Annotated in this window: 48 protein-coding genes (1 of these 48 running past the window's edge); 25 read left to right on the top strand and 23 right to left on the bottom strand. The window is 42.8% G+C overall.

Annotated features, from left to right (window positions below; genetic code table 11):
- A protein-coding gene (gene smrA, locus C2M32_RS06895; RefSeq protein ID WP_105167729.1) for a DNA endonuclease SmrA crosses the window boundary here: on the top strand, window positions 1–358 show its 3' portion. The gene continues 224 nt to the left of window position 1, outside the view; 358 of the gene's 582 nt are visible here — the last part of the coding sequence; its start codon lies beyond the left edge, outside the window; its stop codon occupies window positions 356–358.
- Here smrA and C2M32_RS20635 read toward each other — a convergent pair.
- A complete protein-coding gene (locus C2M32_RS20635) occupies window positions 348–488 on the bottom strand; it encodes a hypothetical protein (RefSeq protein ID WP_199886131.1) in 141 nt (46 codons plus the stop codon). The genes smrA and C2M32_RS20635 overlap by 11 nt on opposite strands.
- Before the next feature lie 198 nt (window positions 489–686).
- Window positions 687–1,607, bottom strand: coding sequence for a 2-hydroxyacid dehydrogenase (locus C2M32_RS06890; RefSeq protein WP_105167728.1), 921 nt, complete (start codon window positions 1,605–1,607; stop codon window positions 687–689).
- A gap of 175 nt (window positions 1,608–1,782) precedes the next feature.
- On the opposite strand from C2M32_RS06890, the gene C2M32_RS06885 reads away from it, so the two are divergent.
- The 7 genes from C2M32_RS06885 to C2M32_RS06855 all read left to right on the top strand — a co-directional run bounded on the left by C2M32_RS06885 (window position 1,783) and on the right by C2M32_RS06855 (window position 10,537).
- A complete protein-coding gene (locus C2M32_RS06885) occupies window positions 1,783–3,489 on the top strand; it encodes a lysophospholipid acyltransferase family protein (RefSeq protein WP_105167727.1) in 1,707 nt (568 codons plus the stop codon).
- A 108-nt stretch (window positions 3,490–3,597) separates the two neighbouring features.
- A complete protein-coding gene (locus C2M32_RS06880) occupies window positions 3,598–4,080 on the top strand; it encodes a TlpA family protein disulfide reductase (protein WP_105167726.1) in 483 nt (160 codons plus the stop codon).
- Window positions 4,081–4,188: 108 nt separating this feature from the next.
- Window positions 4,189–6,264, top strand: coding sequence for a TonB-dependent receptor plug domain-containing protein (locus tag C2M32_RS06875; protein WP_105167725.1), 2,076 nt, complete (start codon window positions 4,189–4,191; stop codon window positions 6,262–6,264).
- A 183-nt stretch (window positions 6,265–6,447) separates the two neighbouring features.
- Entirely contained in the window at window positions 6,448–6,726 is a 279-nt protein-coding gene (locus C2M32_RS06870; RefSeq protein WP_105167724.1) for a peptidylprolyl isomerase, read from the top strand.
- A gap of 101 nt (window positions 6,727–6,827) precedes the next feature.
- Entirely contained in the window at window positions 6,828–7,091 is a 264-nt protein-coding gene (locus C2M32_RS06865; protein WP_105167723.1) for a GrxA family glutaredoxin, read from the top strand.
- Between the two features lie 215 nt (window positions 7,092–7,306).
- Complete coding sequence (locus tag C2M32_RS06860) at window positions 7,307–9,142, top strand: DEAD/DEAH box helicase (RefSeq protein WP_105167722.1); 1,836 nt, start codon at window positions 7,307–7,309, stop codon at window positions 9,140–9,142.
- A 192-nt stretch (window positions 9,143–9,334) separates the two neighbouring features.
- Window positions 9,335–10,537 (top strand): iron-containing alcohol dehydrogenase, encoded by a 1,203-nt coding sequence (locus tag C2M32_RS06855; protein WP_105167721.1) that lies wholly within the window; start codon window positions 9,335–9,337, stop codon window positions 10,535–10,537.
- Here the strand turns inward: C2M32_RS06855 and C2M32_RS06850 are convergent.
- Entirely contained in the window at window positions 10,527–12,551 is a 2,025-nt protein-coding gene (locus C2M32_RS06850; RefSeq protein WP_105167720.1) for a methyl-accepting chemotaxis protein, read from the bottom strand. The genes C2M32_RS06855 and C2M32_RS06850 overlap by 11 nt on opposite strands.
- Before the next feature lie 232 nt (window positions 12,552–12,783).
- Between C2M32_RS06850 and C2M32_RS06845 the strand changes: the two genes are divergently transcribed.
- Window positions 12,784–13,254, top strand: coding sequence for a HugZ family pyridoxamine 5'-phosphate oxidase (locus C2M32_RS06845; protein ID WP_105167719.1), 471 nt, complete (start codon window positions 12,784–12,786; stop codon window positions 13,252–13,254).
- 155 nt (window positions 13,255–13,409) lie between these two features.
- On the top strand, window positions 13,410–15,026 hold the full coding sequence (locus C2M32_RS06840; RefSeq protein WP_105167718.1) for a diacylglycerol kinase family protein: 1,617 nt from the start codon (window positions 13,410–13,412) through the stop codon (window positions 15,024–15,026).
- A gap of 54 nt (window positions 15,027–15,080) precedes the next feature.
- Here the strand turns inward: C2M32_RS06840 and C2M32_RS06835 are convergent, their stop codons facing one another.
- From C2M32_RS06835 to C2M32_RS06825, 3 genes are all read right to left on the bottom strand, one after another.
- Entirely contained in the window at window positions 15,081–17,342 is a 2,262-nt protein-coding gene (locus C2M32_RS06835; RefSeq protein WP_158678156.1) for a TonB-dependent receptor plug domain-containing protein, read from the bottom strand.
- 161 nt (window positions 17,343–17,503) lie between these two features.
- Window positions 17,504–18,196: an aspartate/glutamate racemase family protein gene (locus C2M32_RS06830; protein WP_105167716.1), complete on the bottom strand. Its 693-nt coding sequence runs from the start codon at window positions 18,194–18,196 to the stop codon at window positions 17,504–17,506.
- 12 nt (window positions 18,197–18,208) lie between these two features.
- Window positions 18,209–18,862, bottom strand: a complete 654-nt coding sequence (locus C2M32_RS06825; RefSeq protein WP_105167715.1) for a glutathione S-transferase family protein — start codon at window positions 18,860–18,862, stop codon at window positions 18,209–18,211.
- A gap of 112 nt (window positions 18,863–18,974) precedes the next feature.
- On the opposite strand from C2M32_RS06825, the gene C2M32_RS06820 reads away from it, so the two are divergent.
- Window positions 18,975–19,847, top strand: a complete 873-nt coding sequence (locus C2M32_RS06820) for a LysR family transcriptional regulator (RefSeq protein WP_105167714.1) — start codon at window positions 18,975–18,977, stop codon at window positions 19,845–19,847.
- Between the two features lie 54 nt (window positions 19,848–19,901).
- Here the strand turns inward: C2M32_RS06820 and C2M32_RS06815 are convergent, their stop codons facing one another.
- The 4 genes from C2M32_RS06815 to C2M32_RS20470 all read right to left on the bottom strand — a co-directional run bounded on the left by C2M32_RS06815 (window position 19,902) and on the right by C2M32_RS20470 (window position 23,978).
- Window positions 19,902–20,594: a response regulator gene (locus C2M32_RS06815; RefSeq protein ID WP_105167713.1), complete on the bottom strand. Its 693-nt coding sequence runs from the start codon at window positions 20,592–20,594 to the stop codon at window positions 19,902–19,904.
- A gap of 13 nt (window positions 20,595–20,607) precedes the next feature.
- Window positions 20,608–22,170 carry an ATP-binding protein gene (locus C2M32_RS06810; RefSeq protein ID WP_105167712.1) on the bottom strand — a complete coding sequence of 521 codons (1,563 nt, stop codon included), beginning with the start codon at window positions 22,168–22,170 and terminating at the stop codon, window positions 20,608–20,610.
- Between the two features lie 9 nt (window positions 22,171–22,179).
- A complete protein-coding gene (locus C2M32_RS06805; RefSeq protein ID WP_105167711.1) occupies window positions 22,180–23,691 on the bottom strand; it encodes a cytochrome-c peroxidase in 1,512 nt (503 codons plus the stop codon).
- Between the two features lie 143 nt (window positions 23,692–23,834).
- On the bottom strand, window positions 23,835–23,978 hold the full coding sequence (locus C2M32_RS20470; RefSeq protein WP_158678155.1) for a hypothetical protein: 144 nt from the start codon (window positions 23,976–23,978) through the stop codon (window positions 23,835–23,837).
- 96 nt (window positions 23,979–24,074) lie between these two features.
- Here C2M32_RS20470 and C2M32_RS06800 point away from each other — a divergent pair, with 96 nt between their 5' ends.
- Entirely contained in the window at window positions 24,075–24,920 is an 846-nt protein-coding gene (locus C2M32_RS06800; protein ID WP_105167710.1) for a LysR substrate-binding domain-containing protein, read from the top strand.
- 54 nt (window positions 24,921–24,974) lie between these two features.
- On the opposite strand, the gene C2M32_RS06795 is transcribed toward C2M32_RS06800, so the two are convergent.
- On the bottom strand, window positions 24,975–25,811 hold the full coding sequence (locus C2M32_RS06795; RefSeq protein WP_105167709.1) for an SDR family NAD(P)-dependent oxidoreductase: 837 nt from the start codon (window positions 25,809–25,811) through the stop codon (window positions 24,975–24,977).
- A gap of 39 nt (window positions 25,812–25,850) precedes the next feature.
- On the opposite strand from C2M32_RS06795, the gene C2M32_RS06790 reads away from it, so the two are divergent.
- The gene (locus tag C2M32_RS06790) at window positions 25,851–26,345 is read left to right on the top strand and encodes a hypothetical protein (protein WP_234401248.1); all 495 of its coding nucleotides are present in this window, start codon (window positions 25,851–25,853) and stop codon (window positions 26,343–26,345) included.
- Here the strand turns inward: C2M32_RS06790 and C2M32_RS06785 are convergent.
- From C2M32_RS06785 to C2M32_RS06770, 4 genes are all read right to left on the bottom strand, one after another.
- Window positions 26,316–27,419 carry a GNAT family N-acetyltransferase/peptidase C39 family protein gene (locus C2M32_RS06785; protein WP_105167708.1) on the bottom strand — a complete coding sequence of 368 codons (1,104 nt, stop codon included), beginning with the start codon at window positions 27,417–27,419 and terminating at the stop codon, window positions 26,316–26,318. The two genes, C2M32_RS06790 and C2M32_RS06785, sit on opposite strands and share 30 nt — an antisense overlap.
- On the bottom strand, window positions 27,412–28,842 hold the full coding sequence (locus C2M32_RS06780) for a RimK family protein (RefSeq protein WP_105167707.1): 1,431 nt from the start codon (window positions 28,840–28,842) through the stop codon (window positions 27,412–27,414). Before C2M32_RS06780 ends, C2M32_RS06785 begins: the two co-directional genes overlap by 8 nt.
- A gap of 356 nt (window positions 28,843–29,198) precedes the next feature.
- On the bottom strand, window positions 29,199–30,443 hold the full coding sequence (locus tag C2M32_RS06775; RefSeq protein WP_105167706.1) for a sensor histidine kinase: 1,245 nt from the start codon (window positions 30,441–30,443) through the stop codon (window positions 29,199–29,201).
- Window positions 30,436–32,835 (bottom strand): response regulator, encoded by a 2,400-nt coding sequence (locus C2M32_RS06770; protein ID WP_105167705.1) that lies wholly within the window; start codon window positions 32,833–32,835, stop codon window positions 30,436–30,438. The genes C2M32_RS06775 and C2M32_RS06770 overlap by 8 nt, the downstream gene beginning before the upstream one ends.
- A gap of 270 nt (window positions 32,836–33,105) precedes the next feature.
- On the opposite strand from C2M32_RS06770, the gene C2M32_RS06765 reads away from it, so the two are divergent.
- On the top strand, window positions 33,106–33,801 hold the full coding sequence (locus C2M32_RS06765; RefSeq protein WP_105167704.1) for a hypothetical protein: 696 nt from the start codon (window positions 33,106–33,108) through the stop codon (window positions 33,799–33,801).
- A gap of 13 nt (window positions 33,802–33,814) precedes the next feature.
- Here the strand turns inward: C2M32_RS06765 and C2M32_RS06760 are convergent, their stop codons facing one another.
- Window positions 33,815–34,528: an SIR2 family NAD-dependent protein deacylase gene (locus C2M32_RS06760; protein WP_105167703.1), complete on the bottom strand. Its 714-nt coding sequence runs from the start codon at window positions 34,526–34,528 to the stop codon at window positions 33,815–33,817.
- Between the two features lie 8 nt (window positions 34,529–34,536).
- Window positions 34,537–35,445: a DMT family transporter gene (locus C2M32_RS06755; protein WP_105167702.1), complete on the bottom strand. Its 909-nt coding sequence runs from the start codon at window positions 35,443–35,445 to the stop codon at window positions 34,537–34,539.
- Between the two features lie 343 nt (window positions 35,446–35,788).
- Here C2M32_RS06755 and C2M32_RS06750 point away from each other — a divergent pair, with 343 nt between their 5' ends.
- The gene (locus C2M32_RS06750; protein ID WP_105167701.1) at window positions 35,789–36,157 is read left to right on the top strand and encodes a hypothetical protein; all 369 of its coding nucleotides are present in this window, start codon (window positions 35,789–35,791) and stop codon (window positions 36,155–36,157) included.
- A 125-nt stretch (window positions 36,158–36,282) separates the two neighbouring features.
- Window positions 36,283–36,879, top strand: coding sequence for a porin family protein (locus tag C2M32_RS06745; RefSeq protein ID WP_105167700.1), 597 nt, complete (start codon window positions 36,283–36,285; stop codon window positions 36,877–36,879).
- 107 nt (window positions 36,880–36,986) lie between these two features.
- Here C2M32_RS06745 and C2M32_RS06740 read toward each other — a convergent pair whose 3' ends face one another.
- The 4 genes from C2M32_RS06740 to C2M32_RS06725 form a co-directional block, all read right to left on the bottom strand.
- The gene (locus C2M32_RS06740; RefSeq protein WP_105167699.1) at window positions 36,987–37,226 is read right to left on the bottom strand and encodes a hypothetical protein; all 240 of its coding nucleotides are present in this window, start codon (window positions 37,224–37,226) and stop codon (window positions 36,987–36,989) included.
- A 69-nt stretch (window positions 37,227–37,295) separates the two neighbouring features.
- On the bottom strand, window positions 37,296–40,109 hold the full coding sequence (locus C2M32_RS06735) for a TonB-dependent receptor domain-containing protein (RefSeq protein ID WP_105167698.1): 2,814 nt from the start codon (window positions 40,107–40,109) through the stop codon (window positions 37,296–37,298).
- A gap of 435 nt (window positions 40,110–40,544) precedes the next feature.
- Complete coding sequence (locus C2M32_RS06730) at window positions 40,545–43,355, bottom strand: TonB-dependent receptor (RefSeq protein WP_105167697.1); 2,811 nt, start codon at window positions 43,353–43,355, stop codon at window positions 40,545–40,547.
- A 200-nt stretch (window positions 43,356–43,555) separates the two neighbouring features.
- Entirely contained in the window at window positions 43,556–45,940 is a 2,385-nt protein-coding gene (locus tag C2M32_RS06725) for a DNA polymerase II (RefSeq protein ID WP_234401247.1), read from the bottom strand.
- Window positions 45,941–45,964: 24 nt separating this feature from the next.
- Here C2M32_RS06725 and dinG point away from each other — a divergent pair, with 24 nt between their 5' ends.
- The 9 genes from dinG to C2M32_RS06680 all read left to right on the top strand — a co-directional run bounded on the left by dinG (window position 45,965) and on the right by C2M32_RS06680 (window position 56,189).
- Complete coding sequence (gene dinG, locus C2M32_RS06720; protein WP_105167696.1) at window positions 45,965–48,037, top strand: ATP-dependent DNA helicase DinG; 2,073 nt, start codon at window positions 45,965–45,967, stop codon at window positions 48,035–48,037.
- Window positions 48,038–48,817 carry a TSUP family transporter gene (locus C2M32_RS06715; RefSeq protein WP_105167695.1) on the top strand — a complete coding sequence of 260 codons (780 nt, stop codon included), beginning with the start codon at window positions 48,038–48,040 and terminating at the stop codon, window positions 48,815–48,817.
- Window positions 48,811–49,413: a primosomal replication protein gene (locus C2M32_RS06710; protein WP_199886137.1), complete on the top strand. Its 603-nt coding sequence runs from the start codon at window positions 48,811–48,813 to the stop codon at window positions 49,411–49,413. Before C2M32_RS06715 ends, C2M32_RS06710 begins: the two co-directional genes overlap by 7 nt.
- Window positions 49,410–50,315, top strand: a complete 906-nt coding sequence (locus tag C2M32_RS06705) for a histone deacetylase family protein (RefSeq protein ID WP_199886138.1) — start codon at window positions 49,410–49,412, stop codon at window positions 50,313–50,315. The genes C2M32_RS06710 and C2M32_RS06705 overlap by 4 nt, the downstream gene beginning before the upstream one ends.
- 34 nt (window positions 50,316–50,349) lie before the next feature.
- Window positions 50,350–50,622, top strand: a complete 273-nt coding sequence (locus tag C2M32_RS06700; RefSeq protein WP_105167692.1) for a late competence development ComFB family protein — start codon at window positions 50,350–50,352, stop codon at window positions 50,620–50,622.
- A complete protein-coding gene (locus tag C2M32_RS06695; protein ID WP_105167691.1) occupies window positions 50,619–50,780 on the top strand; it encodes a DUF2496 domain-containing protein in 162 nt (53 codons plus the stop codon). Before C2M32_RS06700 ends, C2M32_RS06695 begins: the two co-directional genes overlap by 4 nt.
- Before the next feature lie 84 nt (window positions 50,781–50,864).
- The gene (locus C2M32_RS06690; RefSeq protein ID WP_105167690.1) at window positions 50,865–51,656 is read left to right on the top strand and encodes an NPP1 family protein; all 792 of its coding nucleotides are present in this window, start codon (window positions 50,865–50,867) and stop codon (window positions 51,654–51,656) included.
- Window positions 51,657–51,950: 294 nt separating this feature from the next.
- The gene (locus tag C2M32_RS06685) at window positions 51,951–55,073 is read left to right on the top strand and encodes an efflux RND transporter permease subunit (protein ID WP_105167689.1); all 3,123 of its coding nucleotides are present in this window, start codon (window positions 51,951–51,953) and stop codon (window positions 55,071–55,073) included.
- 9 nt (window positions 55,074–55,082) lie between these two features.
- Window positions 55,083–56,189, top strand: a complete 1,107-nt coding sequence (locus C2M32_RS06680) for an efflux RND transporter periplasmic adaptor subunit (protein WP_199886130.1) — start codon at window positions 55,083–55,085, stop codon at window positions 56,187–56,189.
- 72 nt (window positions 56,190–56,261) lie between these two features.
- Here the strand turns inward: C2M32_RS06680 and C2M32_RS06675 are convergent, their stop codons facing one another.
- Window positions 56,262–56,840 carry a hypothetical protein gene (locus C2M32_RS06675; protein WP_105167688.1) on the bottom strand — a complete coding sequence of 193 codons (579 nt, stop codon included), beginning with the start codon at window positions 56,838–56,840 and terminating at the stop codon, window positions 56,262–56,264.
- Between the two features lie 33 nt (window positions 56,841–56,873).
- The gene (locus C2M32_RS20990) at window positions 56,874–56,999 is read right to left on the bottom strand and encodes a hypothetical protein (RefSeq protein ID WP_267894520.1); all 126 of its coding nucleotides are present in this window, start codon (window positions 56,997–56,999) and stop codon (window positions 56,874–56,876) included.
- Window positions 57,000–57,671 lie beyond the last annotated feature (672 nt).

The raw sequence follows: 57,671 nt of genomic DNA, 5'->3' as shown, positions 1-57,671 counted from the left end.
AGGTGTTCAAGAAGGAGTTTATAAAAATCTGCGCTTAGGTAAGTATCAGCTTGATGCAACACTGGATCTACACGGTAAAACGTTTCATGAAGCTCGAAGAGCACTATTTGACTTCGTTATGGATTGTCAGCAACGAAACATACGCGTTTTGCTGGTCAGACACGGAATTGGCCTCAAAAGCAAACCATTCCCAGCGATTTTAAAAAGTTACGTCAACAAGTGGTTACAAGAAATGCCACAGGTGTTGGCTTTTCATAGTGCGCTTAGTTGTCACGGCGGTAGCGCTGCGACCTATGTTCTGCTTAAGAAAAGCGAAGAAAAGAAATTAGAAAACAGAGAATTACACGCTAGGCGCTAACATGTACCACATTATTATCATGCTCGGGCAAAGCACTTGCCTGAGCCTTGGTAAACCAAGCGGATACTCCCAAAATGATAACTGACAAAAGGATAATTGAGAATTTCACACCACTTTGTTTACTTTTCATCTTAGCCTCCTGTTTTTATTGTTTTTTATTAATTTACTGAATATTCCCTGAACGAACAAGATGTTTTTACATACAGCAATATGAACAATAAGTGAACTTTTTGTAACAAGTTAGGTACAGAGTTCTGTTCTGTCAGATTGCTGCAATACCTGTACATACTATAACATAGTACTTTTCTCATATTTTATATAAATTTACTTAATAACCTCGCGCTCTATCTACCTGATTATCGATTTGCTCATTATTTATCAGAGCAACATAATTTGCTGCGATCTGCTCACAAGCTGTATCAATACTAGTCAATGCTGCACAATGCGGTGTCACGGTGATCAATGGATGCGACCAAAATGGGTGTGTTGCGTCAATAGGCTCTTGCGAGAACACGTCCAAACTAGCGCCAGCCAATTCACCATTATCCAACGCCCACAACAGGTCCTCTTCATTCACGTGCCGCCCTCTGGCAACGTTTATCAATACACAATGATTTGGTAACTGCTCAAATACATGACGATTGAGTATGCCTTGTGTTTGTTCAGTAAGTGGTAAGAGGCATACCAAATAATCAAGTTCAGACAAAAATTCTGATAGCTGAGCTGCTGCACTATAGCAACTAATGCCAGGCAAGCTTTTCGGGGTCGCTGACCAGCCACTCACTCTAAAGTCATTCGCTATGAGACGTTCTGCAACCACTTTACCAAGTTCTCCTAACCCCATAATACCGACTTTCATCCCTTGGTGTGCCCGCTTGGGCTTCCAACTATGTTGTATTTGCTGAGTAAAGTACTGTCGTAGTCGTAGCTTGTGTGCAAGGACGTGGGTCAAAACGTATTCCGCCATATCAGCGGCAAGTTGCTTATCAACAATACGCGTTACCACAACATGTGCTGGTAATAATGTCATAGCAATGCCATCAACTCCTGCGCCATACGACTGAACAACTTCTAAGTTCGGTAACTGAGGCCATAAATCATCTGGTGCTCCCCAGGCTAGAACAAAGCGGACACGATCGAGTGCAGAACAATGTGGCCACTCATTTATCTCAACATCTGGTAACAACGACCTTAACTTAGCAAGTAATTTTGTGTTGTCTCTGCGTGTCACACATACCAATAAAGACATTCTTCACCTCATCACAATGTATTTTTGTCATGCTAACCAATTCGATATCAAAAACCCAGCACCACTTTATATTACGTAGGTATCATGCAATGTCATACAACTGCCAGATATTTGCAACATGACTGTCACGGGATATTTCTAATCTACTGTTAATCGTATTCGATAGGACAGTTATATGATCAGTGTCGATAAAGTTATCGAAGCTAATTTGCCTCAGCTTGAACAGTCTCCAAAAGTCAAAGGACTGGTGAAAAAAGGTCTAGGTTATTTACTACATGAGCAGGAGTTTGTTGCGTTTGCCGACACCTACCCGCACCTGCAAGGTATAGAGTTTGTCGAGCAGGTACTTGATGAACTGGATTTTGATGCTCGTTACAAACCAAAGCAAATCGAACATATTCCCAGTGAAGGTAGCCTCGTAATTGTTGCCAATCACCCCATTGGTTCGTTGGATGCACTCGCATTAATCCGTGTCATCACAAAAGTTCGTCCGGATTTAAAAGTCGTCGCCAATAGAATGTTGATGTCAATCACTCCGATGCATTCATTGCTGCTGCCCGTAGATAACCTCTCTGGTACAAGCCGAAAGCAAGAGCTTGCTAACATTCAATCACATCTCAAGCAAGAGGGCGCGTTGCTGATATTCCCGGCCGGTGAAGTTTCACGTTTAAGCCCTACTGGTATCAAAGATTGCAAGTGGAATTCCGGCTTTTTGCGAATGGCAAAGAAAGCAAACAGCCCAATACTACCGGTTTATATCAAAGCTAAAAATAGCCCGTTGTTTTACGGTACTTCCATGATTTACAAGCCGTTGGCAAGTTTACTATTAGTAAAAGAAATGTTTAAACAGCGACAGAAATCACTGGAATTCGAAATCGGGGCTTCCATCCCGCCAGAGTCATACCTAATCGAAAACCTAAAAGACAAAGAGATCGTTGGCCTTATTCGCAAACAGCTATACCGTCTTAGCAGTAAAAAACCCCTGCCACTGAAAACCCGAACGCCAATCGCCGTGTCCGAATGCCGAAAAGAACTCAAAAAAGCATTAGAAACCTGTGAGCTTCTAGGTCAAACCCACGATGGCATGCAAATTTATCTTTATCAATACCAAGGAAGTTCCGTCATTTTCAGAGAACTTGGTAGGTTGAGAGAAATTGCCTTTCGCGCCGTTGGAGAGGGCAGTGGTAAGCGCCGTGATATTGATAAATATGACATGCATTATCAACACTTAGTGCTTTGGGACCCTAATCAATTAGAATTGGTCGGTGCCTATCGGCTGGCAAGTGCAAAACAAGTGCTCAAAGAATATGGACAGCAAGGTTTGTACACGGATAGCCTATTTCACTACAGCGATAAAATGCAACCATACTTTGAACACGGCCTAGAACTTGGCCGTAGTTTTGTACAACCTAAGTATTGGGGAAGAAAAAGTCTAGATTATCTGTGGTACGGTATTGGCGCTTTTGTTAAGCGCTATCCAGAACATCGTTACTTGTTCGGAGCGGTAAGTTTATCAAATAGCTTACCTGAAGAGGCAAAAGCGATGTTGGTTTATCATTATTCACATTACTTTTCCTCGCTACCAAATCACGCGCAACCTAAAAACGAGTTTAAACTTACCAACCAACAAATTAGTCAGTATCAAGCGCTATTTGACGGCGACGATATAAAAGAAGACTTTGCTGAACTAAAACATGTACTCGCAAATATGGGTGCCCAAGTGCCAACATTATTTAAGCAATACACTGAACTGTGTGAGCATGAAGGTGCTAACTTTTTGTGTTTTAGTATCGATCCTGATTTTAATAACTGTATTGACGGATTAGTACTTGTCGATTTGACTAAAATCAAACCTCAAAAAGCAAAACGCTATCTAGGATAACACCACAGAAAAGGCGTGTGTTGCTTTATTAATGCGCGCCTACCACCTTCGTTATCACGAAAAACCATAGTACACTGCATATAAATAATCCTGTTTGGTCTGACATACATGGCTAAGTTATTGATGCAACTAATCATCATGATATGTGTATTTTTACTTATCACTGCATATCAAGAAAAAGACATGCTATCGGATGCGGGTATTCAGCAAGCCCCCTACTTTTCCCTTCCAGCTCTAGAGCACACGCAGCGTGTGAGTTTAGACTCATTGCAAGGACAAAAAACCATTATTTATTTTTTTGCACCATGGTGCCATGTGTGCAAACTCAGTATGCCAAACCTAAACAAGCTCTACCTAGAGCGTCAGATAAATGTAGTGGCAATTGCACTGGACTTTCAAACTACCAATCAAGTTAGACATTTTGTTGATGACCTGAGTTTATCCATGCCTATTTTATTAGGTGACAACAATCTCAAAGCAAACTACCGAATCAGCGCTTACCCCAGTTATTATGTATTAGATGAAAAAAGTAACATCGTCGAACGCTCAGTAGGCTATTCCAGCGAGTTAGGTCTGCGCCTGAGAATGTAAATTTATGTGATGAAAACCGACAATTCATTACGTAAACCTAAAACTCTTAAACAACACATATCGGTACACTACTTCCTGTCATTAAGGACTAATTTCAGGAACCGAATCATGCTCAATCTCGCTCAACGACTAACTTTTCAGCTCAGCCCCATCATGCTGAGTTTAACCCTAAGTGCACAAGCACAAGATGCGCCCAAAGACATGGAACATATAGAAGTACACTACAAGCGCAGTAGTATTACCAGCACCATCACCGAGGATACAGAGAAACTGGTCGAAATGCCTGGCGCTATGGGCGATCCCTTGCGGGCAGTCTATGCTTTACCAGGTGTTGTAGCCGCAGGTGGCTCGATGAGTGAACCTGCGGTTCGAGGTTCATCACCAAGTGATAATATTTTCGAAGTCGACTTTATGCCCGCAGGCTACATTTTCCATGATTTTGGTAGCTCTATTTTTAACCGACATATCATCCAAGATTTTCAATTGTATTCAGCAGGCTATGGCGCAGCCTATAGCAATGCAACGGGAGCCGTATTTGATGTCACATTACGTAATCCCAAATATCAACCCCTGACAACGACTCTAGATTTCACTATGTTCAATGCTGGTATCTTTTTGGAGGGTCAAGCCACACAGAACTCGGCATTCTATGTATCAGCACGCAAAAGCACTTTACCGTTATTTTTCTCAAAAGGTGAAGAGTTGGAAGATGATGATGGCAAGCCAAATGGTGTGGTGATTAATGATGCCCCCGACGACCATGATTATCAAGGAAAGTGGCTATGGGATATAAATAACAACAACACCCTGACCTTTAACTTTACCGGTGCTGAGGACTCTGCCGCAGCCGGATTCAATGAACGCGCAGATCTTGCCAAGAAAACCCCCGAATATCAGGGTGACGCGAGGTTTATTCGTGACTTTAATAGCCAAAGTTTACTTTGGGATCACTATCATAAAGACTTCCATCTCAAAGTGGGCGTCGGCGCGCTGGCGCATTCTGGTCGCCTTGAATATGGCAAACAAGCCACGCTCAGTCAGGGCTATTTTGAACAGGAGAAAGAACAGCAATATAGCTACAAAGCGCAGCTCAATTATCGCATTAACGCAAAACATAGACTCATTACCGACTTCGCTTATTTCGACAATGAAACCACCTATAGCTACGACACATTTCAATACCTATGCACTGAACTTGACCCAGATTGCGACCTAAAAAAAGGCATCCCGATTCAAGGCAAACAGCAAGTTGACATTGATTCAGCATTTGTTGGCTTTACCCACCTATGGCAGTTATCTGACCAGCTGCAATCAGAGTTTGGCATTCAACTACAGCACAATGACTACACCGATGAGCATTTTACTTCACCTCGTTTAGCGTTGAATTATTATTTCACCGACGCTAGCACTATCACCGCCAAATATGGGCGATATAATCGTATGCAGGATATCGAATACATCATACCAAGCGTTGGTAACCCAAACCTAAGATCACAAGTATCCGATCACTTTACATTAGGATTCGAGCAACAGCTTCAGAACGAATGGTCATGGTCTGTTGAGGGTTACTATAAAACCATGGATAACCTACCACTGGCTATTGAATCAAGCGCTTCTGATGCGCATCAACTTTATAGTAATCAAGTCGAAGGAAAAGCCTATGGTATTGACTTGTTACTGAGCAAAAATAAGACTGACAACTGGTATGGCTGGGTAGCCTTGAGCTATGCCAAAAGTGAACGCACCGACACAAGACACCATATCACTCGAGATTATTTTGCCGATACCCCTTTGGTGTTCAATGCTGTTTTCCACTATGAGATCAATGAACGATGGGAGGGAGGTTTCAACTTTACAGCACGCAGCGGGCAGGCCTATACCCCCATCGTAGGAGTACAACAAAACCCCAACTATGAGAACCACTTTTTACCCATCTATGGTGAACCTTTTTCAGAGCGCCATGATCTTTATCACAGGCTCGACATACGTTTTGAGAGAAAAACACAACTATTCGGGCTCGACGGCAAACTGATCCTTGAGTTAATGAATGCCTATGGACAAAAGAATGTGAGCTATATCGACCTAGACTACAAAAAAGTTAACTCTATCGATGATTTACACATAAAAGAGGAAGAAGATGACTTCGAAATGCGCCCTTCTATCGGCTTCAGTGTCACCTTCTAAGTAAGTTAGCTTAGGGTGCCTCTAAGGGCTTGCATTTCATCAGCAAGCCCTTATTTCATCACTTCACTAAATCTACGAGCGCCTTCACAAGGGAGCTTTATGCCTTCAAAGCATTCAGCAAAGGCTTGTTTTTTTTCTTCCAGCCCTGCATGATCTCGCCGTTATTTGAATTGAGGAGCTGTCATGCCAAAAGCTTGTGCCTACCATATTTTGGTAAAAACTGAACAAGAATGCCTTGCTATTAAAGCAAAACTCGCCAAAGGTGGAGATTTCAACAAACTTGCCAAACAGCATTCACTTTGCCCTTCAAAGAAGCGCGGTGGTGATTTAGGCGAGTTTAACAAGGGTGACATGGTTAAAGCATTTGATGATGTGGTGTTTAAGAAACCCCTATTTGAAGTACATGGTCCGGTAAAAACCAAATTTGGGTATCACTTAATCAAAACGGTTTATAGAACCTAATCCACTTTTTCGATTAGTCCGATTGTTTTTTGTCACTTTTAGTTTGATAAAATTCCCCTACACTGTAATCAGTCAACCACATTACAGAAGAGAGTTTTATTGTGTTTACCGTTATTTTTGGCCGTGAAGGCTGCCCTTATTGTGTACGAGCAAAAGAAGTTGCAGAACGCTTGAGCGTACAACGCGACGATTTTAAGTTCCGCTATGTCGATATCATCAAAGAAGGCGTGAGCAAGGCTGATTTAGAAAAATCCGCAGGTAAACCTTGCCCAACGGTGCCACAAATATTTATCGATGAAAATCACATCGGTGGTTTTACTGAATTTGAGGCTTATGCCAAAGAAAATTTAGAACTTTACAATTAAGCGCCACTAAATAGCGGCTAAAAAACCGAACCATGTGTTCGGTTAAAATACGAGCAGCAATAACAACTTAGTAAATACATTGTTAATTACCTAAATTAAAAACGATTAAAAAACGTACAACTTCAACCACATATAAAATAGTTCTAATTAGTACAAGCATTTGATGCGCTTTTCCTATACAATGCGCGCCTCTTTAAATTCGTTGAGGCGCATTAATGTCAGAACCAGTCACGTTTGAATCTTTAGATCTTTCTCCTGCAATTTTAAAAGCAGTCGAAGAGCAAGGATACAAGACACCATCTGAGATCCAAGCTCAATGTATACCGTTATTGCTAGAAAGAAAGGACGTACTGGGACTAGCGCAGACGGGTACAGGTAAAACAGCAGCATTTGCATTACCATTATTGAACAATATTGACCCGGCTACTAAGCAGCCACAAATTTTGGTGTTAACACCAACTCGTGAACTTGCCATCCAGGTGGCAGAAGCATTTGAACAATATGCTAAATACACTAAGGGCGTTGAAGTACTTGCCCTATATGGTGGACAAAGCTATGGCATCCAATTAAGCGCATTACGTCGTGGAGCGCAAATCATTGTTGCTACACCGGGCCGCTTAATTGACCATATAAATCGTAAAACTATCGACTTATCTAACCTTGCAGCACTGGTGTTAGACGAAGCCGATGAAATGTTACGTATGGGCTTTATTGATGACGTTGAAAGCATCATGGAAAAAACGCCAAAGAATAAGCAAACTTGTTTATTCTCAGCGACGATGCCAAAACAAATTCAGTCTATTTGTGCAAAATACTTAGACAATGCTGAACAAGTTCATATTTCTGCTCGTAACTCTACGGTTTCTACTGTAGAGCAGGTATTTTGGCGTGCAAGCGTACACAAAAACAAAGCCATCGTTCGCTTTTTAGAAGCGGAAGAATATGATGGTGCGATTGTGTTCGTACGTACACGAAACGATACCGTACAGCTTGCAGAATTACTTGAGCATGAAGGTTTTTCAGCAGCACCGCTTAATGGTGATATGAACCAGCAAGCGCGTGAGCGTACTGTAGAACGTTTGAAAAATGGTTTACTAGATATCGTTATCGCAACTGATGTTGCTGCACGTGGTCTAGATGTTGACCGTTTAAGCTTAGTAATCAACTACGATATTCCACAAGACAGCGAAGCATACGTTCACCGTATCGGTCGTACTGGTCGTGCGGGTCGTAGTGGTAAAGCGATATTGTTCGTTAAGCATAACGAGCGTTATTTGCTACGCAATATCATGCGTCACACTAAATCAGAAATCGCTGAAGTTGAGCTTCCTTCTGCTAAAGTGGTTGAAGCAAAACGTATTGCAAGCATACAAGCTAAGCTTTCTACAGCTCTTGAGCATAAAGACATCACGTTCTTTAATGATGTAGCGAAAGATTTAGCGCAAAAGCTTGAGTTAAGTGCCGAAGATTTAGCAGGTGCTTTACTGTGTTTAGCTCAGCAACAATCACCGCTTAAGGTTGAAGAAATCAAGTTCCAACGCGAGCGTCGTGAACGTGATGACCGTCGTGATGATCGTCGCGAAAGTCGTGGTCGTGATGGGGCTCGAGGTGAGCGTAAAGGCCGTGAACGTTCTTCAGAGCGTGAACGCTCAGATCGTGGTCCACGCAACAGCTCACAAGGCCCTATGGATACATATCGTATCGAAGTAGGCCGTGATCACGGTGTTCAAGTTAAGAACATTGTTGGTGCTATTGCAAACGAAGCTGATATTTCAAGCAAGTTTATCGGTGACATCCGTCTGTTCAATGAACATAGTACGGTACAGTTACCACAAAACATGCCTGCGGATGTTGTATCACACTTCCAGAACGTGTTTATCTGTAAGCGTCCGATGAAGCTAACTAAAAGCTCACACCCAGCTGATCAAGCTGGTAGTTCTGAGCCTCGTGGCGAAAGAAAGCGTAGCTTTAAAGACCCACGAAGTGAAGGAAAACGTCCACCTCGTCGTGATGGTGAACGCAAAGAGCGTAGAGCTGTAAGCTTCAGCTAATCTCATAAAATAGCAACTAGATTGCACATTAAAAAGGCCGCTTTAAGCGGCTTTTTTGTTTTCTCTGAAGTACTAACTTTAGCGCAATATGAAGAGCATCAATATGTTAGCCACCTATTTTCCTCATCCTAGATAGATGAACAAACATCTTTATGCTACATTTTTGGTCATGTTTAAAAATCGAGCATTCATATGGCCTTGCTTTATCGTTGTTATCACTTCATCCTCAAATGCATCGTTATTTTAATTGGCGTACCGAACCCCAAATTACATCGTGGCAATAACGCACTCCAAGATGCCTTACACGCACTCAAACTGCCAAAACAATCTCATGTACTCGTGGTCACCGACCACACTCTAATTAAGTTGTCAGAGGTAACGAAACTGCTCAATATCATTAAACAGCAACAACTTGAGCCGTTCATTTTTTGCGATGTTAATCCAAACCCTACGATAGATAACGTTGAACAAGGCTATAGCAATTACGTGCACAATCACTGCTGCGCTATCATTGCCGTTGGGGGAGGCTCGGTCATTGACTGTGCCAAATTGATTGGCGCAAAGACCGTCAGACCGAATAAATCAATCGCTGACTTTAAAGGCCTATTTAAGATACTCAAGCGCCTACCACCAAATATCGCTATTCCAACGACTGCTGGTACAGGCGCAGAAACAACCGTTGCGGCCGTTGTGAACGACTCTAAAGCTCAGAAAAAATACGCAGCGACTGATTTTTCACTCGTGCCACAACATGCTGTACTGCTGCCCAAGCTCACTGCCAGCCTACCAAAGCACTTAACTGCAACCACAGCGATTGATGCCCTGACGCATGCCATAGAGGCCCTACTAAGCATCAATTGCCTACGTTTTAGCAAGGAGCGCGCTTTACAAGCCTGTGATTTGATTTTTAGCTATTTGCCAGCCGCTTACCAAAATGGTGAAGACCTACACGCCAGAGAACAGCTGCTATTAGCCTCATTCTATGCGGGACAGGCATTTACTCGTACTTCTGTGGGGTATGTCCATGCCATTTCACACCAGCTTAGCGCCAACTACGGCACTGCGCATGGTTTATCAAATGCAGTGTTGCTATTACCAGTTTTGCGCTGGTACGGTACACGTATTGATAACACGCTGGCTTTAATTGCACGAGAATGCAGACTAACGTCTTTAGATTATCCAATAGCACGTCAAGCGGAGGATTTGCTCTGTCATATTGAAGGTCTTCTCACGGAGATGCACATTCAAACCACCTTTAGTGAGTTGCGCTATGAAGATATTGATGTCCTAGCAAAGTCTGCGCTAAAAGAAGCCCATCCTGATTACCCTGTACCACACTTTATGAACTTGCAAGAGTGTCGAGGCATTCTGACCTCTGTCAGTGCTACAGCTTAAAGCGACTGACTAACTCGGTCAGTGAATTAGCAAAGCGGCTAAGTGATTCACTGGCCTGAGCCATATGCTGCATTTCATTCGCATTATCTTTGGCAGTTTGCTGAGCATGCTCCATCACACTCTCGATCTGTTGACAATGAGACACCTGCTCATTCGCTGCACCACTGGCACGGCTGCTCAACTCATTAACTTGAACCAATACTTGCTCAATTTGGCCAATGGCCTCAGACAAAGACTCACTACGTGCTGCACAGGCTTGCGTACCCGATTGTCCCTCTAAAATTGCGCTGTTAGCCAATTTAGTATCCTGTTGCAACGACTCGATCATGGTGTTTATCTCATTGGTCGACGACTGAGTGCGTGCCGCCAGTGTTCGAACCTCGTCAGCAACAACCGCAAAACCGCGACCCTGTTCTCCGGCGCGCGCAGCTTCTATAGCTGCATTTAATGCCAATAAGTTGGTTTGCTCGGCAATAGACACAATGGTGTCCAAAATTGACCCTATGTTTTGACTGTGCTGTGTTAGCTTATCCATGACCGCCACTGTGTCTGCCATTTTACTATTGAGCGACAACATATGTTGCTTGTTATCATTCGCTATTTCATTCACGCTCAAACTTTGTTGTTCCGCTTCTTTGATGCTGCTAAGCGTCGTGGCTGACTCATCACTAACTTGTTGAGCACTCAGTGCAATTTGTGAAGCTAAACCCGCCGCACTATCAATGCGCTGTAGTTGTTGCTGGGCATTTTTCGCGAGTGTTTGGCTGCGTTGCTGTGTCGAATCTGACATATGCTCCAGTTCATGAACCTTATTATTGATGTCTTCGAGCAGCACTCGCAAACTGTCTTTTACGCGGTTAATATTGTCGATCAACATGCCAAACTCATCATCGCTGCGCTTTTTCATCGCCCTCGAAAAATCCCCCTGAGCCAGATAACCGAGCATTTTGTTCACGGCGGCCAACGGCCCTAGCATCGCACGACTTGTTGAGATAGCGATAAATACAGCTAACACAATAAATACCACAGCCATACTCAAAGCAGTTTTTTGTGCTTGCTGAATTTTTTGTTCCGCGATGTTTTCATAATAGTTAAATTGCTCATCAGCAGCCCTTTGTAAGTCGCGTAGCGTATTTTGAATTTGCTCCGTCGCCTGCTCAGCTTGCTGATAGGCTTTCTCTGATTGCGCCAAAGCTGATAACTTGGTCGCCACGCTTTGGTACACGCTGCCTGGCTCATCCACCATGGCCGCCATTAGGGCTAATTGTTCACTAAACTCAGTTAATAATTCCTCTACGTCTAGTCCCTGTGACTGGCGCTTCAAAAATTGTAGATTATCGCGAATATTGCCCAATAAAAATCGCACATCTTCTTGTTGAGCTTGCCAATTTTGTCCTTCTAGCTGATTCACCACCTTCACGTTATCACTTAGGGTATACATCATGTCATCAATGCGAATACCTGTGCCAGCCACCTCTGCAAGCTGACGGGTATTACTCGTCTCTACCAACTCTAGATTAAGCATGGCATCACTGGCCAAGCTACGGTGCTGTTCAAATTGCTGGATCAGGTTGCGAATACGCTGTCTGTGCTCAATTGCTGTTAGCTTTGCCAAGAGCAAAGATTTGGCTTCACGCTCAATACCCTTACTCACTGAGACTATGGTGTTCAAAAGCGCGGTAAATTGTTGCTTGTCCTGAGTGATGGCATGAAGTGTAGATAGTTGATTTTGGTACATTTTTTGTTGTTCTCCAAAGCGCTGCTCTATGGCTCGCAATTGCGTCTCGTCACTTTCACTGTAGGCTTTTGAGATTAATTTACTCAACGCGCTTTGCTGTAGCTGTAAAGTGTTAGCCGTTTTTAAAATGGGCAGCGCGACACTCTTTACTTCAGTATTGGCATGATTGATTTGCTTTAAAGCTGTATAGGCAAGGCTACTTGATATCAAAAGTAAAATACCCAAGCTGGTAAAGCCTAAAATAATTTTTTGCTTGATGGTAAGTTGTTTAAGCATTTGGGCCACAGTGCAAAGCGCACACTCCTAATACAAATCAAAAGGTTAATATTTCACACATATTCAGAAATTAGAATAAAAACTTTAAAATATATTGTTATATCAAACCTCTAAATTGCGAAAAACACAAAAACCTAATTAAACATGGCACAACAGCGCTGACTCAACAACTTTATGTGCTAACTTTTGCTCTATCAATGTATAAAATTCAAACTATTGGATACATTCATCTATGCAACAGCAGACCGTATTAGCAGCAAAGCAGTTACTCAACCAGTCCAATCTCGCTGTGTTATCTACCTTATCGGTAACTATGCCGGGCTTCCCTTTCGGTTCTACCGTCCACTTTATCTCTGATGCCTCGACAAGGGTTTACCTCTTTATCAGTGATTTGGCCCAACATACAAAGAACCTGAGTCAATGTTGTAAATTATCACTCACCGTGTTTGCTGAAAATCACGCACAAAACGCCGCTGCATCTAGATTAACCTTACTCGCAACCGCAAAAAAACTCGCAAGAGCAGATAGCATGTCGCTCATAGAGCAGTTTGTTCAGCAGATCCCAGACGCGGCACAGTACGCACAACTTGCTGATTTTCATATTTGGCAACTAGACATCGTGCGCGCAAGATTTATATCTGGATTTGGCGAAATATTCTGGTTGGAACAAACCCAGTGGTATAACTCAAGCGAACTCGAATAGGAAAATGTTGCACATTCTGCTAGGGTGTTAATAGCAAACATAGAAATGCTTTTGACTTAATAAATAATAAAATCAATACACTCGAAAAAATGCACGCACAAAAAATGTGTTCAAAAATGCATGTGTAAACCTGCGTTCATAGAGGCCATAAGCCAATGAAAATGACCAAATACTATTTGTTAATGTTTACCCTTTGCCTTGCCCTTGCATGGTTCAGTATCGATAGCTGGTTTTTATTTCCAACACTATGGTTGTCAGTCTCTTTAGCTTGCGTTTGCTTCGCCTATGCCACCAACTATCCAAGCTTATTTAGAAAATCTGCCACGGGGGCCATCCCCATTTGGATAAAGGTCGCGCTCCTTCCCTATTTATTGGGTACACAGTTATATAATGCATTTGTACGTCACAATGACAAAGTACCTGCTATTCAGGAGATCACACCTAATCTCTTCTTGGCATGCCGCTTATTTCCTACTGATATTGAAGCACTTGAGGCTCAGGGCATCAATGCAATTCTCGACGTTACCGCAGAGTTCGATGGCCTAAACTGGTCAGCGGAACAAGAACATTTGTACTACTTAAATTTACCAGTACTTGACCATTTCTCGCCAAGTGAAGCTCAGTTACTACACGCCATCAATTGGATCAAAGCACAGCACCAACTGGGGCATAAAGTGGTGATCCACTGTGCGCTCGGTCGTGGTCGTTCCTTTTTTATGTTATGCGCTTATTTACTCGCCACTGAACCCACCTTAACTGAAAGGCAAGTAATTGAAAATGTTCAATCTATTCGAAGTACAGCGAGGCTAAATAAAAAACAACTAAAAAGACTGCTGACACTTAGCAAATACATTAAAGAGCATCAGGCGCCAGACATTTCCTTAATCATTAACCCTGTGTCTGGCGGTGGGAAGTGGAAGGAATATGCAAATCAAATCTTGGGGTTGCTCACGCAAAAATATAAACTGAACTGCCACATCACTGAGGCGGATACGGATGTGACGCAATTGGTTAAGTCCCTTTTACCCAATAAAGAACATACCTTCGTTGCCTGTGGCGGAGATGGCACAGTCGCACAAGTTGCGTCAGCACTAAAAAACACCAACCATACGCTGGGTATTTTGCCCATCGGTACAGCCAACGCACTCGCTCATGTGTTGTTTGGTATAAGTAGCAAAATCGATCCGATCCACAGTGCCTGTCACGCACTACTAACTCACCACACACTCCAAATGGACACTATGCAGTGTAACGACAAAACAGCGTTACTCGTTGTCGCATTGGGTATCGAAGAAAAGATGATAGACCATGCCAACCGAGAACAGAAAAATCAACATGGACAACTCGCTTACCTACAAGGTTTCCTTGATGCGTTACTGGATAATAAACCGCTTAATGTAGACATTGTGATTGACGATGAGCCTAAGCAAAATATCTCAGGCAGTAGCTTAGCGATTGCCAATGCAGCCCCAATGACGACTTTACTCGCCCAAGGAGGGGGAGAACCCAACTGGCAAGATGGGTTATTAGATATTACACAGCTTGAGTATCATCAAGATACCGCAGATAAACTGCTCAGTCTGACGCAATTGATTGGCAGCAACCTCACAGAGCAAGCGTCAAACATGCATGTCCAGCATCAAAGAGCAAGCAAAGTCACTGTAAGCGCATCGCAGCCATTTCAGTATTGTATTGATGGAGAGCTTGATACTGCCACCGAGTTGAACATTAAAATTCAACCCGCTAGCTTGTGCATTGTGACGCCCAGTTAAAGCGAATATGCGCAACTTGGGTGCTACTTTTTAGGACAGCTAATTGATAGTTGCTCAAAATGAGGCGGTAACTGCCAGCTCCCAGTTGCGACCCACCTGAGGTAAAATGGAGTTATAAAATCCACCCGTTCTTAGTAAATCGCCTTCTGCATCGGTAAATGTACTGCCTGAATTTGCTTGAGCCACGCCTGAGTGGTAAAGCTGACTATCAAACAAGTTATTGACTTTAAAATGTACATTCCACGCCTTAATGCTCCATACAAAGCTTACATTGGTCGTAAGTGAGTCACCAAGTTTAACGTCAGCATCTCGAAGCGGGTTGCTAAGATAAAGCTCTTTACTGGAAATATAATTAAAACGAGTATTGATACTGAACCTTTGGGTCACTGGTAGGTTGATCCCCAAGTTAATTTTATGGGGAGCGATATCTCCCAGTTGCACTTGATACTCTTCACACAAAGCGCTATCTGCCTGACAAGCCTGAGTATCTTTACCTACCCACATCCCCAGCTGATGGTCATAATTGATGTAACTGGTCACGTGGGTATAGCTATAATTGAGGTAACTGCTTATTTGTGGCGCATCGAACCAAGGATTATCGAGTTCATATTTCACTCGCCACTCGGCTCCTGTTATGTCCCTCTTCCCTGCGTTTTCAGACTCTTCTTTAATGACATTTTTATAGCGACTATGATAAAGCGAGAAATCACTGAACCAAGGACCATTTTGGTAGAACCAAATTAACGATAAGTCCTGCACTTCTTCGGGTAGTAGCTCGGGGTTTGAGTTACGCCCATTCCAACCACCATATAATTGAATGGGAGCCGGTTCTTGAAAAGCAGTTGCGTAAATTAACTTGAGTGTGTTGCGCTCATTGTAATCAAACGTCGCTGCTACGCGGGGTTTAATAAAAGTCCCATAAGTTGAGTTGTTATCCCAGCGAATTGCGCCACTCAATGACCAATTCGACTCTTTAAAACTAGCTCTAAAATAGGCGCCACGATCTGTTGTTTTAATCAAATTCACGGCGTCCATTTTTCCCAATGCCCCAAGCAATACAGGCATGGTAATATCGGTGGAATAATACACTCCCTTACCGAGCCCATAGGGCCCTAAGTCTTCGTCATCTTCAAGTGAACAGTACGCTGAAGCCCAGTAACCACAAATTTCGTACGCTTTGGTCAATTCTTTTCGCTCATATTTGATGCCCGCGGCCAAATGTAACGAGTCTGAATATTGATATTCATAGTCTTGGCGAAGCTTATTAGACGTACTTGCAGAGTTCCAATCTGAAATGGTGACATACGAATATCTCGCACGCTCGCTTTGTGAATCAGGGCTCGCCTCGGCCCAATTACCATAACGCTGCTCAGTGCGGTAACGATAGTAGCTCTTTATTTTTAGCCCCTCAGTAAAAGTATGCTCATGTTCAAGGTAATATAAACTGGTTTTTCTACTCCACGTTGCATTGGGTTGACCTCGGTCAAAGCTAAACTGCACCCCATAGCCATTGTGCGTCATCCAATGATTGACGCCTGCGGTCAGCCCATCATAGCTTATCTCACCAAAGACCCCATGTTCTTGATTCTTAGAAATATACTTCCCATATGGTACGCCATTGTAGCTGTAGTTGAGCACCGGTCCCCAAAACCGTTCATCAGATAGATATTGCTCATCCACAAAACCCCAGCGAGACATATCTTCAAGACCTGGCCCGTCACTTTCATATACTTTTGCCGATAGCCAATAACTCAAACTTTGCTGCTTACCCAGCACGGTGAAGTCTAACCCCAAAGAATCATACGCCGCCATTTGTGCTTGCATCGTAAGCTCATGGCTGTTCTCGTTTAGATTCTTACCTTTTTGCGTAATGATGTTTATCACACCTAAAAAGGCATTCGGACCGTACACTGCCCCTGCGGGGCCAGAGAGTACTTCGATACGCTCAATGCCCGTCATGGGGATCTGTCGATTGGTTGGAAAATCATGGCTCCACAGTTGGTTATTAATTATGCCATTGACCATAACTAATGTTCGCTGGGTGCTGGGTGTTCGATAGCCTCTTTGAAAAAAAGTTGTGTAATCAGAACCATATGAAATACTCAAGTCAAAGCCTGATAGATCAGCGATAACCTCGGTTAAATTGGTATACCCTCGCTGCTTAATCTGTTCTTTCGTTAAGACTTGAATTGAGGCAGGTGTGTGTCGCAACTTTTCGGCTCTGTCTGAGCCAGATGTGACTGAAAGCTCCAATAAATCATCCAAGGTTAGAGAAAATATTTCTTTTTCAATGTCTTGTGCTTGCAACAATCCCATGAATAAACTCGACACACCAAGACAACATAAAGCCAACCACCTATTCACTGTCATATCACTATAAAAAAATAAACGCATCATACAGTTATAGATGCGCTTGTGTGAGTTAGCAATATTCTAAGTTGATGAGGACAATACTTGTCCTGCCAAGCATTTATTGCTTATGTCTCACACGCAAAATTCACAGCAGCTTGAGCATGTATAAGTGTTGTGTCAAATAGCATCAGCTTGCAGTCTTGTTGCTTAATAAGCAAACCAATCTCGGTGCAGCCTAGTATAACCGCTTCGGCCCCTCTTTCATGTAACGCATTGACTAACGTTAAGTATTGTTGTTTTGAAAAAGGGTTAATTTGCCCAAGACACAACTCTTGATAAATAATGCTATCCACCATTTGCTGTTCGTCTTCATTTGGTACTATCACCTCTAGCCCATACTTGCTCAAATGCTCAGCGTAAAATGGCTCAGCCATGGTAAAACGCGTACCAAGTAGTGCTGTGCGTTCAATGCCCTGCGCTCGTAGCGATTGCGCAACCACATCTGCAACATGAATAATGGGCAACGACACATACGGCATGATTTGGGGCACCACTTTATGCATTGTATTGGTACAAATCACTATGCATTGGGCACCAGCACGCTCCAATCCCGCCGCCGCTTGCCCTAAGATCTCGGCACAAGTTTGCCAATCCTCCATTCGTTGCAGCGCCTCAATTTCTGCAAAGTTGACACTGTGAAGCACTACTTTAGCGCTGTTAAGCCCACCTAGTCGCGCCTTAACTCCCTCATTGATAAGTTGATAGTAACTTTGTGTTGACTGCCAACTCATACCACCTAATAAGCCAATGGTTTTCATGATTGCTCCTTGTTATATGTCTTCTCCAGCTTCATCGATTTCAACGATTTCAGTTTCCTGTAAGGCCTCATTGATCCATTTAGCCAATACGGGGCAACTAAGCACTTTATCCATATACAAACTAGCCTGTGAACTTACAGCAATACCATACGTTTGAAAGCGCATAACAACAGGCGCAAACATCGCATCCGCAATTGACCAACGACCAAACAACCAGCCGCCTGCATCCGCATATTGCGTCATTTGTTCAGCCCAAATTTGCTCGACCCGCGCTATGTCCTTTTTGCAAGCCTCACTCATCGTCAGACTTCGCTTCGCGCGAATATTCATTGGCATCTCATTGCGCAAAGCACTGAAGCCAGAATGCATCTCACTCGCTACGGCACGGGCCTTAGCTTTTTGGCTCACCGACTCAGGCCATGCACGACCAGATAAATAAACATCATTGATATATTCACAAATTGCCAGCGAGTCCCAAACATGAATATCATTGTCAATGATACTGGGAACTTTAAGGCTAGGAGTGACATCTTTCAAAGCCTCATAAAATGCAGGTGTATCCAGTGGCAGTTTGATTTCTTCAAAAGTTATCTCATTTTTTTCAAGCATTAACCATGCTCTTAATGACCATGATGAATAGTTTTTATTACCGATATATAACTGCATTTTTTGTTTCCTTAGCGTTTAATGTAAGCCTATTAAAACCAATAAAAACACTTCTGACTAACGGATAATTTTGATATAACCTATAAGTATTTCTGATAGGTTGGAGCGAGTAATGGACATCGATGCGTTGCGAAGTTTTTTAGCGTTTGTTGAAACTGGGAGTTTTACCCGTGCAGCCAAGCAAGTGAACCGCACACAATCGGCAATTAGCATGCAAATGAAAAAACTGGAGCAAGATTTAAATAAGTCTTTGTTTCAAAAACGAGGCCGCTTGCTTAATCTCTCTCATGATGGACAAATATTCGCTCGCTATGCCAAGCAACTCGTGCAATTGCATGATGATACTTTGGCGCAAATGAGCGCGGCTCAACCCAGTACTTTACTGCGCCTTGGCTGCCCTGATGACTATGCCGAGTCCGTTTTGCCGAAGATAGTCAAATTACTTCATCAGCAATGGCCAAATTTAGACTTACAGATCACCTGCACACCCAGCAACCGAGTTAAGATAATGATTGATAGTGGTCACCTCGACTTGGCGATTATCACTCGTTCGTCTGACTCTGAAGAAGGCTACCTACTGGAGTCAACCCAAGGCGTATGGGTATACAACCCCAAATATGATGCGCAAACAAAACAACCGTTACCGATTGCAATTTTCCAACGTGATTGCCGCTTTCACCAAGCGGCGATTGAAGGATTGCATAAACTCAATCGAGCTTTTGAAATTATTGCCTCTAGTGGCAGTGCCAGCGCACAACGAGGCATAGTACGAAGTGGTTTGGCTATTGGTGCCATGTCAGCGCTCAGCAAAGGTGATTTAGCTGAACTGCAATGCAGTAGCCTCCCACCACTGCCCATCGCAGACGTGGTTTTAATTCGAGCCAATAACCAACAAAACCCAGTATCGGACAATTTTTGCGCAAGCATTGCCAAATACTATACCAACGGACGAGTCCAAGATAACACGGCTCAGTTAGCGTCTTAGGCACACAGGCAATCACTGCGTGATAAGCCTGTGCAACACGGTGCGCCAAATATGTTAACTGATATGTGCTTCAAACTTATAACCGGCGCCATAGATAGAGTGAATAAACTCATGTTCCGGTGCAATACTGTGCAATTTTTTACGAATTTTTTTGATATGACTGTCTATCGTTCTGTCGCTGACAATATGGCTATCATCATAGATCTGATCCATCAGTGCATCTCGGCTATAAATACGGCTTGGATGGCCATACATCGCTTTGAGTAACATAAATTCAACGTGCGTCAGTGCCACTTTAGCATTGAGGAATGACGCAAAAAGGGTTTCTTCATCTAGTTTTAGCTTACTTTCTAACTCTGATATTTGCCCTTTTTGATTCAAAGCGACACGGCGCAAAATTGCTTTAACTCGGGCGACCACTTCTTTGGGGCTATAAGGCTTACAAATATAATCATCGGCACCAATTTCTAAGCCTAGCAACCTATCAACTTCTTCAACCCGAGCGGTAATCATCACGATAGGCACATTGGAATAGGCACGAATACGTTTACAAATCTCGATACCATCCACATTTGGCAGCATTAAATCGAGTAAAATCAACGCGGGTTGTTGTTTTTTAAAAGCTTCCTCAGCCAAAGCCCCATCAAGTACACAATAACTGGTAAATTCAGCCTGTGCTAAGTACTTAGCCAGAATATCAGCCAATTTGGGTTCATCTTCTACGATTAATATATGTTTGTTTGCCACACGTTGGGTCCACTTAATGCCTCAGTGTGATCATAATAGCGAGCCCGCCCAATTCACTCAAGTCTGCGCTAACTTCACCATTGTGCGCTAACACAATACTTTGACAAATCGCCAATCCTAATCCCGAACCACCAGCTTCACGACTACGCGCCCCCTCAACACGGTACAGCCTATCAAACAACTTACTAAGCTGAGCGGGTGATACGCCTGGTGCACTATCTTGCCAGCATATTTTAGTTTCACCATCATGCTGAGTTACTTTCACATCCAATGTGCCGGGTTGCTGTAATGACGAGTCAGTGTAGCGTAAAGAGTTTTGCAACAAGTTATCAAATAACTGGCCCAAACGCTGTTCATCACAATCAAGCTCCAAATCTTCAGCACATTGTAATGAGCAAGCGAGATGCTTGGCGTCAATCTGATGGCGGTTCTTGGCAAATGTACGCGATAAAATGTCGTGTAGATTGTGCCTATCCATGTGATAAGTTAACGCGCCACGATCAGATAACGATAATTGGTGCAAATCTTCCACCAATCTAGTTAAACGTTGGATCTCTTCATGTAACGACATTAATTGTTCCGGCGTGCTATCAATAACACCGTCTATCATCGCTTCAAGCTCAGCACGAATAACCGCAATGGGTGTACGTAATTCATGTGAAATATCCGCTATCCATTGTTGTCTGGCAATTTGGTTTTGCGCCAAGGTATCCGCCAAGCGATTCATATCACGCGCCAACAGACCAAGTTCATCTTTACTGCTGATATCAACTTGTGCGCTATAGTCACCTTGAGTTAATACCTTAGCATTGCGCCTTAACTGTATAATCGGTTTAACCATGTATTTACTAAATGGTACGGCTAACAACACGGTCACCAACAAGGCAACCAAAGCGATTAATATAAATTGTTGCTGCTGTTGCTTTGCAAACAGCTGGTCAAATTCGTTACGGATCAAGCCACTGCCTTCCACTCCTAAATAGGCTATTACCTGCGCACTTTTAGGCTCACTCAGATGATCCGTTTTGTAGATCGGGAACCAAAAAGTATTTTGCGTATTTTGCGCATTTCCCATTAACAATTGGCCATCTGCGTCTTTAAGCAACAAACGACGATTTGCAGGCCTTGGTGGTGGCTGACGGCGCTCATCTCGCCTCCTAAATTCTTCATCAGTGCGACGAGGTCTAGGTGGCCGAAAGTCATCCTGTCGAATATTTGCCTCATCATAGCGGCGTGGCGGTGGTGGTCGAGAATCATCTCTTGGCGGTGGAGGTCGGCTTCCTTCATAACCTGAAAAACCACCTCGACCTGTATCTCGGGCTAGGCCATAGTAGAAACGCACAAGGCTTTCCCAATCATCTGAACCTTTGTAAACCCATGCTAGTGAACCATGCTTTTCGTAAGTTTGCGCCACTTTGGCAATCACTTCCTGTAGTTGTACTCTGGAAGTATTTTCGATGTACTCAGAAAAGCTTTTTTCAAACGCTAGCTTGTTTGCAACATAAATAGCTAATACCAAAGCAGTATTAGCTATCAAAATAATTAACAACAGTTTGACGCGAATGGTCAGTTTCATAATGTTTCGTTATCCGCCCGTTCTACGCGGCGCACGCAAGCGTAAATTATCAGGATCAGGTGTATTACGATTTGGGATCCAACGTCTTACACACTCCCGTTCTTTGGCACACTTGTCTGTTAGCGCATGTAAAAATGCGACCAAGTCTTGCTGCTGTTGTGGCGCTAAATTTGCCGCCACAAATGGCGACGCGCGCAGCAAGCTTAAGGCTGCATCGGTATTCTCTCTAGCTTGTTGATTGAGTGTCTCACACTGTGCGCTTAAGGCAAACTGCTTTAAGCCACATGCTCCCCCACTTTGGAAGAATTGTTCCACTGCTTGTTCTGGATTCGAATAATGGCTAACAACCTGCTCTAAACTTTCATACGCACCGGCGTGGCTATACGGTGCTGTCAAAGCGACATTAATCAAACTAGGTACTCGAAATGCGAACTGGTTGCGAGGCTCTGGGTCAATTGCGCCACGACCGATATCTGCATTGTTCTCATCAGTACCAATACCATACTGAGGAAACGCTAAATTGAAAAAGCCGTCATTAGTAAATCTATCACCACTATGACAGTTTACACACCCAGCACCGCCTTCGGAGATTTGTGTGAAAAACAGCTTAGCCCCTTGTTTTTGTTGATCCGTTAACGCACTTAAATCACCTCGCACATAACGATGCCAATCGGTATTCACCATCACAAATGAAGATTGGTACTGTCCTAGTGCAAATGCGATATTATCAAAAGTGATCAGTGATTGAGCATCATCCTGTGAATTAAAGGCTGTTCGAAATGCCTGTAACCAATCATTGGTAGGCAGACTCCCCTGCTCAGTCCCATAATCACCAATACGTTGTGCTAAATGTGCGCGAACTTGATCATTGGTTGTCGCACTCTCAAACGCTTCGCCGCGCATTTCTTCTTTTGAAGTAACCGGAAAGCGTGCCAAAGTACTAACCAAGGAATCACCCGCTTGCTCATCAGGTTGGTTAAAGCCAGAGTCTGGCGTACTAATAAAGCTAATTTCGTTTCCTTGCTCATCCGTTGTGACAACACGCTCCACACGGCCGTCCCAAAACAAAGAATGAGTAGCAAATCCGGTGTTAAAAATGGTGGGTGAATTGCGCGGAATGTTAATTTCATCATTGATGGCTTGTCGGCCAGGACCAACAACATCGCTATCCACCGCATTAGTACCGATTGGCAGCGATAGCCCATCCGCACCGCCAAGTCGAGGGTCGTGACAGCTTGCACAGGCCACCGACTTTTCGCCGCCAAGGGCTTTGGTGAAGAATAACTGCATTCCCAACTGCGCAATGGGATCTGAAATTTTCGGCAACTGTTGTGCCCCAGCAACATGTCCTCTTAACTCATGTTGCGTGATCAAGGCTGAAAGTTCTTGATCTATTGGCGTTGCAATTTGCTCCAACCTTGGTGGATTTTTGGGCTTTGGTTTAGCTTCCAATGCCGATACTTGCAATGCGCTTAAGACAACTGACAGCGCCATTACCTGCACTAACTTTGCGTTATTCATAGTGTTCACTCCGTACCTTATTGTGATTCGCTATGAAACATTGGCAAGCAAAAGTGCACGAAATGTGAAAGCCTGAACTTATTTTAACCAAGCTATATTTATCCAGAGGTCAGCCAACATAATTGAACAACATCAACTAATAGCTATTTTACCTTGACCGCCTGCTCCAACTGTAATTTCTGTGCAACCAAGGTTAACAACGCCATCAGTGGATGATGCTTAACGCGCTCTGTACTACTAGCTAAATGAGGCTTACTTTCAGTCTCTTTACTTAATTGATGAGTCATAATGCTATTTCCTGTGATGATCAAACTATGTCATTATTAACAAAAATGAGCATTCTCTCGAACGATGATTTTTAACACCTATTATAAGATTAGCTTATGTATAAAGAATTAAATCACTTTACAGCATTGCGCTATGTTGAAGCTGCAGCGCGCCATCAAAGTTATAGTCTAGCCGCTCAAGAGCTATACGTGACGCAAGCCGCGGTGAGTCAACAGATCAGGCTACTAGAAACACATCTCGGCTGTAAGCTGTTCTATCGTCAAGGGCGCACTATGCAGCCCACTTCACAAGGCAAGCAGCTTGCACAGTCACTTTCCAAGAACTTTGCTGAAATTGCTGCGAGTGTGAAACAAATTAGCTGCGAACCACTGGAGGGCGTACTTACTGTCACCACAACCCAGTCATTTGCTTCTATGATTTTGATCCCAAACATGTGGCGCTTTGCGGAGCTCTATCCCGATATCGCAGTTCGTGTCTTGGTCTCCCCCGCTGTTGAAGACATTCGTCATACTGAGGTCGATGTCGCCATTCGCTATGGTCATTCACAGTTTCCCGATTTAGCACAAGAAGTTATTTTGGAAGACCAATTGGTACCACTTTGTTCTCCAGCCTTTGCCGAACAAGCTCAGCTCAGCGATATTGCCAATATGGCACATTGCCGATTGGTGTATTACGCCTACAATGACTATTGGCAAAACTGGTTTGATAAAGCTGGCATCTCACGTTGTAGTAGTAACAGTCAGTGGCTAGAAGTCAGTAACATGGATTTTGCTCTAGGTGCCGTTATAACCGGACATGGTGTTTGTCTAGGCTCACCAAAACAAGCCAAACACTATCTTGCACAAGGCTTGTTGGTGCAACCATTCAACATTAGCTGTGAGCCCAGCGTGCGTTACAGTTTCCTTTACAATCCAGACTCCCCTCGCAGGGCAAGGTGTTAATATTCAAAGACTGGTTGCTGGAATTGATGAACAAACTCTGAGTTCACAGCCGCCCTATTTACGATGAACTTGGCGATACTTCGCTTTGTTTCTTGCTCCAATCCGATACAGTAGTCCCCTGACACTGCGGCGAAAGCGGGGAAACAAATAACTTAAGGTGGCCAGTTTGCCACTGACTTTTGGCATCGCAATCTCAGTTTTACTCGAATGACTCAATTGTACAATCGCATCAGCAACTTGCTCTGCGCTACTCATTGGTTGTGAATAAACAATATCCTCAACTTGGTCAATTTCGTCCATAATAAACCCTGTATCAATGGGCCCCGGAGATACCACAGCAATATTAATATGTTTGCTTGCAAGTTCATCATGCAAAGCATAGGTAAATGCCCTCAAACCAGCTTTTGTGCCACTGTATGTCGCCGCACCTTGCAGAGGGGTAAGTCCGGCCAAAGACCCTACCATCACCACAGCATTAACTGTGTTTTCTCGCATATGCTTAAGTGCTAAAGACGTTAACACTAAAGGCGCTCGCAGATTCACATCCACCATAGCAGCCACATGCTGAGCATGTAATTTGCTGAACTCGCCGCGATGATGCACTCCCGCATTATTGACCAACACATTGATCTCATTAAACTGTTCAACAGCTTGTGCGACAATTCGCTCACAGTCATTTAATAGCGCAACATCAGCTTGAATAATCAAGGTTTGACAGTTGGTATAACTGGCTAATTGTGTTTTGATTTGCTCAAGAGGTGCTAAGTTTCTTGCCACCAGCACCAAATTCAATCCATTTTTATAAGCTTTGGCATAAGCAAGGGCACAAGCCGCACCGACTCCTTTGGAAGCACCAGTTATAAGAATGGTTGGGTGTGAATATTCTGTCATTGTGATTAATCTTCGTTATCCGTAATATGGGTACTATACATGTACAAGTTACAACCAAAAAGGATCTATGGTTTGCCTAAGTTAGTTAAGTACAGTCTGTTATTTTGCGCAATGGTCGCAATCATCACTGCCATTGCGCATCTCAGTTGTATTTATTTGGGTGAACAATGCTTTCGGGCCCAGCTTGCACCCGCAGCTATTATTAACTCCGCAGTGCAAGGGACTTGGCTTGCCCCTGTGGCGACGGTATTTGTATCCTTACTATTTTTACTGTGTGCCATGTATGCGTTTGCAGGTGCAAACATCATTCGAGCTTTGCCGCTACAAAGACTGGTTTTGATTACATTAGCAACACTGTGCACATTAAGAGGGCTCATGGCTGTACCATTGAGCGTCATGTATTGGCAACAAATCACAGGGTTTTCGCTGCTGGCGAGTTTGCTGTGGTTTTTATGTGGGTGTGGTTTTGGACTTGGCTGGTACTTTACTCGACCAGCCTCACAGTTAAAGCGAAATCGCGATAGACGCCCGTAATCGGTTTTTGCCAAACGTCGCCATTTTATTGAACTCTTCAAGCCCGATGGGAACGTGTTGACAATCAATGGACTGTTGAGATGGATCTAGTTCTGGGTCATGTACATACACACAATGGTCATCTATTGCGGTCACACACACCCAATGTGGTGCTTTTTTACCATCTAAACGGTACGTGCTAATTAACATCAGCACTCTGTGATTGCTTCTCAGTAGCAGATATAACTGAGCTAACTCCAAAGGTTTGTCATTGAGTTGACAGCCTTGGATATTTGCCTGAGCTACAAACTCTTCATGCACGGTGCGCATCACCTGTTTTTTTTCCTCACTTCTCACGCCTTCTAAAAACAGCGGAGTAAGCTGAGTAAGAAACACTTGGGCGTTAAAACCACGACTAATCGCTGACAATGCCAAACCAATTGGGTGACAACCACCATGTCCACTGGTCATAAAGATCGTTGTCGCCTCACGCCAAATAGCCAGCTCCTGCGTCTGTGTTAACGCCATGGTATCATCCAAGCTTTGCATAGCCATTAACAACGCGGCGGGGCCACAGGTGAAATCTGTGGTTTGTTTATACCAAGACACCTGTAATTGTGTACCCTTACCATCAAATCTGGCGACACGCTTTTGCATGCGTAGCGCCTCGCTGCCATCCCCATAGTAGTCACTGTAAGCACCAAACACCTGATAACCAAGACTTTTATAAAGAGAGATCGCCGCTTGATTTAACGCCGAAACTTCCAATCGTAAATACGCTCGGCCACGACGCTGGGTTAGTAGTTCAAGCTCTTTTAGTAACAACTGTGCAATCCCTTGTCCACGATAGGCAGGTAACACGGCCAAAGAGTACAGACGGGCCAAACGGGTGCCTTTTAAGCACCACACCAGTCCATAAGCAACAATCGCATCATCACAGCTTGCGACCAAAAACAGCCCATGTTTAGCGCTCAACCAGTGCTTTAAGCTGCGCACGCTAAGCCTGTCGCTACTAAAGCAACTTTGCTCAATTTTAGTCAGTTGCGCTAAATCTTCTGAATTAGCAAAACGCAAGGTAATCGCGTTGCTATTCATACCTTCCTCTTGCTTCTAAGCGTCTAACAAACTCAGCCATGATCAACATATACAACTCATTGCCTAAATAGGCATCCTCTACTTTATGGTCTATGCTCGGATTGTCGTTAACCTCAATAACATAAGCCTTTCCATTTACCTCTTTAATATCAACACCATACAATCCATTACCGATTACCTTACAGGCCTTAAGCGCAGCTGAAAGTACAGCTCTAGGTACTTCAAATGTGGGTAATGTCTCAAAACCGCCGGAACTAAAACGTTTCGAATCATGGTTATATATTTGCCAATGGTTTCTGGCCATATGGTAACGGCAAGCGTAAATAGCGCGACCGTTAAGCACCCCTATACGCCAGTCAAAATCTGTATACAAATACTCCTGTACCAGTACCAATGCGCTCTCGGCCAATAACTCCTCCAATCGCTCAATGAGCTGTTGACGGTCTTTGACCTTGTACACTCCACGAGAAAATGAGCCTTCAGGCATTTTTAGTACCATGGGATAGCTAAATAATTGCTCTAATTGCTCTAATGTATGTTCGCGAGCATCGCTCACAACTTGAGTTTTTAAGGTCGGCACTTTGTTGTAACTAAAAGCATCATGTAAATACACTTTGTTGCAGCAACGCAAAATAGAGGTTGCATCGTCCATCACCACCACGCCAGCACCTTCGGCTTTAGTAGCTAAACGATAAGTCACATGATCAATAGCGGTCGTTTGACGAATAAACAGCGCATCATACTGGTTGATATCGTCCAACGTTTGAATTGTTTTCACCTGCGCATGAATACCATTTTTACGTGCTGCCTTAACAAACTTAGCGATAGCATCGTCATCACTTGGTGGAGAAGGCTCCTGAGGGTCTACCAAAATTGCCATTTCCCAGCGCGCGTGGTGCTGTTTGTTGCCCAGCCTCCAAACGGATTCACTCAACTTAGTCATTGCGCTAAACAGATGTGACTTTTGCACGTCATCCAACTGTGTGATTGACCCTTGCTCAACAATCAAGCGATTTTCGCTCAACAGACGTATACACAATAATGGCGCGGCAAAACGTTTGTACAGATTCGAAGCAACGGCTTCTAAAGCGGCTTCTTCAGTTTGACCAAAAAACACCCATTGCGGCTTTTGCTCAAGTGCTTTGCGTTGGGTGTTGGTTAACGCGAATTCAAGATGCTCGGTACGCAGCGCATTAATGGTTTTAACCGTAGGCAGCACAACGTGTTTACGCGCTTCCGCCAACAGCGAACAATAATAGCCTTTACTTAAATACTGACCTGTATCACAGAGGTTGATGATGCGAGTTTTCGGCTCATCGCGCTTTGGGTAATCTTGCAGATATTGTTCAAAACTTAGCACATTGGCTAAACCAAACTCAGCTGCGGTTTGTTCAGATTCAACCACAATCAAAGTTTTTAACATGATAATTCCTAATCATTAGAGTCATTAATCGTGATATATCAATGGCTTTCCATTAACACATCACAGCACTGTGCAGTTAAGCACTGCGCGATTTATAAAGCTAAAACTCGCGACTGACTAGTGAGTTATTTTTATCTACACGATGAGAATCTTTAAGTCGCTAATGCTCTGAACCTTTCGCTATCCGAGCGTAAGTTAGCGAGCTTCTCATATACTTACTCTGTACTGATAATTTACAGGATGACAATGTAATTGCTCATAACACGATATCGTTATCTAGCCTTATAGATAACACCCTCAGAGCATTCTCAACCTAAACGCAACGTGTATTATCTAATACGGGCACAACCATTAACCTAGCTTGTCGAACTGGCATGAATATGTTGAGGTAGCGTTATACAAAAATGTGTACCTTTACCCACCTGACTACTTACCTCAATATGGCCCTGCAAACTCTTCTCAACTAAATTCTTCACTATGTATAACCCGAGACCACTACCACCTTGACCAATACGCGTTGAGTAATATTTATCAAATACCTTGTTAAGCGTGTCACTACTCATACCACGTCCATCATCCTTAACGCTTAACGTAATTTGCTGGTTTTGATGGCTAACCTCTATCAAGATATGACCTGAGGAATTTTCTGCAAATGCATGAATGAGTGCGTTATTGATCAGGTTGATTAGAATTTGTGACAAGGCCCCCGCATCTGAGGTGATCTGCAAGCCATCAGGACAATGAATTTGCACCTCATGTGGAGAACGCTTGAGCTTAGGGTGTAAAACACGTTGTATATCATGCAAATAATCTAATAAATTAAACTCGGTAATGGCACTACTAAACTCCCCCACCACAATGTGCTTAAAGCTGTTTATAAGATGCATCGCATTGTTTAAGTTTGAAAGAACGATATCATAGCTTTGCGCTGCATTATCTATAAACGCCTGCAAATCACTTTTTGCCAATGTTTGCTGCTGAACCTGTTGATTCAGCTCCTTTTGTTTATCATCCAAATGTGTAATAGCTGTACTGATCACACTCAGTGGTGTACCTAGTTCGTGTGTTAATTCCCCCACCAGCTCACCTAGATGGCTAAATTGTTGCGATGCTTCTAGCTGCTGCTCTTTGAGCTTAGATAACTTTTCAAGCTCCAACGTCTTATCACGTAATGTTGAAATCAACTCATCACGCAAATTTATCAACGCTTGTAATTGCAAATGGGTAGACACTCGTGCCAACAACTCTTCCTGACGAATTGGCTTAGTGACATAGTCAACAGCCCCCACGCTAAACGCTTCAACAATGTCACTTAGCTCAGCTTTACCGGTGACAAAAATCACAGGAACATCTTTGACCTTGTCGAGAGATTTGAGTCGTCGACACGTTTCAAATCCATCAATCCCAGGCATCATTACGTCAAGTAATATAAGGTGCGGTAAAAAGATAGTTGCGATATTAATGGCTTCTTTACCTGAGGTCGCAAAAGCCACTTCGTACCCCTCAGCTTCGAGAAAGCCCGTGAGTAATTCTAAGTTTTCAGCTTTATCATCGACTATCAAAATCTTGCAATTGCTGAGTGAGACCAAATCATCATTCATCTTGCACCTCGTCCAGCGCGGCAATAAACCCCGCCATATCAAACTTACTTATAAAGTTAGCTAAGTATTGCGTAAGTTGCTTATTATTTGGTTGCTGTTGCTCTATTTCCTGCAAAATTTGCTTAATCTTCGAGGTACCATTGATTTGTGCGGATTGTCGCAACTGCTCTCGTAACGCTTTTGGTAAGCTAAAAGCCGCTAACTCTATCTCATCTACTTGTAGGCCAACTGCCTCGTTTTCGTTGTTAAGTTCGATGGATTCAAAGTGTTCAGGAAAAAAACGCATGAGAGAATCAAAGATTTGCCCTATGGTGTAAGGCTTACCGATAAATTCGTCAAAGCCAATACTCAAATAGTGTTGTACCTCATGATGCAAACTAAATGCTGAAATAGCGACGCATTTTAACTCGCTTAGCTTAAGCTCATTTCGAATCACTTGTACCGCTTCGTCACCGCGCATTACTGGCATCAGCAAATCAAGATAAACAATGTCAAATTGCTGTTGTTTCATTTTCTCAAGCGCTTGACTGCCATCTTCAGCGTACTCAACCTCAATACCGCATGACAATAAAGTTTGCCCTAATATTTCTCGGTTATAGGCAACATCGTCTACACACAAAGCGCATAGCTTTTTGCCCGCACGTAATGACAACTGAGTAAGTTCAATGGCTTTTGTCTGGTTGATATCCATCTTGGCTGGCAGCAGCTCAAGGCTAAAAGAAAAACAACTTCCTTTTCCTTGCTCTGAGGAGACATTGAGTTTTCCTCCCATCAATTCTACCTGTTTGCTTGAAATGCATAGCCCAAGCCCCGTTCCGCCTTTTTCCACTCCCGCACTACCTTGCGTAAAACTGGTAAATAGGCTGTTTAGTTCCTGCTCAGATATGCCCGGCCCAGTATCGTGCACCTCAAAATGATAGAGGTTATCACCACGTTGCGAATGAACTAGCCTCACTTCACCGCGATCTGTAAATTTAACCGCGTTACCCAGTAAATTGATCAGTATTTGACGCAGTTTACCCTGATCACCATGCACGGCTATTTTCCCGTGCACTTTATTTTCTAAGCACCATGTCAGCTGCTTTTGCTCACATTTAAGTTTGAACATGCTGCTCAGGTCTTCAAGTAAACTACTCAGTTCAAAATCACTAAGATTAAGCTGAACAGAACCTGCTTCAATCTTAGAAATATCAAGTACATCGTTAATAATATCTAGGAGGTGATGGCCTGCTCTGATAATTTTATTCATGGTTTGCTTATGACTTTGAGACAAGTCTTTGGCTCTTTCCATGAGTTGAGCAAATCCTAAAATGGCATTGAGTGGCGTACGTATTTCATGACTCATGTTGGATAGAAACATCGACTTTGCTAAATTTGCTTGCTCAGCTCGCTCTCTCGCTTTGATAAGCTCAGTTGTGCGCTCGGCGACCTGATTTTCCAAGTCAACATTGCTGTCGCTCAATCTAATTTGTAATTTGGCATTACGCCAAGCAATTTCTATATTTTGCCCAAGGTTCAGCAGTAGTAACTCTTCTTGCTCATCAATGCCGTTGAGGTACTGAGCGATGACAAACACGGGGTTGCCACTTTGCTTTTCTCCCACATATAAAATCGCGAAGTTGTCCATCACTGCACTGTGATAAAGTTGTGCATCGAAATCATTAATAAATGTATCCAACAACGTCTTGGGGATCTCTAGCGCTTCACCTTGTGGCAAAATCACTTCGAGTTGACCTGATTGAATATCAAGTTGCGCGATAAACGCGGTGACAGGGCTGGGTTCAAACTGCTGGCTCAGCGGTAGAGTTTCAACAATGGATTGGAATGCTTTAATTTCAAACTCAACAAGTTCGGAATCTCCAAGTAACGAATTGGTGCATCGAATTATTTTGTTTAACCCCAATTGCACATATTCCGTTTTTTCCAAATGCTGATAGGTACGCAGGGCGACGATGACTGCAGCCTTAAGCTTGCTGCTGGTTAACTCCGTTTTCGTTTTATAGTCATTAACATCGTAATCTCGGGTAATTTCCGACTCTGGCGCCATACCCGGCTGACCGGTTCTTAAAATGATCCTAACTTTGGCATTTTGAGCCCCCTCACGAACGTACTTAGCAAAATCCAGCCCCGCTTCTGCAGTTTCCATCACCACATCAAGTAAGATCAGCGCAATATCACTATGCTCATGCAACACCTCTTTTGCCTGCTCGCCACTGTAGGCATGCAAAAACGTAATACCACGACTATCAAACTGCATTTGTGCCAAAACTAACTTAGATATTTGATGAATATCCTCATCATCATCCACAATCAGCACTTTCCATGGGGGTTTGGTTACAATTTCTTCGGGTTCTTCGTCTGAACTAAATAAGATTGAATCATCATCAAACATAAGACTACTCTTGCAGCGATCCAAGCTTTAAGTGTAGTGAAAAAATGTGAAAAGCAGATAATTCATTACGAAAAATCATATTATTTGAAAGTATCTGAAGCCGCCTTACTTAAGGTTTTCATTACTTTTTTATCACTCTGTTCATATTTAAACGTAATACAGGCCATAACTTAAATGATACACACTCTCCGAGTGAAATTATAAGTCTCCCTTTTTAAAGCATTTTATTCTACACTGAAGCTAACTAAACATGGTGGTGATGGCAACAATATGGGTCAGCAAGAATCAATTATTAAGTTGGTAGAACTAATAAAACATCAGGATGCACAAGCACTCATTGAGTTTTATCAGCAAAGCAACAGCAATGATAATATCGCGCAACTCAAATACCTATATCAACAGGCTCAAAGCGACCAAACGCTCTATCAATTTTTTCAAGATTTGGTCAGCACACTATTTGAAAAAAAGCCAATCCCAAAATTGCTGATCGCTGGGATTAATGACATTGATAAGTTGACATTTTTTACCCCTGCCCTGAGCGCTAGTGAAGGCTTTAACCAGCAAAATGAGCATGGCAATACCGTACTGCATACCCTTCTAGGACGCTCACAGCCCATAGCGCCGCCTTTTAACTACGTTCGCTCTCTCATGCTATTCGAGCGCAATGAATCCCTAGCAAAAGCTTTAGCCTGTAAAAATGCTCAACAGCTTATGCCGATGGATTGTTATCTCGCTTTCAATCCTTGCTTTGATGCACTGCCGGCACACGAGCTTACTGCCGCGCTGGCTTTACTTGAGGCACAAGTTAAACAACAGCCCAGTCAGGCAAGCACTTTGTTGTTGATCTGTAAACATTTGAAAAAAAGTCCGAACTTCTCAAAGCTAGACGGTAATAATCACCGTATTTTGCTACTCGGCGCGGCGTTTGAATGTGCTAGTGAAGAAGTAATGACCCTGCTCAACTAGTCATGGCAGAAAACTAGCGTTTGATGTACTCAACCGCAGGCATCGCATAATAAGTCACTTTGTCGTACAAAATGTGCGTAGGCTCTGGGTCTACTACCTCAACTTGAATATGATTATGACGGGCTATTTCCAGCGCCATTTGAGTAATATTGACACTAAATGAGGTACCAATAAAAACCATTTTATCCGCAGCTATCATCATTTCTTGAGCACGGCTGATGTTATATAAATCCGTGTAATACTCATCAAAGAGCAATACATAAGGTTTCAGTGACTTATTGAGTTCTGGCCCACCTTGAGCAATCTTAAAAATGTCCAGTAGCGACGCTTTAAGGTTATTTTCATCAACCTCATGCCAAGGCGCAGATTCAATTGCGACCTCATCTCCTTGGTGATGAAACAAGGTTACTTTATCAATGCGTCCATGCACAGAGATATAGTCTTTATTACCAGCTTTACCGTCTAAACCATCGATATTTTGCGTTATCAGTTGCTTGTTTGCTAACCAAGTATGTACGTCGTTGGGGCCGTGATCGCGATATGTCACAAAACGCTTATAGTACCAACTCAAGAACTCGCCTGGGTTATGTTCATACATCGCCCTCGTCGCCATTTGCTGTGGGGTATAATTACGGCTGCCAATAGTCCAGAATCCATCTTCGCCCCTAAATGTGGGTATACCACTTTGTGCACTGACACCTGCGCCTGTAATGTATAAGGTGTTCATTAGTTCGTCTACCTATCCCTTTTTACTTGATTTTTCGCTGGTGTAAACCACTTAAGCTGCTCACCAAATTGGAACAGCGCTAAACTCAAAATAATAACTGTCGCTCCAATTAACAAACTGCCTGTAAGAACTTCGTTATTGAGCCATGCACCCAATGCAATAGCAAATCCGGGTGTGATAAGCGTTGTCAAAGCCACCGTACTAGCGGGCAGTTTTTGCAAAACATGAAAATACGCTAAAAACCCTAGTAGTGAGCCAATAACGCCTAAATAAACCGTGGACCAAACGGATCTCAGTTGCCATTGTTCAATCGCCGTCGTGCCATCAGCCAACCACCAAACAAGCGCAAACAGAGGCGTAACAAATAACAGAGCCCCAAAAGTCGTGGCCATAGGATGAATCGCTACTTTCACGCGTTTGATAAGAACCCCACTGAGGCTAAAGCAGCATACGGCTAAAAAAACATAGCATAAACCAAGGGGCGCTAAGTCCAACTGCTGAATTTGCGCTGCACAAATCAAGTACAAGCCACACAATGCGAGCACCAAAGCGAACACTTTAATCGGCGTAAACTTAGCTTCACCAAGTAGCTTTTGAGCAAGCAACCCAGACAGTATTGGTGCGATGCCAAATATCAGTGAGATCACGCCGGATGGAACAGTTTGCGCAGCCAAGTAACTCAATAGCATTCCCCCTAAAATACCGAACGCGGAATACATGTAGAGCGTGCAGGCACGTCTATGCCAAGGCACCCGAATATTACCGATTGCGATGACCAATCCAGCAAGAACCAAAGCAATTGACATTCGCATCAACACGCTTAATGTCGGCGGTATTGTCTCACTGCTCCAAACAATTCCCAATGGCGTCGTTGACCACACTAAGATCACAAACAAATAGGATGCCTGAACGGGCATAATCTATATCCTTGCCAGTTTGGACGATAAAAGGGAGAAAAACTTTGAGGCTAACCGCTTTTATCATCGCGGTTAGAAAAAACAATTAACCGCAGAGCACAAGCGAGCGCATCACAACGTTATTTCGTTGCCATGTGGTCAGCTTTGTCAGTAGCGTTAATTGAGTCATAAAAGTATAAAAATTCAGAAGTTTATTGAATTTACAGTTGTATCAAATTAAGGGCATAAGTCAATTGAAAAATGCTCTAATCAACTTTTATTTTCTAAGTTATTCGAAATGAACTGCTAGACAAAATAACCTCGTTCTTTAAAATTCATGACGAATCTACAAGGTTGCTTATTCATGCAAATATTCACTTATATTTTACTCGCTATCACGATTAAAACATCACTATTAGGCTTGGGCATGGTCAGCCTACTTATTTCTCTTATTGCACTGCTGTTCATCAAGTTTATCGCCGCCGATATGCCAGAATACCACACTAAGCGTTTTGCCCGTGCATTTAAGGTAGCCGTGTTTGCGCACTTATCCGCTTATGGATTACTTATAATCAAGTTAGCATTTGTAGATGGATTGCGGGACATCCCTGCATTTATTGCATCTCATTTGATCATACATCATATACTCAGTGGGGCTATTGCAGGCGGGTTGACCTTATACGGGATAAAGATATTTATGTACGCTAAAGCAAGCACCTTAGTCCAAAAATAATCCAAATTAATACAGCTACTTACATTTTCTGACATACTTCCACATCCCCTCACAAACCCACAACAGACTCTCACATTGCTACTGGATAGACTGTTCGCAAGTTAAATGAATAGGAAGTGTACATTATGAAAACGCGCTCAATTATCCCTCTCACATTGCTGGCTTTAGCAAGTTTTACAAGTCAAGCAGAGCAGAACAACGAAACCCATCGTATTGGTGTACAACTGCAAGGCGGTGATGCCGAATATAAAAACTCCAGCCAAGATGGCGATGGTGTCGGTTCACTTTATCTCTACTATAACTACCAGTTTGATTCAACGTGGGCGTTAGAGATAGGTATCAACGGCGGCAGCGAGGCCGATGACTGGGACTGTAAAGACATCACAAATGATAAATTTGTTTGTAACCGAAACGACAATCTATTATTTGAACTTGATGCCAATAAGCTGGACTACAGTAACTTTGTTGTCGCTGCTAAGGGCCAATACCAAATCACCGACAATAGTCATTTCTATGGCAAATTGGGGGTCCAACTGTACGACTATGAAATCGCACAAAATAGCAAAATACTCAAAGAGGATGATGGACTTGGATTATTTGCCGAAGCTGGTTGGCAATATGACTGGGACAATGGCATAGCTGTAAACGTAGGCTGGCAATATATGGACATGAATGACTTAGATACAAGCTCACTCGCGTTTGGGGTAAGTTATAGATTCTAATTAGATGTCTGATTTATCAAAGTTTTGGTGTTGGAAGTGAGGTGATTTAACTACACATTATAAACACCAAAACTTTATATATTCATGTACAGATACATTTTGACTAGTTACCTACTATTTTCACCAACTGTGCCGGCACGTTGATGGTTTCGCAGTGAATCATGTGATTCCGATCGAATTAGTTCACGCTGTTCTTTCGTCGTGCACCGCTTCTTAGGTATGCTACTACCTAAAGTCTTAACTTGCTCACATCGATACCCATCACCCTTTGCAACATCATCATTGGTTGTTGAGTTGCAGCCCATTAAGGGAACAGAAAGTAATGCCGCTAATAAGATTTTTTTCATGTCAATTTCCTTATCTCTTATCTCACAGAACAAAAAGCCACTTCGAAAAGTGGCTTTTATCTTCATAGATTAGAATGTGTAATCTAAGCTAATGTAGTAAGTACGTAATAACTGGTCATAATAACGACCTTCATAACCTACTAGGTGACCTTCAGGGTCTGCCAACGACATAGGTGGAGCTTTATCTAATAGATTGTTCACACCAAATGTAATGTTCATGTTCTCGATACCAGAGTAATCAATCTTATAATCAAGAGTCATGTGTGACGGTATCGCAAGTTGTACTTGTTCAGTTGCAAAACGCGTCTGCTCATCACCTTTATCATCAAAGAACTTTTCGGTCGCTGGGTTAGCAATTGTACCTTTACCAACCGTTGTCGCAGCATCTTTCCAACCAGACTTATATTTCATACGTAACGTGTGTGAGAAATCACCATGAGTTAACGTATTGGTGATATTTACGATATTTCTAAACACCACGTCTTGGTCTACACCGTAGCGACCTAAGCTACTTGTCCACTGATAAGGGAATACACCAGCAAGAGTATATTGTGATTTATCAATGTAAGTACCTTGTACCATAGTTTTCAACTGGCCAAATGAGAACTCATTGTTCAACATTACTTTCCAGTCATAACCCGCAGTTTTATTTTCACCAATATTGATTGGGGCTTTGATAACACTTAACAGTTTATTTGTATCATCAGAGCGATCTGGTGCAACAATGAAACGCTCATCAAACAATCCAGGGTTATTGAACATGTAGTCTTCGTCTGGACGTTGTACCTGTTCTTTAATATTCACTGACCAATAGTCAAGCTCAAATGAGAAGTCCGTTGACGGCGAGTAAACAAAACCGATTGAACTTTGCTCTGATGTTTCTGGCTTCAATGAGTCACTACCTAGGTGGAATAGCTGATACTGCAAGCTACCTGGAGGACAGAACTGTGCACGAGAATCAGACGCTGGTAATGGGCAGCTATAAGCCGAAGAAGTCACCCCAAACGGCGTAATTGGTTCAGCAATTTGAAGTAACGTTGCAGCTCTGAAGCCTGTACCCGTCGAACCACGGACAACTATGTTGTCTGTTGCTTGGTAACGGAAGCTCACTTTATACGTCGTGTCGCTCTCGTCCTTATTTACATCTCCGCCGCCCATATTGTTTGAAACAGCGCCGATAGTGTCATAACGAGTTGCTACATTGAAGCTTAGATCTTCAGTTGCAGGTAGTTGCAACTCAACAAATGCACCGTATGATGCTCTTTCTAGATCGTAGTCAAAGTCACCACCACCGTCACCAAAACGACGGTCTGACTTATTCGCTGCTGAACGAATCTTTTGGTATGAGTTGATTCGATAATCTGCACCATAACCTACGTAAGCTTCGCCTGCTGGTAGCTCGAATGCAGCCTGTGATGCTCTGAAGTCAATTGAAAGAGATTCTGTTGTAGTCGTGTCATCTTTTTCACGGTACTTAGCTTCTTCCAACGCTTTTAAGTTGTTCTCATCTTTAATAAACTCTTCGTAAGACTGGAAGATATCAATTTTACCAGCACCAACATAGTCTACGAATTTCTCGTTATAGTAACCATCAAGTAACGAGTCTACACGCTGAGATTTTGAATAAACCACGGCAGTGTTGAAATCAACTTTATCAAACACTACACCTTCAAAACCTAAGATAGCATTGAACGATTTAGTGTGGTTTTCGTCGGTACGGTTACCACCTGCAAGACCACGCCATCTACCACGGAAAGCAGTTACATTCTCTGCTTGCTCAGCTGTTAGGTGTGGAGCGATGTGCTTGTCAAACAGCACGCTGTCAACTGGGATACGGATGTTACCCGTTGCTTCTGGTGCAATACGGCTAGTCAACGCGAAGTCAGTGTAGTTTACTGTAGCAAATGCTTTCACATCATCAGTTAGCGCAAAGTCAGCTTGAAGCATCAATGCAGTACGCTCATTCTCTGGATAGATTTCTAGCTTACTTGTATAGTCAAATGAGCAGAAAGAATCGCCAGGTGCAAACGCAGTATCAACATCACACTTGCCGTTTACCTTTTCATATGGCGTAAATGATTTTCCTGTTTTATCAGCGAACGTTAAGAACGCATTGCCTGGAACAGAGTTAGATGAACCGTTGATAGCATAATAAGCATTACGATTATGTTCGAACTCAAGGAAACCTGTTTTCGCAAAGTCACGGTCTGATGAACGAAGTGAATCAGTGCTGTCATAGCTTAGTGACGCTACAACACTATAACCATCAGCGTCAAAATCACCAAGGCCTGTTGTCACACTAAAGTTATATGACTCAGCACCATCTTTTGGTTGGTCGGTACGAAGCGCAACTGTAGTGCCTTGGTGCTCAGACTTAAGAATAAAGTTGATAACGCCAGCAATCGCATCTGAACCGTATAGTGCTGATGCACCATCAGTCAACACTTCAACACGCTCAACAGCTGCCAAAGGAATGTTATTTAAGTTTACAGCACTACCTGAACCTGACGTAGCCAAACGACGACCGTTTAATAGCACTAGCGTGTACTGATCACCAATACCTCTTAATGATGCCGTTGCAATACCAGCACCACCACCACCAACTGATGACACAGGAGTAGTAAAACCTTGCATTGAAGGAATTTGTGCTATTAGGTCAGGAACACTAGTAACACCAGTGTTTTTAATATCTTCTGCACTAATCACATCGATAGGTAGTGCACCCGCTAAGTCGGTACCTTTGATACTCGACCCGGTTACCTCGATACGCTCTACTTTTTCTTCACCTTCGGCTGCAAAAGCACTCGTAGAAAGTGCAACAGTTGATGCAGCACCGAACGCGATCGCTAAGCGAACCGCTTTTGATACTTTTGAATTTAACATGTATTTTGTCTCCCTGATTAAAACTAATCAATTGATTTTTATAGTTTTATTTTAATATCTAAATTCGAAACATGGCGTTCCTATTTAGATACAGGGCTCAATACTAAGCTTGGTTGAAACAACAGGTCAACATCTAATGCACCCGATACAGGTCCAAAGAAAACCTTAAAGTACCAAAAATAGCAACATGTAAATAGAATTTGAAAATCCCAAAATCTAAATAAAATCAAATAGATAAAAAAAATGCTTGTTGAACCTGAATTAACTACAAGAAAAAATAATGTTACGTTTACATTCTATTTTCACGGCGAAAATCAACAATAAAAAATTAAATTTATTTGAAATATTTATCAAAAGGTAGCAAATGAAATGTTTTTAGAAGCAAAAAAAACCCCACTTAAAGTGGGGTTTCGAATTTTATTACATCAAACTAACTTAGAAAGTGTAGTCAGCTTGGATGTAGAAAGTACGACCGTACGGGTCTGCATAACGTGGATCGTAACCTACCTGGTGACCAGCAGCCGCGTTTAGAGTAAACGGTGGCTCTCTGTCTAGTAAGTTCTTAATACCGAACGTTACGTTTGCATTGTCGCCGTATGCATATGACAAGCGGTAATCAACAGTGAAGTATACCGGTACGTGTTTCTGGATTAGGCTTCCATCAACTGTCTCGCTCAAGTCAGATCTGTAAACTGTGAAGTTTACATCTGCCGCTGCATCGGTGTAACCACTACGTGCCTTGATGTTCAAGTCATGCGTGAAATCACCATGAGTGAATGAGTTGTTGATGTTGATGATGTTACGGAATGCAACCGCTTCATCTGTACCAACTTTACCTAGGCTTGAATCCCAAACATTATCTTCACCAACACGTAAGCTTTCAGACTCAATCAGGTAAGTACCCATGATACCCGTCTTCAACGTACCGAATGATAGTTCATTCGTTAAGTTGATGCTCCAGTCGATACCTGTAGTTGTTGACTTACCAACGTTATCCGCTGCCTGTACGATAGCTAATACGTCTTTTTCTAGACTTGGATCGTATTTAGTAGTGAATAGGTGGTTGTATGTCTCTGGGTTGAAGAAGATTTGGTTCTGAGTTAGACGTTGAACCTCGTTCTCCATATCAATGTTCCAGTAGTCTACAGACACGCTCGTACCTGTATCACCAGCCCATACGAAACCAAATGTGTACTGCTCAGAAGTTTCTGGCTTCAAGTTAGCGTTACCTTCACGGTATACATCATACTGAAGCTTGTCTGAGTGACACGCTGATTTAAGAGGGTGACCTGATGCTAATGGACAATCGTAAGGTGAAGATGTTACACCAAACTCTACACGAGGCTCAGCGATTTGACGCATAGTTGCCATCTTGAAGCCAGTACCCATTGAAGCACGTAGTAATAGCTCGTCAGTAGGACGGTAAGATAGGCTTAACTTATAAGTTGTATCGTTTTCGCTGTCGTTAACTACTTTGTTACCTTCACGAAGTGAATCAGTGATTTCACCGATGTTGTCGTAACGGATTGAACCTGTAAGCTCTAGATTTTCCATAACTGGAACAATCACTTCAGCGAATGCACCGTAGTTGTCACGCTCAAGATCATATTCAGGAGATACTGACTCATACAATACTACTTGGTTGTTATTACCTTCACCGTTTGAACGTGCGTACTCAGAAGTACGGTAATCGAAACCAACACCTAGGTATACGCTACCAGCGTCTAAGTCAGCGATTGCACCAGAAAGCTTACCTTCAATAGTCGTGATTGAAGTTTCTGTTTTTTCCCATAGACCGTTGAACATTGACGCAGCAACCGCAGCGTTTTCTTCGTCAGTTAGGTCTTCAGGTGCTGCGAAGATATCGATTGCACCAGAGTTTAGTAGTGCTAGGAACTCATCTTGCTTCGGATAACCAGTTAGACGGTTTTGCTCACGCTCTGAATCACCACGAGTTACCGCAAGGTCATATGACCACTCAGAGATTTCACCACGGATACCCGCTGTGATTTGGTTAGTTGTTGTGCTCCACTCGTCAGTACGGTTACCGCCTGGAAGTACACGCCAACGAGCACTGATGCTCACCATGTCTTCTTTAACGTTGTCTGGTAGGAAAGGCATCACGTACTTTTCAGCAAGCGCTGAGTCAGCACTTAAAGGAATACCTGTTGGGTATGGTGCAATACGTGTGATCATTTCGAACCTTGACCATGAAGCATTTGCATACACTTCAGTCGTATCATTTACTGTTGCAACACCTTGAACAAAGATATTGTCACGCTCTGACTCTGGCTGAATCTCTAGTGTGCTTGTGTAGTCAAACTGACACGCACGAGCGCCTGATGGTGCGCTAGTCGCGTGACACGAGCCATTTGCCATTTTGTATGGGTTGAAAGAGTAGGTAGCTCTTTTGTTGTTACCTTCTTCATCAAACAACAGGTTACCATCTTCATCACGTGTGTTATAGCTTACATACGCGTTACCAGGAATAGCACTTGAAGAACCAGCAACCGCTAGTAGGTCTTGGCCTGAATGTTCAAACGAGATGAAACCAGTTTTCGCGAAATCACGGTCAACTGAACGTAGGTTGTCTTGCTCATCGCGGCTGTATGCAGCTGTGATGTTGAAACCATCAACACTTAGGTCACCGAAACCAGTTGTGATTGAGAAGTTAGAGCTTGAAGTGTCTTTTGGCTTGTCATAACGAGCGCTGATAGTCGTGCTTTGAACATCGTCTTTTAGGATGAAGTTAACAACACCCGCGATAGCATCAGAACCGTAAAGTGCAGATGCACCATCTTTTAGGATTTCAACGCGCTTGATAGCCGCTAGAGGAATAGAGTTAAGGTCGATTGTACCGCCTGAATCAGAAGATACCATACGACGACCGTTTAGAAGTACTAGTGTGTACTCAGAACCTAAGTTTCTTAGTGAAGCAGTTTGAACACCGCCACCGCCGCCACCTACTGACTCACCAGCAGCTGTGAAACCCTGCATCGCAGGAAGGTTAGCGATTAGGTCAGGAACGCTAGTTACGCCTGATTTAGCGATAGCTGACGCATCGATAACGTCTAGTGGCAATGCACCTTCTAGGTCAGTTCTTTTGATTGCAGAACCGGTAACTTCGATACGTTCTACTTTCTCTTCACCTTCGGCCGCGAACGTGTTCGCAGAAAACGCAGCCGTAGAAGCAGCGCCAAACGCGATTGCTAAGCGAACCGCTTTTGAAACTTTACTATTTAACATTTGTATCTCCCTGGACTACTTGTTAGTAGCTTGTAATTTTTTATGGGCTTTGCCCTTATGGGAAGTTGCACTCGTGCAACATTCACCATGAATATTAAACAAGCATTGACGTTAGCGTCAACCGCAAATTATTTAAATTTTATAAATTACCACTATCAGGTACAACAATTAAACAACAAATACTAAACATATATTTGATCTCAAAAAGAAAAAAAGCGCTGTTCTGTTAACTGAAAAAGAACATTCTCGTAATCAGGTATCATCATTAAAATGGGATATATCTGCTTTTCTATGTAGTGCTCATAGTCTAACGTGCTGTCATTGAGGTGCATGGAGGGTCCTTTCTTAGTCATGTAATACCTAATAACACTGCCTTTTGATAAATTTCGACTCTGATTGTTCAACACGGAAAGCCGAGCCGCTTTAACATGTGGAGGCACTGTTTTTGTGTATTCCTCTAAGGCTCGACCCAAACGTTTCGAGTAACACAACAACTCATCTACCTCACCGGCCTTGATAGCATCAATGTACCTTTTTGTTATACGCAATACACAATCCCCATCAAACAATGCCCTGATAATATCTTGTTGATATTTCTTCGCTATCTCGGTCCAATCACTACGGACACTTTCCATTCCTTTGAAAATCAACTTTGGCTTACCATTTACATACACTTCACCAACATAACGCTTTTTCGAACCAACCGCTTGCCCCCTAATCGTAGGCATAAAAAAGGTGTGGTACAGTGTCTCAAACTCAATTTCTAGATAACTTCGTAAATTGAAGGAAGCGCGACACTCGTGCTGCCAAAAAGTATTCACCGACTCTACCAAAGCCGCCGCCTCGGCTTCACATTTATCAGCCCCCCACTCATCTGGCAGCTTCACAAATGTAGAGTCCGTATCTCCATAAATTACCTCCAATCCTTGCTTCTCAATTAGCGCTCGCGTAGTCTGCATTATTTCGTGGCCTCTCAAGGTGATTGAGCTAGCTAAACGCGGATCATAAAATCGACACCCTTTCGAGCCTAAGACGCCATATAGGCTATTCATAATGATTTTAATTGCTTGAGAGAGCATGTCATCACGAGCGTACTTTGCCCTTTGCCGAGCTTCAGCTAACTCAGCGACTAGGTTTGGTAGATGATGGCGAGTTCTAGAAAAAGACCCGTTGTGAAACCCACATACTGCATCTTGTGGTGCGCGTAGACCTTCAATTAGCCCCATAGGATCGATACAAAATGTTCGGATAATAGACGGATAAAGACTTTTAAAATCTAATACTGCAACGTTTTTATATAACCCAGGTTTTGAGTCCATTACATACCCGCCGGGACTTTCAAAATTAAGCCCGTGCTCTCCTAAGTTGGGTGCAACGTAGCCACTGCGATGTAACAAAGGTAAGTAAAGATTGGTAAATGCAGCAACGGATCCGCCCATACGCTCCAGCTCAAGTCCGGTTAGTTGACTTCTTGCAATGGCAAAGTCGAGCAGCTTTAACTTCGTAAAAATCGCCATTACCAACTCACAGTCCTTAATGTTATATGCTGCAAGGCTCAATTTATCTTCGTTAAACTGGCGGATGATTTCCTCTAATCTGTCATCTTGCTCAATGAGCTTTTTCTCGCCCAACACTTTTTCTGCCACATTGGACAACCTGAAACTATCAAAGTGATACGTAGCATTTTTTAATGTGTCGATACCATCAATGACCACACGACCTGAGATCATCACTCTAACGTAATTCCCTTTATACACATCGATTGGCTGAGCATCCTTCCCGAGAATAAGCTCAATACCAAGCATTTGTGCACGTTCTGCAAGCACCACAAAATCGAATTCGATAACATTCCAGCCGATAATCACATCTGGGTCTAGGGCCCTCACTTTGTCCATTAATGCAAATAATAAAGCTGATTCATCAGGCACCCAATGAATGTAAGTAGGCACGTCACTGTCTGCGGGGGAATCGCCTATCATAATGACGCAGCGATCTTTCTCACTCACCAACCCAATGGAGAACAAAACCCCCTCACCATTACATTCAATATCCAATGACAACACCGAGAAGGAGGGGCGATAACTGCGATGCGCTTTTAGCCTAACATCTGATAGTTCAACATAGCCTGTCTTCTGCACAGGATTACCCTGTATCCATGCACCACCACGGATAAAACGCTCCATCAAAAAGCGATCACAGTGTCGGATATCTTCCTCGTACAAATTCACCACGCGTTCTAAAATTTGTTTCGCTTGATGATAAGAACGCGTATTTGGACAGTAACAAGCAATCATCTCTTCCTGATCGAAATGCTTTAGCCCTACGCTTTTGAACTGCACTTCTATATTTTCATGCTTAAGCAAACGTTGCGCTTGTTGTTGCTCGCTACACCGAATGAAGAAAACAGGTTGCTCATTGTCTACATAAGCCTTAATTGTGCCTTGATCCGATTTAAGCCAATAACACAACTGCAACCGCCCATGGTGATTGATCTGCTGCCGTGATAGTATGAAGCCTGCATAGACTGCTTGTGCCAAATCCGTTCCCCATCTAAAATAGCCCTTTGACACTGTAATTATATACATATAAATCCAAGTTAGGCGATTCACATGCTTTCAGACGCTCTCAAAAAGACCATTCGGCATACTCATCAAAACATAGCCGACCGCCTAGATGGATACCGTCAACGTAGTAGCCAAAATTACTTAGTCGCAGAAATTGCAAAAACACTGGCAGGGGAATACCACAAAACACAACGTATTTGCGTGATAGAAGCAGGTACGGGAACGGGGAAATCTCTTGCCTATTGCCTAAGTGCGCTGCCAACGGCGTTGGCCAAAAAGAAAAAACTCGTCATCTCAACTGCAACCGTCGCGTTGCAAGAACAATTGATAAATAAAGAACTGCCTTTTTTCAAAGAGCATTGTGGGTTTGACTTTAAGTTTGATTTAGTCAAAGGACGTCAGCGCTATATTTGTGTACAAAAACTCAACGCTGCCCTGAATGAAGACAGTATGCAACTATCAATAATGCCAACTTTGACTTCTCCATTGTCGGATATGGAACAAAAGTGTCTAAAAGATTTGCACAGCGCCTATCAAAACAAGCGTTGGCAGGGAGACAGAGATAGTTGGGCCGATACTATACCTGATAGGGTCTGGAATCTCATCGCTTGCGATAAGCATGCCTGTCAGCGACAAATGAAGTCACATCATTTATGTCCGTTTCATATGGCACGCCAAAAAATGTCACAAATGGACGTATTAGTGATTAACCATGCACTCTTGCTTGCTGATCTTGAACTTGGTGGTGGGAAAATTTTACCCGAACCAGATGACACGTTTTATGTCATCGACGAAGCCCATCATTTACCTCATATCACCAGAGATTTTTCGTCAGCCGCAGCAACCATCAAAGGAACCATTGATTGGCTCGAAAAGTTACTAAAATTTAGCGGGAAAATGGCTGCAACAATTGTCTCGCAAAAAGCCATAGGCCAAAACTTTAAACTAAACGATGCAGCCAATGACGCAAGCAAAGATCTCAAGGCAGTTAGGGATATCCTTGATTCTGCAGACTTTAATTACAATCAAGATGATACCTACCGTTTTGAACATGGCTTAGTGCCCGATTCCCTTATTTCGAAAGCTAAAGACATTAGCGATGCTACACTAGACGTGCTTCGCGCCCTAAATAAAATGCACGATGCGCTCACTGTAGATGTCAGCGATGGTGATGTTAAACCCTATCTGGCCGACCCGTTACTTGCTGAAAGCGGACAATATATCAATCGTCTCGAACAACTTTATAAACTATGGTACAGCTATGCTTGTAAAGGAGAAAATACGCCACACGCGCGCTGGATAAAACGTTTAGAGTATAAACATCACCATGATCACCTATTATGCGATTGTCCTATCGAAGTGGGTTACTATCTCAAAGATAAATTATGGAGAGAGTGCGCTGGTGCGGTGTTATGTTCAGCGACTTTGAGCGCGCTTGGTACTTTTGACCATTTTGCAAAAGAAAGCGGTCTTAGTAATGAACCGGGCGTCAAGTTTATCAAAGCTAACTCTCCGTTTGATTATCCTGCTCAGGCAACACTGCACCTACCTAAAGCAGATACCGAACCAACAGACAAAGCCTTCAGTGATTATCTTGCACGTGCACTTCCTCATTATTTGCAGCGTGATAAAGCTAATCTGGTGCTATTTGCATCGTATTGGCAAATGGACCATGTGGTTAGATTACTACGTAAGGATAACTGGCAAATTTTGGTGCAAGGTGAACAATCAAGAGAAAGTTTATTACAAACTCACAGAGATAATATTGATAAGGGTAAAGGCAGTATACTATTTGGTACCCAGAGCCTTTCTGAAGGCCTCGATTTGCCTGGTGCCTATTTAGAAAATCTTATCATCACCAAAATTCCATTTGCAGTACCCACTTCTCCAATTGAGGAAGCTCAAGCAGAATTCGTACAAAGCAAAGGGGGAAATCCATTTTTATCGATAACCGTTCCCGATGCTGCGAAGAAATTAGTACAAAGCTGTGGTAGACTGCTGCGTAAAGAATCTGATCAAGGCCGCATAACCATATTAGACAGGCGTTTGGTAACTAAACGTTACGGCAAAGCCATGTTAGATACGCTGCCTCCATTTAAAAGACAAATAGATTACTAAATGTTTGAACTTGCGCTCGATCCAATGACCTGGGGACTACTTTGTGTAGTTGCTTTAGCTGCTGGCTTCATTGATGCCATTGCCGGTGGTGGGGGGATGCTAACCGTACCCGCCTTACTAACAGCTGGCCTACCACCACACGTTACACTGGGCACCAATAAACTGGCTTCAAGTTTTGGCTCAATTACCGCTAGCCTAACCTACTACCGCCAGCAATTGTTTAACCCTAAATTTTGGGCTGCCTCCATTTTCGCCACTGCTATTGGTGCCGTACTTGGTACGTTATTAGTAGATTTTCTCAGCACTGAATTTTTGAACAAGTTACTGCCCGTAATCATTATTTTAGTCGCCTGTTATAGTCTATTCGGTAAATTGAGCCCAACGGAGTCTCACACCCTGCCGCCTGTTACGCAGGCCCTTAAAATTAAACAGTGGGTACAGGGACTATGCTTGGGTTTCTTTGATGGTATGGCGGGCCCTGGTGCAGGCACTTTTTGGACAGCTTCCAACAGCATACTTTATAAGATAAGCCTACTGCTAAACTGTGGCTTAGCCCGTTCAATGAACTTTGTCTCCAACTTCATTTCTTTAATTACTTTTGTTGCATTAGGACATGTTAATTTTTTACTCGGCTTATCAATGGGCGTGTTTTTGATGCTTGGTGCGTGGATTGGCGCGCATTCCGCAATTAAATTTGGCAATAAGCTAATTAAGCCTCTGTTTAATACCGTTGTTATAATACTCGCTGGAAAGTTAGTCGTAGAGGCATATTTATCGTGAGTAATGCACTTGAAAAATTACACCAGCAAGTAGCAAGATTAAGTGAGCAAGCTCAGCAATTTGACAATGCAAAGTGGTTTGATAAAAATCGCTATATTCAAGCACAACCCAGCCTATTTGACCGTACCGTGTTTGCGACTAAAAGCCTGCTGCTATGTGATTATGTTGATGAAATTAAAGCACATGTAAAGCATTTGCCGCCCATGGAAAATCGCCACGCATACAGCTTTGCAGTACAGCGCATCGCAACACAAATCGAAGCGGTGATAAAGGTGCTCAAATCGACCCCTGTTTGGGCCAAAGAGAATAAAGCTAACTTCAGCAAAAAAAACAAAGTATATCGTAAAGCAGTGCAAAAAATCATGCAAAGTTCACATGAGCTCTACCAAGAGTTATCTCAAAATCATGAATTTGAGCGCCGATTGCAAGAGATGATAGAGATCCGTCGCGAGCAGTTAGATAAGGCTGACAGTGACCAAACAAAGAAGATAAATCAAGAGATCCTAGCACTGCATGCAAGGCTCGGTCGCTGTAGAAAGGCCATTTCACAAACAGAAGCCAAAATACAACAAGTTGAAAAACAACAAAATCGCTGATGTTATTTTATCATCCTTCTTATTCTGCCTTGCCACTTCCTCCTAGACATCGTTTCCCGATAAACAAATATGCGCTATTGAAAAGCCAGCTATCTACTTTGCAATTAGATAATAAGTTCATTTCCCCAGACAAAGCGCCATTTGAGTCCTTACTGCTATGTCATGACAAGGACTACATACAGAGCTTTATGAATGGCACGTTGTCTCAAAACGCAATCCGAAAGATGGGATTTCCTTGGTCCAACGATCTGGTTGAACGTACTTTATTTTCTGTTGGAGGCAGTATTGCTGCAGCTAAATACGCGTTAGAAAACGGTACTGCTGCTAACCTAAGCGGGGGTTACCACCATGCTCACAAAGATTTCGCTGCTGGATTTTGTATCATTAATGACTTTGCAGTCGCAGCTTGTGATGTAATTGAGCAAGGCCTAGCTGAAACCGTCGTGATTTTTGATTGTGATGTCCATCAAGGTGATGGCACAGCAAGCATACTCTCTAAACACTCCGACGTCATTACGTGCTCTATACACTGTGAGAACAACTTTCCGCGTATAAAAGCTGAGTCTGATTACGATTTTCCACTTTCGGCTAATACTGACGATGACGCATATTTAAATACGGTTTCCCAAGCATTATCTTTAGTATGTCGTCTGCACAAGCCTGATCTGATCTTGTATAACGCAGGAGCCGATATATACAAACAAGATGAACTCGGGCTGTTGGACATTAGCCTCAATGGTGTATACGAACGTGATAGACTTGTGCTGGACTACTGCCATCAACAAGGTATTCCAATCGCAGCAGCAATGGGCGGAGGCTACCAAAAAAATATAACCCAACTCGTTGATGTACATAAGCAGTTTTTTATTGCCCTACTCGCCAACCCAGCTATTATGATATAGATATTATTCGTTATAAAAACGGCAGGTAAGCACAATGAAGCTACATGATGATGTACATAACTATTACGAGAAAATCGTATTGGACAAAATTGTTGAACATAACTTACATGACAAGTACAACGAAGATGTCATGGCTGATTTTTGCTGTACTGTGCTCAATCAATTACCTGCGCGTTATATCCGAAATGACGTGGATATGGCATTTTATTTACCACAGAGTGAACGCATAATAATGGAAGAACAAGTAGAAAAAGCAATCAAATTCGCGAGCGAGCAAGTTGCAAAAAAGAGAAATACGCCACAATGAATAATTCCCTAGATACCGCTCCAAACCACGTAAAACTGGCTGTTGACCTTATCATGTTGCTTGAGCGAAACGAGCTTGAGCCGCAAGAAGTTTTGGCAGCCCTTAAGATAGTAGAGAGTGATTTCGTAAATAAACTTGAGTCTCATAAAAAAGAATAAAAACTCAACACTTAACAAAATACATACAAATATGTCATATTTGCAACTTATCTTAAGTTTACACTTTTACGACGAGTTACCATTATGACAAACACAATTAAATACGTCACATGTACGCTATTCTCCATACCCTTTTTTGGCAATAGCGCCCTCGCTAATGACTTTACAGCGTTAGATAAAGCACTGCCACCAAGTTATATTATTAACGGTACTGAGCCCGTATTTGACTTTGACGGCGACGGTTGCTTACCAAGTGCGGGTATCAGTCGCACAGGGCAACAAAATGCGGGACTAAAGACATCGGGAACTTTAGGTGGTGATTGCCGTGACAGCCAATTTCTAAGAACTTCCAACACCGTACACAGATATGCCTGTCACAATAACGCTCAAGGCCAGTATTGTGCCCACTTCTACGCTCTGTACTTCAAAAAAGACCAAGTGTTTAATTACTTTGGAGGCGGACACCGCCATGACTGGGAATATGCAGCTATATGGACTCACGATGGAATTGTCACTCATGGCAGTTACAGTGCACATGGAGATCTATATACCAAGCCTGCTAGTGAACTCCCTTTTGAAAATGGCCATTTAAAAGTTGTCTATCATAAAGACGGCTTGTTAACCCATGCATTGCGATTTGCAAAATCCCAAGAAATCGCAGAAAACGGCTATAACCGCTTTGTAACACCGAATATTATCAGTTGGTATGAAATGTATGGTGATGGTATAAGCAATCAAGCGTTAAGAGCCAAACTCAACGAGTATGATTATGGTTCAGCCACCCTCCCCGTGAAAGACAGTCGGTTTTTATACAACATCAACCGTTTCAAGCCCGCTTACTATCCCACATTTGAGGCAGCCGATACCCAGTTATAAAAATCTTCTAAGGTGAGCGTCAGTTACACAGCGCCCACCTTTATTTTTATTGCCATTTGCAGCATATTCACTTTTAGTATCTATACTGAATAACGGTCACTTGTATATGTAAATTCAGTGTCTAAAAGTATTTCAAATTATCTAATTTCGTTACAAATTATTGCGGCCTAGTTATTTATCTTAGAATATTGGCTATTGGTCGCTATACCCTGTAGCGAGCGGAAAATAGCCGCTAGCACATCATATTCTTTTGCTAGATACTTAACCGAGCAAAGAAAAAGATTGGATGTTGTTATGAATTTAACACGTAGTTCGCTTAAAAACCCAGCAAGTGTATTGGTAATATTGGTACTGATCATGTTATTTGGCTTAATCAGTATTTTTAAGTTACCGATTCAATTAACACCGGATATTGAAGAGCCTCAGATCACTATTTATTCTGGGTGGCGACAAGCTGCGCCAGAGGAAATCGAGTCTATGATCATCGAACCTCTTGAAAATGCTGTAAAGAACACACCTGGCGCACTCGAAGTCAATACTCAAATTAATCAGGGAAATGGCACTATTACGCTCACTTTTGCGGTAGATGCTGATATGCAGCAAGCCATGCTCGATGTACTGACAAGCCTCAATCAAGCTCCACCGTTACCACTTGATGCCACTGATCCAATCGTCACTTCAGGTGGCGGTGGTGGCCCAGGCTCAGGTGGCCCTACCGCTGCTAGCTTACTCGTTTTGCCACTCAATTATGAAAGCGATAACTTTGATATGGCGGTCTATCAAAAGCAAATTGAGGACTTTATAGAACCTAGGCTAGCACGCATACCAGGCGTATCTCATGTTAACCTCAATAGTCAAAGGCCGCGAGAGTTAAGAGTAACGTTTGACCCATACAAAGCGGCTTCATTTGGTATCAGTCTGAACCAAATTCGCCAAACAATCTCATCTTCCACTGACGTTTCAGGGGGTATCGCGGATGTAGGAAGACGCCAATACACTGTTAGGTTCACTGGTAAGTATGACGTTGATAGCTTAACGAGCATGAGAGTCGGTTATTCTGGCGACAGACCTATCTACCTCGGCGACATTGCAGTTGTAGCAGATACCGTTACTGACAGACGTTCAATGACACTAAGAAATGGTAAACCTGCTTATTACATCACTATATCTCGAAGTAATGAATCAAATACCGTTGCCGTACTTGACGGTATTAATCAGGCCATCGACGAGCTCAACTCAGGCGTACTCAAAGAAGCCGGACTGTCTATTGAGCTGAGCTTTGATGCATCGGTTCATATTCGTAATGCACTACAACTAGTAAAAAGTAATCTTGGCTTAGGTGTGCTTATGGCATGCGGCATTTTATGGTTATTTTTTAGAGGGATCAGAGCAACATTAGTCATCGCGGCAACCATTCCTGTATCTTTAATGGTCGCATTTCTGGCACTGAACTTGTTTGAGCGCAGCCTAAATGTGGTATCACTTGCGGGTCTAGCATTCGCTGTAGGCCTAGTCTTAGATGCAGCAATAATCGTGCAGGAAAATATAGCAAGACTGAAAAGTGAAGGCATGGATAACGTTAAGGCCGCACTGAAAGGAGCAACCCAAGTTAGTGGTGCCCTGTTTGCTTCAACAGCAACCAGTGTTGCGATATTCCTGCCAATTATGTTCATGGCGGGTATCGAAGGCCAGTTATTCTCTGATTTAGCACTCACTCTCTCAATCGCAGTAATTGCTTCTCTCGTCTGTGCATTAACCATAATACCGATTGCCAACAAATATTTACCTGAGAAGGAGCAAACCGTAGACCCTTATCTAAATTACTGGAAAAAACTCACAAAATGGATAATGGCTCTAACCAATAGCCGAAAAAAACAGCTAGCTTGGATAGCAACGCTGCTTGGGGGTTCTGTGATCGTTACGTTAACTTTGCTACCACAGACTGACTTTATGCCAAGAGCGCCTACTGATGGCTTCTTTTATAGTTTAAATACTCCACCTGGTGGAAATATTGGTTTCATGGAAGAAGAAATAGCTCGGCGCGTGAAAGAGCGCGTTATGCCCTACTATACAGGCGAAAAAATGCCAAAAATTAAAGACTTTAACTTTTATGTTTTTGGCTCCAACGCCGGAGGGTTTATTTATTCAGAAGACCCGCAACGGGTAGAAGAATTGATGGATGTCGCAAAGAAAGAGATTTTCCATGACTTACCCGATACTCAGGTGTTCCTTTTTAGAGGCTCCATGATCCAAGTATCAAATGGTGGTGATGGCCGTGCTATTAACATCGATTTGACTGGCCCAAATATGGACGACCTGATCAGCGCTGCACAAGTAGCCTTAGCCGCCGTTAAAGACGCTATTCCACAAGCAACAGCTCAACCACAGCCAAGACTAGATATGGCAGAACCTGAGCTTCGCTTACACCCTGACGACAGACGCATCACTCAGGCAGGTTTAACCAGAAATGATGTTGCACAAGCAGTTCAAGCTTTTACTGGAGGCTTATTCGTAAACGAGTATTTTAACGGTAACGAAAGAATGAATGTGATCCTCAGAGCCAATACATGGGATACTCCTGAGCAACTACAGGCACTTCCAATTGTCACACCCAACTCTGGTATTCAAACTCTTGGAGAACTCGCCTTAGTAGAGCGTACAGTAGGCCCCACGCAATTGCGTAGAGTCAATGGAAAGCGCACAGTATCCATTGTTGTGACTCCGCCAGCTGATATGAGTTTGCAACAAGCTCAAGCGCTTCTTTCTGAGCAAGTCATGCCAAAACTCAGAGATGCTTTACCGACAAACGCAAGCGCAATACTCGCAGGAAACGCACAAAAGATGAACTCAGCTATTGAAGAAATGACCATCAATTTCATACTGGCGCTATTCATCCTATTCCTACTCATGACCGCGCTATTCAAATCTGCAAAAGATAGTCTATTGGTACTGCTAGTGATGCCGTTAGCAATTGCCGGTGGGGTACTCGCGCTGTATATATTGAACCTATTCACCTTTCAATCTTTGGATCTGCTCACCATGATAGGATTCATTATTCTGTTGGGGCTAGTCGTCAACAATGCCATCTTATTAGTCGACCAGACTAGGACGTCAGAGCGCTCAGGTCTCTCTAGAGAAAGAGCAGTACACCAGGCTGTATTACTTAGAGCACGGCCTGTTTACTTAAGCACACTAACGAGTTTATTTGGCATGCTGCCATTGATGCTAATGCCTGGAGTGGGTTCTGAAATATACCGCGGATTGGCAACTGTGATCGTAGGCGGCATGGCCATCTGTGCATTATTTACACTGCTGCTTATGCCCAGTTTGCTAAAGCTGGGGAAAAACAGAGCACCCATTGAAAATAGCGGTCTTAAAACCGATCAACCTAAATTTAATTTAGTCGCCAACCAATAGAGAGTTACTATGTTGTTACCTATCAAACATCTACATTCACGTAAATCAGCTGCCAGCGCACTGATGCTAGCATTGGCGCTTGTTTTTGCAACACCTACAATTGCAAAATCACCAGTTTCTGTTGAGACGGTGTCTTTGGCGCCTTTGAAAAGTTCACTCCTCATACACGGTACATTATACGGTAAACAAGATGTGACTCTAACGTCAGGCGTTGGTGGCCTACTTACATTTGTAGCTGAGCCAGGGAGCTCGGTCAGCAAAGGTGACATATTAGCGCGTATCGATACACTACCATTAGAGCTAGAACAAGCCCGTCAGCAGGAAATGCTTAATCGCGCTCAGATCAATTTGCAGTTCCACAAACAAGAACTAATGCGTTTAACACAACTGGCCAAAACAAGTAGTGCTGCTGCGAGTCAAGTCGATAGAGTTAAACAACAACACGATCTTGCGCAATCTGATATTCAGCTAGCAAAGATAGAACTACGCCTAATCGCCGATAAAATCGAGCGCTCGACCCTTAAGGCCCCCTTCTCAGGTGCTATTAGTGAACGTTTTAGCCACTCTGGACAAGATGTTAACCGTGCTGACAAGCTAGTACGCTTAATTGATATTCACAATTTAGAAGCTAGGCTTTATGTCCCAGTCAAATATCTCAGTAGTTTAGCTAAAGGCTTAACATTACCAATAGCCCCAAGTAACTCTGATATTTCAAATCGTGTAGATGCAACCATCACAGCAATTATTCCAGCGACAGATCCTCGCTCACAGTCTTTTGAAGTCCGAGCAACGCTACCTAAACAAAATGAGCAACATTGGGCTGCTGGTCAATTAGTCGATGTATCCTTGCCGCTAAGCTCTGGAAAACCTGAATTACTAGTCAATCGCGATGCACTGATCTTAAGAAAACAGGGAGTCCACGTAGTACGCATAAATAAGGACAATAAGGCTGAGCAGATCCCAGTCGAAGTTGGAAAAGGACAAGGTAAATATGTTGCAATTAAAGCGTTGGGAGAAAACAGACTAGAGGTGGGAGATTCTGTAGCCGTACGAGGTGCAGAACGTCTATCAACGGGTCAAGAGGTTGAAGTACATCTATCGTCAAACGCGTCATAACGGTACAAACAGTTACTAGCCCAATGAGCGGGTTCACTCATGTGAACCTCGCTCATTTTTTTTACTCAAATCTTATGGATTCTCATCGCCCTGCTGGCGATTGGATGGTTTAAACTTAAAGGTTATAAACTGAAGCAATTTTTGCAAAGGATAGGCGGCCATTAGTAAGCACATGAACACGTTAGTTAATACCACTATTTGGGTATAAATAACTTTTAGAACATCAGTGCCAAATACCACTCTATCAACATATCGTGACATCATTAAAATAACTAACATGCCTGATACGTAAAACCCGTAGGTGGTAATTTTAGCAAAATTACACTTCTTAAAGTTATGCCATTGGATTACTGCGACCATGAACAAACCTTCGTGAATACTATAGCTGATGTAAAATATTTGCCGAACTGCCTGCACACCCACATCAAGCGTGGTTATCACGTCTCTTATGGCAATGCCTATCAGTTGGAATACCATTGAAGTACACACAAAAACAAATAGCGAATGTTCAAACTGCTCTACACTACCGGATTCTGGGCGGTTGAATATCATTGCTCTTATAGAATCCTTGCCAAATGCACCAAGAATTACAAGCGTGAGGATCTTAATGACCGTCAACGTCAATTCTATATGCACCAAAATGCCATTCATAGCAACAAAGCTCCTTTTTTAACCTCTGTTCCTCTATTCGACAACGTTGGTAGCTTTAATTGGTGGTTCATAACCACCACTTGCTCCGCCGTTACCTCCAAAGACTTGTTTTAACAAGTTTTTCGATAATATTTTAAAACTTTTTTTATTAGTATTCATGCAATCTACACCTTTTATTTACATAGCACAATATAGGCCGAACGAATAAACATGCTCGATGACTAACACATACCAACAACCTTCGAACAGTTTTTAAGTACATCTATAAATCTAGCTACTGATTTCAGAAACGCAACGGGCCACATCTGTGTCTACTGCGTGATTGACCACTGATACAATTTCCTTACCGACATATGAATATATTCATATTTAGCTTAATTTAAATCGTATACCAATTGCAACTATTGAAACACTCTACATCCATAATGTTCAATTCAAATGTACTTTACATCTGACTAATACCTGAGCTCTATTTTGCATATTCGAATAATTAAAAACCTCATGAGGCGAATTCTGAATTCCTTGGAGTTTTGTGCGCTAAAGGTTAACAACAATACGCTAGGGTAAAGGGTTAACGACAGCGAACGCAGTGAGTGCGTTTTTATAGAACGCTGAGAGATTCTTAAGAATGTTGAGGGAAGCACCTGTGAAGGTTGCTTACTTCACCTTGCGTAGAACTCTCTGTGTCGCCACTTCGTGGTCACAAAGATTCTGCACGAAAAAAAACCCCGACTCTTTCGAATCGGGGTTTCTCTTATTAGGAGCCTGGCGATGTTCTACTTTCACATGGCAGCTGCCACACTATCATCGACGCTGTTTCGTTTCACTTCT

Origin of the sequence: Pseudoalteromonas sp. T1lg23B, assembly GCF_002964665.1 — a bacterium.
Classification (GTDB): Bacteria; Pseudomonadota; Gammaproteobacteria; order Enterobacterales; family Alteromonadaceae; genus Pseudoalteromonas.
Note: the sequence above shows the minus strand (reverse complement) of the source record. Positions and strands in the feature narration are given on the sequence as shown.

What these genes read in the sequence shown, in the direction of transcription:
- C2M32_RS06735 (WP_105167698.1), bottom strand. Translation starts at nt 40,109, where the DNA reads ATGTTAAATTCAAAAGTATCAAAAGCGGTTCGCTTAGCGATCGCGTTC.
- C2M32_RS20635 (WP_199886131.1), bottom strand. Translation starts at nt 488, where the DNA reads ATGAAAAGTAAACAAAGTGGTGTGAAATTCTCAATTATCCTTTTGTCA.
- C2M32_RS06700 (WP_105167692.1), top strand. Translation starts at nt 50,350, where the DNA reads ATGAAGCTACATGATGATGTACATAACTATTACGAGAAAATCGTATTG.
- C2M32_RS06745 (WP_105167700.1), top strand. Translation starts at nt 36,283, where the DNA reads ATGAAAACGCGCTCAATTATCCCTCTCACATTGCTGGCTTTAGCAAGT.
- C2M32_RS06750 (WP_105167701.1), top strand. Translation starts at nt 35,789, where the DNA reads ATGCAAATATTCACTTATATTTTACTCGCTATCACGATTAAAACATCA.
- C2M32_RS06690 (WP_105167690.1), top strand. Translation starts at nt 50,865, where the DNA reads ATGACAAACACAATTAAATACGTCACATGTACGCTATTCTCCATACCC.
- C2M32_RS06715 (WP_105167695.1), top strand. Translation starts at nt 48,038, where the DNA reads ATGTTTGAACTTGCGCTCGATCCAATGACCTGGGGACTACTTTGTGTA.
- C2M32_RS06880 (WP_105167726.1), top strand. Translation starts at nt 3,598, where the DNA reads ATGGCTAAGTTATTGATGCAACTAATCATCATGATATGTGTATTTTTA.
- C2M32_RS06685 (WP_105167689.1), top strand. Translation starts at nt 51,951, where the DNA reads ATGAATTTAACACGTAGTTCGCTTAAAAACCCAGCAAGTGTATTGGTA.
- C2M32_RS06810 (WP_105167712.1), bottom strand. Translation starts at nt 22,170, where the DNA reads ATGAAACTGACCATTCGCGTCAAACTGTTGTTAATTATTTTGATAGCT.
- C2M32_RS20470 (WP_158678155.1), bottom strand. Translation starts at nt 23,978, where the DNA reads ATGACTCATCAATTAAGTAAAGAGACTGAAAGTAAGCCTCATTTAGCT.
- C2M32_RS06845 (WP_105167719.1), top strand. Translation starts at nt 12,784, where the DNA reads ATGCAACAGCAGACCGTATTAGCAGCAAAGCAGTTACTCAACCAGTCC.
- C2M32_RS06805 (WP_105167711.1), bottom strand. Translation starts at nt 23,691, where the DNA reads ATGAATAACGCAAAGTTAGTGCAGGTAATGGCGCTGTCAGTTGTCTTA.
- C2M32_RS06680 (WP_199886130.1), top strand. Translation starts at nt 55,083, where the DNA reads ATGTTGTTACCTATCAAACATCTACATTCACGTAAATCAGCTGCCAGC.
- C2M32_RS06885 (WP_105167727.1), top strand. Translation starts at nt 1,783, where the DNA reads ATGATCAGTGTCGATAAAGTTATCGAAGCTAATTTGCCTCAGCTTGAA.
- C2M32_RS06675 (WP_105167688.1), bottom strand. Translation starts at nt 56,840, where the DNA reads ATGAATGGCATTTTGGTGCATATAGAATTGACGTTGACGGTCATTAAG.
- dinG (WP_105167696.1), top strand. Translation starts at nt 45,965, where the DNA reads ATGCTTTCAGACGCTCTCAAAAAGACCATTCGGCATACTCATCAAAAC.
- C2M32_RS06765 (WP_105167704.1), top strand. Translation starts at nt 33,106, where the DNA reads ATGGGTCAGCAAGAATCAATTATTAAGTTGGTAGAACTAATAAAACAT.
- C2M32_RS06760 (WP_105167703.1), bottom strand. Translation starts at nt 34,528, where the DNA reads ATGAACACCTTATACATTACAGGCGCAGGTGTCAGTGCACAAAGTGGT.
- C2M32_RS06850 (WP_105167720.1), bottom strand. Translation starts at nt 12,551, where the DNA reads ATGCTTAAACAACTTACCATCAAGCAAAAAATTATTTTAGGCTTTACC.
- C2M32_RS06800 (WP_105167710.1), top strand. Translation starts at nt 24,075, where the DNA reads ATGTATAAAGAATTAAATCACTTTACAGCATTGCGCTATGTTGAAGCT.
- C2M32_RS06695 (WP_105167691.1), top strand. Translation starts at nt 50,619, where the DNA reads ATGAATAATTCCCTAGATACCGCTCCAAACCACGTAAAACTGGCTGTT.
- C2M32_RS20990 (WP_267894520.1), bottom strand. Translation starts at nt 56,999, where the DNA reads ATGAATACTAATAAAAAAAGTTTTAAAATATTATCGAAAAACTTGTTA.
- C2M32_RS06830 (WP_105167716.1), bottom strand. Translation starts at nt 18,196, where the DNA reads ATGAAAACCATTGGCTTATTAGGTGGTATGAGTTGGCAGTCAACACAA.
- C2M32_RS06820 (WP_105167714.1), top strand. Translation starts at nt 18,975, where the DNA reads ATGGACATCGATGCGTTGCGAAGTTTTTTAGCGTTTGTTGAAACTGGG.
- C2M32_RS06755 (WP_105167702.1), bottom strand. Translation starts at nt 35,445, where the DNA reads ATGCCCGTTCAGGCATCCTATTTGTTTGTGATCTTAGTGTGGTCAACG.
- C2M32_RS06790 (WP_234401248.1), top strand. Translation starts at nt 25,851, where the DNA reads ATGTACAAGTTACAACCAAAAAGGATCTATGGTTTGCCTAAGTTAGTT.
- C2M32_RS06780 (WP_105167707.1), bottom strand. Translation starts at nt 28,842, where the DNA reads ATGTTAAAAACTTTGATTGTGGTTGAATCTGAACAAACCGCAGCTGAG.
- C2M32_RS06825 (WP_105167715.1), bottom strand. Translation starts at nt 18,862, where the DNA reads ATGCAGTTATATATCGGTAATAAAAACTATTCATCATGGTCATTAAGA.
- C2M32_RS06835 (WP_158678156.1), bottom strand. Translation starts at nt 17,342, where the DNA reads ATGGGATTGTTGCAAGCACAAGACATTGAAAAAGAAATATTTTCTCTA.
- C2M32_RS06725 (WP_234401247.1), bottom strand. Translation starts at nt 45,940, where the DNA reads ATGTATATAATTACAGTGTCAAAGGGCTATTTTAGATGGGGAACGGAT.
- C2M32_RS06770 (WP_105167705.1), bottom strand. Translation starts at nt 32,835, where the DNA reads ATGTTTGATGATGATTCAATCTTATTTAGTTCAGACGAAGAACCCGAA.
- C2M32_RS06785 (WP_105167708.1), bottom strand. Translation starts at nt 27,419, where the DNA reads ATGAATAGCAACGCGATTACCTTGCGTTTTGCTAATTCAGAAGATTTA.
- C2M32_RS06875 (WP_105167725.1), top strand. Translation starts at nt 4,189, where the DNA reads ATGCTCAATCTCGCTCAACGACTAACTTTTCAGCTCAGCCCCATCATG.
- C2M32_RS06740 (WP_105167699.1), bottom strand. Translation starts at nt 37,226, where the DNA reads ATGAAAAAAATCTTATTAGCGGCATTACTTTCTGTTCCCTTAATGGGC.
- C2M32_RS06730 (WP_105167697.1), bottom strand. Translation starts at nt 43,355, where the DNA reads ATGTTAAATAGTAAAGTTTCAAAAGCGGTTCGCTTAGCAATCGCGTTT.
- C2M32_RS06870 (WP_105167724.1), top strand. Translation starts at nt 6,448, where the DNA reads ATGCCAAAAGCTTGTGCCTACCATATTTTGGTAAAAACTGAACAAGAA.
- C2M32_RS06775 (WP_105167706.1), bottom strand. Translation starts at nt 30,443, where the DNA reads ATGAATGATGATTTGGTCTCACTCAGCAATTGCAAGATTTTGATAGTC.
- C2M32_RS06840 (WP_105167718.1), top strand. Translation starts at nt 13,410, where the DNA reads ATGAAAATGACCAAATACTATTTGTTAATGTTTACCCTTTGCCTTGCC.
- C2M32_RS06860 (WP_105167722.1), top strand. Translation starts at nt 7,307, where the DNA reads ATGTCAGAACCAGTCACGTTTGAATCTTTAGATCTTTCTCCTGCAATT.
- C2M32_RS06855 (WP_105167721.1), top strand. Translation starts at nt 9,335, where the DNA reads ATGGCCTTGCTTTATCGTTGTTATCACTTCATCCTCAAATGCATCGTT.
- C2M32_RS06795 (WP_105167709.1), bottom strand. Translation starts at nt 25,811, where the DNA reads ATGACAGAATATTCACACCCAACCATTCTTATAACTGGTGCTTCCAAA.
- C2M32_RS06890 (WP_105167728.1), bottom strand. Translation starts at nt 1,607, where the DNA reads ATGTCTTTATTGGTATGTGTGACACGCAGAGACAACACAAAATTACTT.